Annotated in this window: 50 protein-coding genes and 6 pseudogenes (1 of these 56 only partly in view); 26 read left to right on the forward strand and 30 right to left on the reverse strand. The window is 60.2% G+C overall.

Annotated elements, in window-relative coordinates; translation table 11 throughout:
* Positions 1-1,560 precede the first annotated feature (1,560 nt).
* Positions 1,561-1,971, reverse strand: coding sequence for a hypothetical protein (locus IF803_RS27540; protein ID WP_461194179.1), 411 nt, complete (start codon positions 1,969-1,971; stop codon positions 1,561-1,563).
* A 646-nt stretch (positions 1,972-2,617) separates the two neighbouring features.
* Between IF803_RS27540 and IF803_RS27545 the strand changes: the two genes are divergently transcribed.
* Complete coding sequence (locus IF803_RS27545; protein ID WP_035633634.1) at positions 2,618-2,974, forward strand: HigA family addiction module antitoxin; 357 nt, start codon at positions 2,618-2,620, stop codon at positions 2,972-2,974.
* A gap of 628 nt (positions 2,975-3,602) precedes the next feature.
* Here IF803_RS27545 and IF803_RS27550 read toward each other — a convergent pair.
* Both IF803_RS27550 and IF803_RS27555 read right to left on the reverse strand, forming a co-directional pair.
* Positions 3,603-4,166: a DnaB-like helicase C-terminal domain-containing protein gene (locus tag IF803_RS27550; protein ID WP_461194180.1), complete on the reverse strand. Its 564-nt coding sequence runs from the start codon at positions 4,164-4,166 to the stop codon at positions 3,603-3,605.
* Positions 4,167-4,240: 74 nt separating this feature from the next.
* Positions 4,241-4,474, reverse strand: coding sequence for a DnaB-like helicase C-terminal domain-containing protein (locus IF803_RS27555; protein ID WP_080686998.1), 234 nt, complete (start codon positions 4,472-4,474; stop codon positions 4,241-4,243).
* Positions 4,475-4,494: 20 nt separating this feature from the next.
* Between IF803_RS27555 and IF803_RS27560 the strand changes: the two are divergent.
* The 7 genes and pseudogenes from IF803_RS27560 to IF803_RS27590 form a co-directional block, all read left to right on the forward strand.
* A pseudogene (locus IF803_RS27560) lies at positions 4,495-4,659 on the forward strand (transposase domain-containing protein); the annotation flags it as partial.
* A gap of 610 nt (positions 4,660-5,269) precedes the next feature.
* On the forward strand, positions 5,270-5,491 hold the full coding sequence (locus IF803_RS27565; protein ID WP_028344417.1) for a hypothetical protein: 222 nt from the start codon (positions 5,270-5,272) through the stop codon (positions 5,489-5,491).
* Positions 5,492-5,559: 68 nt separating this feature from the next.
* On the forward strand, positions 5,560-5,748 hold the full coding sequence (locus IF803_RS27570) for a MarC family protein (RefSeq protein ID WP_461194181.1): 189 nt from the start codon (positions 5,560-5,562) through the stop codon (positions 5,746-5,748).
* Positions 5,749-5,767: 19 nt separating this feature from the next.
* Entirely contained in the window at positions 5,768-6,166 is a 399-nt protein-coding gene (locus tag IF803_RS27575; protein ID WP_461194182.1) for a MarC family protein, read from the forward strand.
* Positions 6,167-6,639: 473 nt separating this feature from the next.
* A complete protein-coding gene (locus IF803_RS27580) occupies positions 6,640-7,089 on the forward strand; it encodes an Hsp20 family protein (RefSeq protein WP_028344419.1) in 450 nt (149 codons plus the stop codon).
* Positions 7,090-7,173: 84 nt separating this feature from the next.
* Positions 7,174-7,671 carry an Hsp20/alpha crystallin family protein gene (locus IF803_RS27585; protein WP_026193316.1) on the forward strand — a complete coding sequence of 166 codons (498 nt, stop codon included), beginning with the start codon at positions 7,174-7,176 and terminating at the stop codon, positions 7,669-7,671.
* A gap of 94 nt (positions 7,672-7,765) precedes the next feature.
* Positions 7,766-8,284, forward strand: a complete 519-nt coding sequence (locus IF803_RS27590; protein WP_461194184.1) for a hypothetical protein — start codon at positions 7,766-7,768, stop codon at positions 8,282-8,284.
* 396 nt (positions 8,285-8,680) lie between these two features.
* On the opposite strand, the pseudogene IF803_RS27595 reads toward IF803_RS27590, so the two are convergent.
* The 3 genes and pseudogenes from IF803_RS27595 to IF803_RS27605 form a co-directional block, all read right to left on the reverse strand.
* Positions 8,681-8,872 (reverse strand): annotated as a pseudogene (locus IF803_RS27595) (epoxide hydrolase); the annotation flags it as partial.
* Between the two features lie 844 nt (positions 8,873-9,716).
* Positions 9,717-9,965 carry a hypothetical protein gene (locus tag IF803_RS27600; protein WP_129965246.1) on the reverse strand — a complete coding sequence of 83 codons (249 nt, stop codon included), beginning with the start codon at positions 9,963-9,965 and terminating at the stop codon, positions 9,717-9,719.
* A gap of 234 nt (positions 9,966-10,199) precedes the next feature.
* Positions 10,200-10,481 (reverse strand): hypothetical protein, encoded by a 282-nt coding sequence (locus IF803_RS27605; protein WP_018273514.1) that lies wholly within the window; start codon positions 10,479-10,481, stop codon positions 10,200-10,202.
* Between the two features lie 322 nt (positions 10,482-10,803).
* Here IF803_RS27605 and IF803_RS27610 point away from each other — a divergent pair, with 322 nt between their 5' ends.
* Positions 10,804-11,013, forward strand: coding sequence for a hypothetical protein (locus tag IF803_RS27610; RefSeq protein WP_155258650.1), 210 nt, complete (start codon positions 10,804-10,806; stop codon positions 11,011-11,013).
* Between the two features lie 940 nt (positions 11,014-11,953).
* Here IF803_RS27610 and IF803_RS27615 read toward each other — a convergent pair.
* Together IF803_RS27615 and IF803_RS27620 are read right to left on the reverse strand one after the other, a co-directional pair.
* Positions 11,954-12,714, reverse strand: a protein-coding gene (locus IF803_RS27615; RefSeq protein WP_210199792.1) for an IS5 family transposase whose coding sequence is annotated in 2 segments (ribosomal slippage) — positions 11,954-12,369 and positions 12,369-12,714 — 762 coding nt in all. Because the reading frame shifts where the segments join, the coding sequence is not laid out codon by codon here.
* 109 nt (positions 12,715-12,823) lie between these two features.
* Complete coding sequence (locus IF803_RS27620) at positions 12,824-13,189, reverse strand: nuclear transport factor 2-like protein (RefSeq protein ID WP_016844178.1); 366 nt, start codon at positions 13,187-13,189, stop codon at positions 12,824-12,826.
* A gap of 147 nt (positions 13,190-13,336) precedes the next feature.
* Here IF803_RS27620 and IF803_RS27625 point away from each other — a divergent pair, with 147 nt between their 5' ends.
* Positions 13,337-13,528, forward strand: coding sequence for a hypothetical protein (locus IF803_RS27625; protein ID WP_028342765.1), 192 nt, complete (start codon positions 13,337-13,339; stop codon positions 13,526-13,528).
* 29 nt (positions 13,529-13,557) lie between these two features.
* Here IF803_RS27625 and IF803_RS27630 read toward each other — a convergent pair whose 3' ends face one another.
* The 3 genes from IF803_RS27630 to IF803_RS27640 form a co-directional block, all read right to left on the reverse strand.
* Positions 13,558-13,701, reverse strand: coding sequence for a hypothetical protein (locus tag IF803_RS27630; protein WP_016844177.1), 144 nt, complete (start codon positions 13,699-13,701; stop codon positions 13,558-13,560).
* A 598-nt stretch (positions 13,702-14,299) separates the two neighbouring features.
* Positions 14,300-16,510, reverse strand: coding sequence for an ATP-binding protein (locus IF803_RS27635; protein ID WP_028342763.1), 2,211 nt, complete (start codon positions 16,508-16,510; stop codon positions 14,300-14,302).
* 1,242 nt (positions 16,511-17,752) lie between these two features.
* Positions 17,753-18,325: a TetR/AcrR family transcriptional regulator gene (locus IF803_RS27640; RefSeq protein ID WP_028342762.1), complete on the reverse strand. Its 573-nt coding sequence runs from the start codon at positions 18,323-18,325 to the stop codon at positions 17,753-17,755.
* A gap of 81 nt (positions 18,326-18,406) precedes the next feature.
* Here IF803_RS27640 and IF803_RS27645 point away from each other — a divergent pair, with 81 nt between their 5' ends.
* Positions 18,407-19,606: an FAD-dependent oxidoreductase gene (locus IF803_RS27645; protein ID WP_461194186.1), complete on the forward strand. Its 1,200-nt coding sequence runs from the start codon at positions 18,407-18,409 to the stop codon at positions 19,604-19,606.
* 201 nt (positions 19,607-19,807) lie between these two features.
* Here the strand turns inward: IF803_RS27645 and IF803_RS27650 are convergent, their stop codons facing one another.
* Positions 19,808-20,218: a GFA family protein gene (locus tag IF803_RS27650; RefSeq protein ID WP_075969232.1), complete on the reverse strand. Its 411-nt coding sequence runs from the start codon at positions 20,216-20,218 to the stop codon at positions 19,808-19,810.
* 305 nt (positions 20,219-20,523) lie between these two features.
* Between IF803_RS27650 and IF803_RS27655 the strand changes: the two genes are divergently transcribed.
* From IF803_RS27655 to IF803_RS27665, 3 genes are all read left to right on the forward strand, one after another.
* Positions 20,524-20,790 carry a carboxymuconolactone decarboxylase family protein gene (locus IF803_RS27655; RefSeq protein WP_461194188.1) on the forward strand — a complete coding sequence of 89 codons (267 nt, stop codon included), beginning with the start codon at positions 20,524-20,526 and terminating at the stop codon, positions 20,788-20,790.
* Positions 20,791-21,296: 506 nt separating this feature from the next.
* Positions 21,297-21,797, forward strand: coding sequence for a c-type cytochrome (locus tag IF803_RS27660; RefSeq protein WP_245288818.1), 501 nt, complete (start codon positions 21,297-21,299; stop codon positions 21,795-21,797).
* 86 nt (positions 21,798-21,883) lie between these two features.
* Entirely contained in the window at positions 21,884-22,297 is a 414-nt protein-coding gene (locus tag IF803_RS27665) for a nuclear transport factor 2 family protein (RefSeq protein ID WP_028342761.1), read from the forward strand.
* Between the two features lie 291 nt (positions 22,298-22,588).
* Here the strand turns inward: IF803_RS27665 and IF803_RS27670 are convergent, their stop codons facing one another.
* Together IF803_RS27670 and IF803_RS27675 are read right to left on the reverse strand one after the other, a co-directional pair.
* Entirely contained in the window at positions 22,589-25,918 is a 3,330-nt protein-coding gene (locus tag IF803_RS27670; protein ID WP_028342760.1) for an adenylate/guanylate cyclase domain-containing protein, read from the reverse strand.
* Positions 25,919-25,964: 46 nt separating this feature from the next.
* On the reverse strand, positions 25,965-27,407 hold the full coding sequence (locus tag IF803_RS27675; RefSeq protein ID WP_035632300.1) for an FAD-binding oxidoreductase: 1,443 nt from the start codon (positions 27,405-27,407) through the stop codon (positions 25,965-25,967).
* 534 nt (positions 27,408-27,941) lie between these two features.
* Here IF803_RS27675 and IF803_RS27680 point away from each other — a divergent pair.
* Positions 27,942-28,220, forward strand: a pseudogene (locus tag IF803_RS27680) (IS110 family transposase); the annotation flags it as partial.
* 1,477 nt (positions 28,221-29,697) lie between these two features.
* A complete protein-coding gene (locus IF803_RS27685) occupies positions 29,698-29,880 on the forward strand; it encodes a hypothetical protein (protein ID WP_028342758.1) in 183 nt (60 codons plus the stop codon).
* Positions 29,881-30,718: 838 nt separating this feature from the next.
* Here IF803_RS27685 and IF803_RS27690 read toward each other — a convergent pair.
* A complete protein-coding gene (locus tag IF803_RS27690) occupies positions 30,719-30,949 on the reverse strand; it encodes a DUF3606 domain-containing protein (RefSeq protein ID WP_051448012.1) in 231 nt (76 codons plus the stop codon).
* A gap of 121 nt (positions 30,950-31,070) precedes the next feature.
* Between IF803_RS27690 and ligD the strand changes: the two genes are divergently transcribed.
* Positions 31,071-31,994, forward strand: a complete 924-nt coding sequence (ligD, locus tag IF803_RS27695; protein WP_461194190.1) for a non-homologous end-joining DNA ligase — start codon at positions 31,071-31,073, stop codon at positions 31,992-31,994.
* Positions 31,995-32,201: 207 nt separating this feature from the next.
* Here ligD and IF803_RS27700 read toward each other — a convergent pair whose 3' ends face one another.
* From IF803_RS27700 to IF803_RS27720, 5 genes and pseudogenes are all read right to left on the reverse strand, one after another.
* Positions 32,202-32,579: a DUF1515 family protein gene (locus IF803_RS27700; protein WP_028342756.1), complete on the reverse strand. Its 378-nt coding sequence runs from the start codon at positions 32,577-32,579 to the stop codon at positions 32,202-32,204.
* 110 nt (positions 32,580-32,689) lie between these two features.
* Entirely contained in the window at positions 32,690-33,424 is a 735-nt protein-coding gene (locus IF803_RS27705; RefSeq protein ID WP_028342755.1) for a lysozyme family protein, read from the reverse strand.
* A gap of 156 nt (positions 33,425-33,580) precedes the next feature.
* Entirely contained in the window at positions 33,581-33,841 is a 261-nt protein-coding gene (locus IF803_RS27710; RefSeq protein ID WP_028342754.1) for a hypothetical protein, read from the reverse strand.
* A gap of 319 nt (positions 33,842-34,160) precedes the next feature.
* Positions 34,161-34,325, reverse strand: a pseudogene (locus tag IF803_RS27715) (DUF6496 domain-containing protein); the annotation flags it as partial.
* Positions 34,326-34,537: 212 nt separating this feature from the next.
* Positions 34,538-35,035 carry a YciE/YciF ferroxidase family protein gene (locus tag IF803_RS27720; protein ID WP_028342752.1) on the reverse strand — a complete coding sequence of 166 codons (498 nt, stop codon included), beginning with the start codon at positions 35,033-35,035 and terminating at the stop codon, positions 34,538-34,540.
* A gap of 2,235 nt (positions 35,036-37,270) precedes the next feature.
* On the opposite strand from IF803_RS27720, the gene IF803_RS27725 reads away from it, so the two are divergent.
* The 6 genes and pseudogenes from IF803_RS27725 to IF803_RS27750 form a co-directional block, all read left to right on the forward strand.
* On the forward strand, positions 37,271-37,726 hold the full coding sequence (locus IF803_RS27725; RefSeq protein ID WP_028342751.1) for an Hsp20 family protein: 456 nt from the start codon (positions 37,271-37,273) through the stop codon (positions 37,724-37,726).
* A gap of 399 nt (positions 37,727-38,125) precedes the next feature.
* Positions 38,126-38,443 carry a hypothetical protein gene (locus tag IF803_RS27730; RefSeq protein WP_461194193.1) on the forward strand — a complete coding sequence of 106 codons (318 nt, stop codon included), beginning with the start codon at positions 38,126-38,128 and terminating at the stop codon, positions 38,441-38,443.
* On the forward strand, positions 38,440-38,616 hold the full coding sequence (locus IF803_RS27735; protein WP_461194195.1) for a hypothetical protein: 177 nt from the start codon (positions 38,440-38,442) through the stop codon (positions 38,614-38,616). Before IF803_RS27730 ends, IF803_RS27735 begins: the two co-directional genes overlap by 4 nt.
* 62 nt (positions 38,617-38,678) lie before the next feature.
* The gene (locus IF803_RS27740) at positions 38,679-38,888 is read left to right on the forward strand and encodes a hypothetical protein (protein WP_245288817.1); all 210 of its coding nucleotides are present in this window, start codon (positions 38,679-38,681) and stop codon (positions 38,886-38,888) included.
* Positions 38,889-40,096: 1,208 nt separating this feature from the next.
* Positions 40,097-40,324, forward strand: a pseudogene (locus IF803_RS27745) (Ku protein); the annotation flags it as partial.
* A gap of 150 nt (positions 40,325-40,474) precedes the next feature.
* Positions 40,475-40,921: pseudogene (locus tag IF803_RS27750) on the forward strand (DinB/UmuC family translesion DNA polymerase); the annotation flags it as partial.
* Between the two features lie 340 nt (positions 40,922-41,261).
* Here IF803_RS27750 and IF803_RS27755 read toward each other — a convergent pair.
* From IF803_RS27755 to IF803_RS27790, 8 genes are all read right to left on the reverse strand, one after another.
* Complete coding sequence (locus tag IF803_RS27755) at positions 41,262-42,611, reverse strand: MFS transporter (RefSeq protein WP_028342746.1); 1,350 nt, start codon at positions 42,609-42,611, stop codon at positions 41,262-41,264.
* A gap of 112 nt (positions 42,612-42,723) precedes the next feature.
* Complete coding sequence (locus IF803_RS27760; RefSeq protein WP_028342745.1) at positions 42,724-43,776, reverse strand: M29 family metallopeptidase; 1,053 nt, start codon at positions 43,774-43,776, stop codon at positions 42,724-42,726.
* A gap of 58 nt (positions 43,777-43,834) precedes the next feature.
* Positions 43,835-44,647 (reverse strand): alpha/beta fold hydrolase, encoded by an 813-nt coding sequence (locus IF803_RS27765; RefSeq protein WP_461194196.1) that lies wholly within the window; start codon positions 44,645-44,647, stop codon positions 43,835-43,837.
* Positions 44,644-45,363, reverse strand: coding sequence for an isochorismatase family protein (locus IF803_RS27770; RefSeq protein WP_461194198.1), 720 nt, complete (start codon positions 45,361-45,363; stop codon positions 44,644-44,646). The genes IF803_RS27765 and IF803_RS27770 overlap by 4 nt, the downstream gene beginning before the upstream one ends.
* A gap of 29 nt (positions 45,364-45,392) precedes the next feature.
* On the reverse strand, positions 45,393-47,033 hold the full coding sequence (locus IF803_RS27775; protein WP_461194200.1) for an FAD-dependent monooxygenase: 1,641 nt from the start codon (positions 47,031-47,033) through the stop codon (positions 45,393-45,395).
* Positions 47,030-47,905 (reverse strand): FAD binding domain-containing protein, encoded by an 876-nt coding sequence (locus tag IF803_RS27780; RefSeq protein WP_028342740.1) that lies wholly within the window; start codon positions 47,903-47,905, stop codon positions 47,030-47,032. The genes IF803_RS27775 and IF803_RS27780 overlap by 4 nt, the downstream gene beginning before the upstream one ends.
* A 2-nt stretch (positions 47,906-47,907) precedes the next feature.
* Complete coding sequence (locus IF803_RS27785; RefSeq protein WP_016840497.1) at positions 47,908-48,357, reverse strand: CoxG family protein; 450 nt, start codon at positions 48,355-48,357, stop codon at positions 47,908-47,910.
* Positions 48,358-48,361: 4 nt separating this feature from the next.
* Positions 48,362-50,620, reverse strand: a complete 2,259-nt coding sequence (locus IF803_RS27790; RefSeq protein WP_461194201.1) for a xanthine dehydrogenase family protein molybdopterin-binding subunit — start codon at positions 50,618-50,620, stop codon at positions 48,362-48,364.
* Positions 50,621-50,917: 297 nt separating this feature from the next.
* Here IF803_RS27790 and IF803_RS27795 point away from each other — a divergent pair, with 297 nt between their 5' ends.
* Entirely contained in the window at positions 50,918-51,385 is a 468-nt protein-coding gene (locus IF803_RS27795; RefSeq protein ID WP_456778732.1) for a MarR family winged helix-turn-helix transcriptional regulator, read from the forward strand.
* A 45-nt stretch (positions 51,386-51,430) separates the two neighbouring features.
* On the opposite strand, the gene IF803_RS27800 is transcribed toward IF803_RS27795, so the two are convergent.
* Positions 51,431-51,883 carry a DUF736 domain-containing protein gene (locus tag IF803_RS27800; protein WP_035632290.1) on the reverse strand — a complete coding sequence of 151 codons (453 nt, stop codon included), beginning with the start codon at positions 51,881-51,883 and terminating at the stop codon, positions 51,431-51,433.
* 1,115 nt (positions 51,884-52,998) lie between these two features.
* On the opposite strand from IF803_RS27800, the gene IF803_RS27805 reads away from it, so the two are divergent.
* The gene (locus IF803_RS27805; RefSeq protein ID WP_028342737.1) at positions 52,999-54,228 is read left to right on the forward strand and encodes a tyrosine-type recombinase/integrase; all 1,230 of its coding nucleotides are present in this window, start codon (positions 52,999-53,001) and stop codon (positions 54,226-54,228) included.
* Positions 54,229-54,843: 615 nt separating this feature from the next.
* On the opposite strand, the gene IF803_RS27810 is transcribed toward IF803_RS27805, so the two are convergent.
* Entirely contained in the window at positions 54,844-55,935 is a 1,092-nt protein-coding gene (locus IF803_RS27810) for an ABC transporter substrate-binding protein (RefSeq protein ID WP_028342736.1), read from the reverse strand.
* Between the two features lie 196 nt (positions 55,936-56,131).
* On the opposite strand from IF803_RS27810, the gene IF803_RS27815 reads away from it, so the two are divergent.
* On the forward strand, positions 56,132-57,441 hold the start of the coding sequence (locus IF803_RS27815) for a molybdopterin-dependent oxidoreductase (protein WP_461194204.1). Its footprint extends 2,104 nt past the window's final position; only the first 1,310 of its 3,414 coding nucleotides appear in the window; the start codon lies at positions 56,132-56,134; its stop codon lies beyond the right edge, outside the window.

The following is a 57,441-nucleotide window of genomic DNA, read 5'->3' on the forward strand; positions in this document are numbered from 1 at the left end:
CGCACAGTTCAGGAACTGAGAAAGATGGGATTGCTCGATTGGCGCGGACAAATCGCCTACGTGCTTCGGCGCGAGGAGCTTGAAACGGTGGCCGAGTTCAGCGCCGATTATCTCCATGCGCTAAAAGTCCCAAGTCCGCGCGCGATCATAATGGCAGCCGGGTGAACCGGCGCTAGGCAGCGCCGGCCCGAACCATATCCAGGCAGGGGAAGATCAAGAACCGGACGCACCCGGCAAATATCGCCGGAGCCGTGGACCAAAGACGCATTTGATCGATGGGTGGGAGTGGGCCACGAAGCCACGTAATTCAAACTTGGAGATCAACGTTAGCATCTGGCGCCCTGTCTCGATGCTCTCCCCCGAAGATCGGCTCGACCGCCACAAAGTTAATGAAGCTGTGGCGAGGCACAAAGAAGAGCCCGACGCCGATTAGGCGCCAGCTTATGTTCACTATTGAGCAAATCGCTCCAGCGCCGTTGATGAGTTATCACCGGCCAAGGCTCTGCTCGTAGGCGTCGGTGGCTGAGAGACCGAGAGCGCTCCCGCCTGCAAAGCCAAGGAGCACAGCCATGCCAATCCAACCTGTTCATCGGGTTCACGATGAAGCCGCCCAAATATCCAAGCAGACCGCATTCGTCCGCGAACTCATTGCAAAGGCGGCTGAACTATTAAAAACTAACTCCGCCCGACACCTTCCTCGACCGCAAAACGCACGATCCTTTCCCGCAAGAGGAGAGCCAGCACGGGAACCCGCAATCCTAACCTGCGTTTTCCCCGGCAGTGTTTTGGCGGAGAGCCCGATGGCGTCGCCAATACCGCCTACAGACAAAAAGTATCTGTGCCCGATTTGTCGCGAGCTAGCGTTGATCCTTTCGGCAGCAACGCTTGCCTTCGCGTCCCGGACGATATCCGATCTCAGCTGCCCTAATGGGCACAGCATCAGAATCACACCCGGAGGCAAGATCGTAACTTCCTCAACATCCCGGCGTGAACGAAAGGGCGCTGGGAAAGTCTAGGGAGGGAAACAGGCGTGAAGCATCAGGCCGAGCTACCGCCTGTCCAGAAGATCAGGCGGATTCTTTCGCCACTCGCGCCACTCCTGGAACGCGATGGCGATGGTGAGAACCGAGAGAACGATCATGAAGGCTGGAACTCCATCACATCCTGGCTTTGATGAAGTCGGCGAGATGGTTAGCGGCTCGCGCCAATGAAGCGGATGCTTCCTTCAGCTCATCCTGAGCCTTCTTCAAACCGCTCTTCCTGCTGGGTGAAATCTTTGTCCCCGCGCCCGTCGTCGGCGAAGATGCGTCGAAACTGATTGATGATCTGGTTCATCGCTTTGCCCGTATCTCTGAGGTCAGGGCTTCCAACGCGGTACGCGTGCTGTGAATGGCTTCGGCGAGGCGATCGGCAGCCAACACGCGCTCGTCATAGCTTTCGATCAGCTGGTTTTCGAGCAGCTGGAGTCGGATATCCTTAGCGAGTACACAAAAATGACGCAGATCAGGCCCGCAGGGCCGAGTTTCAATAGCTCCTGTGCCAAGTCCACTTCGCATTGCCCTACCGCTTAAGCCGCGCGACAATTTCGCCGCCAACTTTGGCGATGAACAGCGAGCCAACGATGGCTCCCATCCATTGATCCAGTGGGGAGGGAAGCGCCGCAATCGTCCACGACTGTGGAAAGGCGCGTGCCTTACACCAAAGGACTGAATAGACGCATACAGCGGCAAACCAGAAGCCTGCTGGCACGATGAACAGTAGTGGGAACCACCATCCGCGACCGGTTAAAATAGCGACTTGAGACGAGAGGCAGTCAGAACCTGCGCGAACCAGTCCGAGCTCCCGCGCGCCGTATTCCAGCATCGACTTGGCGTGGTTGCGTCCGCGCGACGTGATGAACAGCGCGCAGCCGCTATTCTCGACGAGGATCAGGGCGCGGTACGCATACGCTGCTGGTTCGCAAGCGCCCATTCGGAGAACGTCACACCGGCTGGAGGAGACCCGACCGACGAGTTATAGCTATCCGAGCCGACGACCTGCCAGGTCGCCCCGTGCTTGAACCGAATGAAAAGATCGCTTTGCGCCCCTGCGGGCCGCTCGAATGCCGACGCGGCCGCCCAGTGCAGGCAAACGTCATCCTTGCCGGCTCGACGATGCCAAATCCCGATCGCGCGCCGACACCCGGCCTCAAGCGCACTCCAGAGCGGCGTGGTAATCCCGCGGCTCCACCTATTCGGTAGGAGGATTCCGCATCGGAAAACTTGCGGATCTACAAGAACGTATCATATTATGATACAAACCTCTTGCGAGGCGTATCACCGCATGATACACTCCGATCATGATCAAGTGCTTCAAGGACGAACTGACCGAAGCAGCCTTCAACGGCAAAGCCAAAAGGCTTTCCGGCCGATCTGCTCAAGCTAGCTCGCCGTAAGCTCCAGTATCTGAACGCAGCTGTGAACCTACACGACCTTTTGGCCCCTCCCGGCAATCACCTTGAAGCCCTGAAGGCGACCGCAAGGGGCAATATAAGTTCCGCATTTACTTCACCTGGACCGCTGAAGGTCCAAAGGAGGTCGAGTTCGTTGACTACCACTAGCCAGACCAAGGAGGTCATATGGCAAAGAAACTGCCCCCAATGCACCCCGGTGAGGTGCTACGCGAGGAATTTCTCATCCCGCTCAACATTTCGGCCGGTGCGCTCGCCAAGGTTTGCGGCGTTCCCCGTACCAGGATTGAGCGTATTGCGAACGAGGAGACCTCGATTACCGCGGACACTGCTCTTCGCCTGTCCAAGGCGCTGAAAACCTCTGCTCAGCTTTGGCTGAACCTGCAGAATGCCTATGACGTGCAGATGGCCGAACAAGAACTTGGCAGCGACCTGGAAAAGATCAAACCGATCGACCGCGAAAGCTGCGTGAAACGAGAGACGCCCGGACGGGAGCCGCCGGGCGCATCTATTCACTCAAGCTGATTTGCGGGCGAATATTGGCTACGACTGCAAAAGTCAATCCACTGGGGATCTCACTCCACAAGGCCGGCTGTCTTACCGGAAGTACGTCATGCCGCCAACGACGATCGACAGGACAAAAACCAAAGTGGCAGCTCCAATAATCCACGGCATGTCACGGCGTTCTCTGGGGGTCATGTTACTTCCTCATGTGTACGTCCTCGAGCGCCTTAGGCGGCTGTAGCCCTGGCGACGTCAGCCACTCGTTGATATGGGCTGCCGTTTCGGCCTGACGCGCTCGGCGGAGATATAGCTCGCGCTGAGTGCCGGGCGGGAGCTGCGCAGCAGCGACCCTGAAGCGAGCAGCCTCCTCGGCCAATCTCTCTTCGAATGTCTTGGTATGTTTCGTTCGATTGCGACGCTTGATGACCACAGCGCACTCCTTTCCGTTGCAAGAAGGCGGGAGCGCGGTGACGGCGATCTCATCACCGATAGATACCCAAAGCCGTGCGGTGATGAGGAATAAATACTAGGGGCAGCGGCGGGCTTCTATATCCCACGTTACACGCGTAAATAATTGTTTTCCTTCAAAAATACTCAAACGGTTCAAAATACTCATTCGTCTCCTAATGACACTTTCGCTATGCATTTGTCACGCTGCCTGATCTCGCCATCTCCGCAGAAGATCATCATGCCAAAGCATCGTCGCGCCGGGATGTATCCTGAACGCAGCGAGATCAACCGCCCGGTCCATCGTCGCGCCCGGCGCCTCGTACCACCCACCTGCCCGCTTGATCGGCATCATGTCGCATTGCACCGGCTTGGAGATGTTGGTCGCGATCGCGCGGTTCGGCACCCAGAGGGCAGCGCACCGCCAGCTTGGTCGCCGACGATGCCTGCAGCCGCGTGATCGTCGCGACCAAGTCGAGCGCATAGCTGATGCTGCGGGGTCACAGAATACCCCTGACGAGTCAGTGGGCCCGCTTCGCTGCTTCGCAACGATGATTTCGAGGCGGTTGTGGCAGCTTTCGATCTTCGTCTGCCACTCCATGTGCTCGGGTATGCCCGGCTTCGGCTCGAGCTTGGACAGGTAATATTCCTCCCCGAAGAGAAACAGCACCGTATCGGCGTCGGCCTCAATGTCGCCGCTCTCACGCAGATCGGAAAGCTGTGGCCGCTTGTCATCTCGTTTCTCGACTTCTCGATTGAGCTGCACGAGCAGGATGACGACGATTTTCAGCTCCTTGGCCAGCGACTTCAGACCACCGCATAGTGACGCTGGCCGCGATATTAGGATGACGCTTTCAGGTACTTCAGATAGTCGATGACGATGAAGCCCAGCCGGCGCCCTTCCCGCTGCGCCCGCTCGGCGAGACTTCTGGTTCTGGCGCTCACCTCGCCTACGGAAAGCGAGGATGTATCGTCGATGTAGAGCGGGAGATCGCTGAGCCGGCGCGCGGAGTCGATCACCATGTTGACGTCAGATTCCGGCAGTCGACCCTTTAGAATATGTCCCGACGGGATGCGTTGAAGGGACGATCATCGACGGCGGGGGACGAACTTGGGCGACGATCGCGACACTGCTGCAGACGGCGAAGATGAACAACGTCGATCCGTTCGCCTGGCTCGCCGTAACACTTCAGCGTATCGCCAACGGTTGGCCGAACAGCGAACTCGACGCGCTTATGCCATGGAACCACGCCGCCTGACGGCCTCAGCTTGCCGCTTACCATGGACCGTCATAGGCGCTCCGTGGAGAAGGTCCTACTCGCTGAACCTCACGATGCCGAGCACAAGATGCTCGGCGTACTCGTATGGCACGGGCGCGACGGCCGTGCCATTGCGATTGGCAACCGACACAAGGTGGCCAGCAACCGGGATGTTCCAAGATCCCCTTGTCCCATGGACCCGGTCGGTTCGATCAAGCTTCCAGCGACAACCGTGCTGACCGAAATCTGAGCGGCTCTACAATCACAAGCCTTCCGGGCTGCGACCATCGCCAAGAACCCTTGAAATGGCTGACTCTGCTCCTATCGTCTGTTGTGGGCAAGCTTCAGCTTGCCGAAAGGTCCTCGGAGACAATTTGACCATGGACCCGAAACGGGGATCCAGCTTTGCAGGGGCTGCGGATCTTGTGGCGCACGCGGAGACGGCGCGTCGACACCTTACTGAATTGAGCGCAGCCTGTGCGAACGGCGACAAGAGTGCGGCCCGCCGGCATTGCGCCAGGCAATCAGTGAGCTCGAGCTCGCTCGCGCGATGTTGCGAATTGGAAATGACTGAATTGGAGACGTCGGGCACCTAACTGCGGGCTCCATCATGACGGCACAGCTTCACGATTTACTTACCGAGGCCCTTGAAAGCATCAAGTCGGGCGGTTTGATTCACAAATACAGCTTGGTCTGGGCCGGTCGTAGCGAGGCGCCACGCATTATCGTGTGTAAATCCGCCGACATTTCAGATGACGTTTTGCGTCGTACAATAGTGAGTTCACTGGCTGGCCTCGCAGCTGAGTCACAAATTACCATCGAAAAGGATTGAGGGCGGCGGCGTTCAGCTGTCAGAGGTGGGCTACGACTATGCTTTGGAATCAGTTCGTCGGAATCACGATGCTGCTCTATGCGCTGACGAGTCCGGTCGGAGCCATTCCAGTCTTTCTTGCGATCACGCGGCAGGCGCGAAGCGCAAATATCCATCGTATCATCGTCTTGGCATGCACGGCGGTTGCGGTTTTCTTTGTGGGAGCCGCGGTCCTCGGCAAGCAGATCCTCGGCTTTTTCAATTGTCGGTCTCGATGACTTTCGTATCGCAGGCGGGTTGCTTGCACTGGTCATCGCGCTCGAGATGTTTCAGGCACAGTATGGGAAATTCTTGCAATCAACCAGCGGAGTTGACAGCAGCGAAGTAGATATCCATGGAATGGCGATAACACCGTTTGCATTCCCTTTGCTCGTCGGACCAGCCGAAGTCGGCATCATGATCACCCTTTCCAATGATAATCCTGGCTGGCTTGCGAAGGCGCTGCTTGCTGCGGCGTCAATCATCGCAACATTCCTGATCGGATTGACACTCTGGACGGCGGCGGCGATCGAGCGGTTCCTGGGAAAAACCGGGATCAACGTTATGACCCGCACCATGGCGCTCATTGTAGCGGCGATAGGCGTGCACTTCATTATGACTGGCCTGCGGAGCGAATTGCCCGGATTGGCCGGCTGAGATTCTGACAGGCCAGTTGCAAGCTAGGCTTCCGCGCCGGCTGCGCAACGGATCTCACATGACGCGTGCCTTCGTGGTGAGCCTTTGCACGGCAGCCGGCTCCAGAGCAACTGGAAATACCGCAATGGGACTGGCACGCCCGGGGACAAAGTGCAAACCTCTCCGGTCTCGCGCGAGGTTCAGCATTGAGCGGTCTCCCGACCCGGCGCAGATGGCGGGCGTGCCTCGCGAGCCAACTGCCCGAACTCGGTTCCGGTGCGCGGGCCGGAATAACCCGACTAAAACCAAGCCAAAAAATTTTTGCGAACGCTCTTGAAACTGATCGCCGTTTTTCTAATTGGATTTTTGCCGCTTTACGGGCGGTGCCGGGCGCCAGGTTGGGCTCGGCAAAGCAACCAGGGCGCCGGACAGGTGTCTTGCACCGATCGTCTTGCGCTCCTTCGTATCCATCTTGCTCTCTGGAGGACTTGGCTATGAGGACATACGATTTCACTCCCCTGTGGCGTTCGAGTATTGGATTCGACCGCCTCATCGATCTGCTCGACGAAACCCAGCATCGGTCCGAAGACAACTACCCGCCCTACAATATCGAGCGGCTCGGAGAGGACCGCTACCAGATCTCGGTCGCACTGGCCGGCTTCAACCAGGACGAGATTTCGGTGACGGCTGAGCAGAACGTGCTGACCGTGGAAGGCCGCAAGGGCGACAAGGACCAGCACGAATACCTCTATCAGGGTATCTCGGCGCGTCCGTTCAAGCGACAGTTCAACCTCGCCGACTACGTGCAGGTCAAGTCGGCAATGGTCGAGAACGGTCTGCTGCGGATCGAGCTCGTGCGCGAAATCCCCGAGGCCATGAAGCCTCGGCGTATTGCCATCGGAAGTGGCGCTCCTGGCGGACAAATCACGCAGAAGGCGGCCTGAGCCCGCTTCCTATTGGGCCAAAACACGCACGGACGGTAACCGTCCGTGCGCTGACCAGCTGCATGTCAAGTTAAGGAGGATATCATGGGTATTCGGGATCTCGTTCCCTGGGGCAAAGGGCAAGAACTCTCAACCGGACGAGAGGCATTCGATCCGTTTCTCACGCTTCACCGTGAGATGAACCGTCTGTTCGATGACGCCTTTCGCGGCTTCGGCTCATTCGGTCGCATCAACGCTCCGTTGATGGAGGGCCAGTTTAGTTGGCCACGCCTTGAACTGAATGAAACCGATAAGGAGGTTACGGTTTCCGCCGAGCTTCCAGGCCTCAGCGAAAAGGATGTCCAGGTTGAAATCGCCAATGGCATCCTGTCAATCCGGGGTGAAAGGAAAGCCGAACGCAGCGACGATTCCAAGTTCGTCAGCGAGCGATACTACGGCTCTTTCGAGCGCCAGATTCCGCTTGATGGCGTCGAGGAAGATAAGGCGAAGGCCGACTTCAAGAACGGCGTCCTCACCGTGACGCTGCCGAGGTCCGAGCAGTCAAGGTCGAACGTCAAGCGTATCGCGATCAACAGCAACTAACGTCAGAGGTCGGCGGCGTATGACCGTCGCCGACCTCTATATTCAAGTCTTTAGCAACGCGTCTCTGGACGAAAGGAGAAACAGGAGACACGCCATGAGCCAAGCCAATCGTAATGCCAACCTCAATGAGCCGATTTTCCATCCAGTATCTCACTATAATTCACCTGGCGATGTATTGAATGACGCGCGGCTCTCGACAGACGAGAAGCGGGTCATCCTATCGTCCTGGGCATCGGATATGTACGTCATCGAATCCCAGCCGGCTCTTCGGGAGGTGCCCGGCATTCCGCATCGGTTGCGCCTTGCCGACATCCTCGCGGCCCTGAAGCGGCTGGACAACGAGGATGATCCGCCGCCGCGCGGCGGAATGGCAATGCAGCTGCCTCGGTTGAGCAAGCCGGCCTGCGCACGGCATTCTGCGACGCGGCGGCATCGGCCGTTGAGAGTATCCCACGCGGATGCTCGGTGGACTCGCGAAGCAAATGTACGGCGATACCGAAGGCTGTTGGACACTCAACTGACTGACGCCGAACGCAACTTCATCAGGCGGCGTCTTGTCGAGGAATTAAAGGGCTTGATCGCCTCCAGGAGCGAGCGTCGTCACAAAAACTGAGCCCGGGACCGCTCAGTGTACGATTAAAACTGTCGATGGAGGCAGGAAAAGATGGCAGCAGATCCGTTAGCTCAAGCGAAGATGGGTGTGGAGGCCCTTGCACTGTGTATCGCAGGTGTCTTGTGCGAACGTGACCCATCGCTTTTGCCCGTATTCCAAGAAAGTGCGAGGACGCTTCATCGCATTCTCGATGATCGTGGAGATCATGAGGCCGCAGCAATGATCGGCGCGTTTGGTCGAGCACTAATCAAACGTCCTCCAATCCCAAATTGACAATTGTGATCATAGCACTCCCATCGCTCGTGGGCTAAAGCCTACCACTCGAGCTACGCCGAAAACTGACGCATCGCCTCCAATCTTTTCATGGGTGACCTCCGGTGAGCATGTTCGCGCCAGAGTGCTGACCAGCTGTTCATAGGCGCGTCGTTCCTCTGCGGAGAGACTGGACGGCGGTGGGTTGCCGGCCTTGAGGGCCTTGTCGACGTCGGCTGGAACGGTGGCGGGCATGTTGGTGTGGATGGCAAGCAATCCCGCAGGTGCCTGTAAGCCCATCTGGTCGACGGCAAACGCTCCCCAATCGCCTCCCTGTTCGCCGCAACAGCCCGGGCCCCGATGGCGTGTCTTCCGCGCCCGCGGCCAATTCTACACACAAAACGCGAAAACGGCCCCAGCTTGGGGATCGCTGAGGCCGTCGTGTCGTCTGCTGGGGCGCGGGCGCCGGTGAGCAAGAGCCACCTCGGTTCAGGCAGAATGCCGGTACATCCGCGGCAGCCTGAATTGCACTCGACGTCGCAGCGCACTTGCCGAGGGCCTCGGGGGGACGCATACAAGCGACCCCGGCGCTGGGGGCACCGGGGTCGCCACTGAACTCCCGGTCGGGGGGGCACCTGATCGCGGGAGCAACGAATTGACTCTTCGCATTCCCACTTGTTCCCGAGCCGTTAGCAAATCAGCAACGTGATCGGCGCAGGCTTCTCTGAGGGACGGGACCGTTGGGGACGCAGCACGGTCACGTTTCGGAGGAGCTGGCGCACCGGCCCTGAGCGTCGGCTCCTCTTTTGGACTTTGTGTGAGTTAGGCAACAGAAGTCACTCCGGGTACCTGCTAAGCAAGTGACGTTGGGAATTTCAGGGCCCTAGCGCTGGGAATGACAGGGCGCCGCCGGGACAAACCATTTCGGGCCCGGCGGCGTAGTTTTTGAGATTTACCGCGCTGACGCATGAGAGGCGTCTCAAGATGTCTGGCGACAAGATTGCTACAAAGACCGTGCTGTTAGCGCTGGCCATAGGCATTGCCATATGGGCAACTATGGGGGCGCCCGAGCCAGGCACAAACTCGCCGATGCACGTCGCCAGCAGGCGATGAGGCCCTGCCTGCCCGTCTGGCGGTTTAGTCTCCTAGGGACATTGGGCGCTGTCGCTTAAGGTCAGCGTCATTCGAGCGGCAGAGAAAGCGCGGGCAGCGGCCTATTGCCCTGCTCGCAACCTGTTCGCCCCTTGAGCGGTAGAACCGGCGTTGAGGCATCCGCGGCAGTCCGGCCCATGAAATGGGTCAGATTAACGCCCGATGACCACTCCACATAACCAACAGCCGAAAAGGCGAGCGCTGCCACGACGAGAATACTGAGCATTGAAGCGGCGGCTGCTGACGGCAAGCTTTGGCTGCTGAAAAACGGCATCATGATTCTCCGACACCGAGTTGCCACCCATGGATGCGTTAGGCCGACTCGCGATGATCGCGTGTGAACGGCCTCACATATCACGCGCACTTGATGCGTCATTGGCCCGTGGCACAGCCCCTGCAGTTTGCTTAGTGCTGGGAATTTCAGCGTCCCAGTTCAGGAAGGAAACGCCGCCGGGCGTGCATTTTTGAGACCGGCGGCGTTTTTTCTTGAACCAGCGCGAGCTAGCCCGTTTCAGACCGCCTCGTCCTCTTCATCTTGCTGCTCGACGTTCGGCCATTCGGGCATTGCATAGCCCGTGGCCCGAACACTACCCGCAAGTCCACAGAACTCAGCAACTGCAATGAACAGCCTCTGAAAGGCAGCCTCGTCTTGGAAGTAAACCTCGTGATCGCCCGCACAAAGCGGACTGGCGTGCCAGAATGCAACGAGTGCTTTTGCCTTCAGTCCGCCGATCGACGTGACGGGCAGTTCGTCAATTCTATTCGCCAATGGTTGGAGCTGTCGATCGAGCAAGGTTATTTGCTCGCAAATCTCCGTAATACCCAGCCTGTCGCGGGCCTCCTCAAAGAATCTGCCTTTTTCGGTCCCGCAGTCATCAACTCGTCAGGATTTTGCACTTTACATCCTGGGGCTAGAGCCAACGGCCCGTGTGTATTTTAAGCGGGCGGCGTCGCGCCCTGGTCAGACAAACCACCTAAAGCCGGAGCGGCCGCCATCGAGTTGTGAGAGCGCTGACACCAACGCAGAGCTTGCTGCGCCCGGAAGACCAACCTCGACATTTGGAACATTCCGGGCCTTACCCGCTTGTTCCGAAATCCAGAACGAGATCACCAACGTGACGGACGAACTTGAATATCTAGCGCACCGATTGGTGATTATCGAGCAACCCGGCGGCGGGTTCTTGGTGGAAGCGACGCCGATCGCTGGCGCACAAACGATCAGAACAATTACCTATCAACGTACCCAGGAAGCGATCGCTGCAGCGAAACGGACAATCGACAAGCATCTCGTAGGTAGGGGACCTGCCAATCTGGCTCGCTATTAGTGGCTTTGGCAGCGGAAGTTCCATGCAGCCCCTTGGGGCTGAGTCGGCGGCTCTCCGCCGATTTGAACCCAAGACATTAAAACAATAAGTCCTAGCGTCTACGAGGAGCGCTTTGGACGCGCGGTTTTATAGCCTATTCGGGCTACGTGCATCCGGCATAAATTGCGCTTTCAGCGAGAGACGCCCGGGCTTAAGCTATGTGACAAATGCTGCACTGTCGGGGTGTGCCATGGCCGAAACATTCGTCCGCGTAGGCATGTCCTCTTTGGCCTTTGCCCTTTCGCAATCGTTGCAATTGCTCTGCTCGTGTAAAGCTGACACGGTTTCATTCGCGAGTCGGCCGGAGCGAACCGGCCGAGACAGCGGCCCCAGCGACAGCCTCTTGGCCCCAAAGGTTGCTGCGGCCGTTTGTGACTCTCTAAATTCATAGCAATGAAACACGTTGGCGACCGCCCCTACTCCGAATCCGAAAAAGCCGCGCGCAGGATCATGGAGCACGCGCCTTCGAGCCGATCCAGGATGGCCGGATCTGCATCGAAGAGATCAACTATCCGATGCTCTACCAGGACAAGGCGCCGCCGGCTGAGTATTGGGCTGGCTTGGAGTACCCGAAGGATCGGGGCTGGCTCGGGTATCACGGTCTCGCGGCCCGCGTGCCGGACCTGGACCTCGGGCAGCGCTTGGTGCTGCGGGACGAAACGGGCTGGCAGCTGACCGACGCCGGCCGCGAGATCCTCAGTGTTGCGGAATCGTCGGCCCCCCAGCCGGTCGCGCCGGAGGTCTCAGCTGTATCCGCGCCGCCGCAGCCCGATGCACTGACCGCCCTCCGCCACGCCTGCTCGAAAGCGCGATCCCGGCACAGCGACCGAGCAGACGCGAGGGGCGACGGCGCATCGACAACGGCGGCAGCTGGAGCGGTCGGCTTAGGACCGATCGACATTCATTGCATCCAGATCATTGCGGCAGCGAGATGGATGAAGCCGGTAAAGTTGTCAGATCCCCTATCATAACGGGTTGCCAAGCGTCGGAAGTGTTTGAGCTGGCAAAAGCAGCGCTCGATGCGGTTGCGCTGTTTGTATGCGTCGGCGTCGTGCGGAATGATGATCCTGCGGGTGCGGTTTGACGGGATCACCGCCGTTGCGCCGATTTCCGCGATGATCGCACGCAGGGCGTTGCTGTCATAGGCCTTGTCGGCGAGCACGGCATCGCCGCTCTGGCCGTGGAGCAGTGCGGGCGCCTGGGTGATGTCATTAACTTGCCCAGCCGTGACGATGAAGCGGAGCGGACGGCCGAGCGCATCAGCCAGCATGTGGATCTTGGTGGTCAGTCCACCTCGGGAACGCCCCAGCGCCTGATCTTTGGCCCCCCTTTTCCGCTCGTCGCCTGCTGGTGGGCGCGAACGATGGTGCTGTCGATCATCAGATACTGGTTGTCGCGATCGGCGGTCAGAGCAGCGAACACGCGCTCCCAGACGCCGGCATGGCACCAGCGGCTGAAGCGCTGATGGACCGTTTTCCACTTGCCGTACCGTTCCGGCAGGTCGCTCCAGTGTGCGCCCGATCGCAAAACCCACAAACATCCGTTGACGAACAGTCGATTGTCCGCAGCCGTACGTCCCGGGTCGCCAGCTTTCCCCGGCAGCAGTGGCGCAATCCTCGCCCATTGCGCCTCCGTCAGCTCATATCGTTTCGCCGCCACCATCTGCTCCGTGTCTCGAATCACGGAACTCTATGAATCAGCGATCAAACCGCTTGGGAATCCTGAATGTCGATCGGTCCTAGGCCGCCGCGAACGGACAGTCGTCACGGCATCAAACCGTAAACGCCTCATCGTTGGTGACCAGCGGATTGCAGGTCGAGTGCACGATCTTGCCGGCGGTGTTCAAGCGGAGACGCGTCCGGAACAGCCGTCCCCCTGCATCGCGGTACTCGAGGTAGATGCCGCCGTCTTCCGGCACGATCGCCTCGATCTGGAAGGGGCCGGGAGGCTGATCCGCCAACCTCAGCGTCCAATAGGAACGCAATGCCCGCCTGCCCTCGAACCTCCCGCCTTCGCAGCATTCCACGGTGGTGTCTTCGTCGTACAGGCCGAGCAGATCGGACATTCGCCGGTCCCGGCACGCGTCGAGCAAATCGACGACGATGGCCATGGCATCGAAAGTCTCGGGTGCACCCATCACGGCCCTCTTTCTGCAACGCCCCATCGCAGACTAGGCGTTCCGGCCTGAACTGCAGGTGAACCGCGCCGGGTTCCGGAATCGAGTCCTTCTTGCGCCGACCGGGTCCCGCAGCGGCGCCGGAAGAGATCGCAGAGGAGCGCGAAGATGGAGCTGACCGATCTGGAGCGCGATTTTCTGAGGAAGCGCATCGGCGAATCCTTGGTCAACCCACCGACGTTCGACCACGAAATCGCGGCGCGGCTCGTGGAGCCCGGTCACGTGGAAACCGAACCGCTTCCATCCGGAGATATCGAGTATCGCATCACCGACGGTGGGCGGGCGCCGGCTACCGCGTGAACACAGATCGGCGAGCCGAGGGGGCCGAGTCAGGGGGCTTCGGTTTTCGGGAGCCGCTCCAATTGCAGACGCAGGGCGGGCGACAATTCCGGCTTTTCCTTGATGCAGCCGCCCGCCGATTCCCGCACAATTGACCCGCTGTGTTGCGGACCGATGTCGACGCCCCCCAGCATCGGAGCAATCTCGTTGCGACCCACCCCCTGAAAGCAACGTCGGCGGACGTCGGCGGTTTCAGCGGCGACCGGGGCAGGTCGAAGGAACGATAATCGTGCTGCCCCATTGAACTGCAGGGACCGTCGCCCGCCGTTGAACTACGGCGCCTGTCGCGGATAGCCAAAGGTCTCACGGCCCGCTATTCAGAACTAGCGCTCGCGAGGATAGCCAAAGGCGGCGGCCTCCTCCAGGCGTAAGAGTCGAACCGTCCTCCGCAGCGCCTGCGATGTTGCCTTCGAGGCCAGCCGCATGGAGTCCCTAAACGATCGACCGATGTGCCCGGTGTGCAAGCACGGGCTCGCGCTGTCGCGTATCTCTTCCGGCGAGCGGGGATTCGAGGACCGTACGTTCGAGTGCTCTACCTGCGGCGGGACGGAAAAGGTTACGATCGAGGTTGACCCCGTGAAGTCAGATGCGGTGGGCTGGCTCGCCCGCGAGCGTCGGCCGCCGCGCTGACTTGACCCGATCGGTGCCGCCACGGCCAATGCTCGATGCCGATGATCATCCTTGTCGTGTCACGGCAGAAAAGCCAACTCGTTCTGCTGCGCGCCCCATCGCTCAGTTTTCGACTTGATCCATCACGTCGCGTACCTTGGCGGCCAGTTCATTGAAGCTGAAGGGCTTGACGATCAATTGCACGCCCTTATCGAGCCGGCCGTGATGAATGATCGAGTTGCGGGCATATCCGGTAGTGAACAGCACCTTCAAGGAGGGGCGGATGGCTCTGGCTTGAGCGGCGACCTGCGCGCCCGTCATACCGCCCGGAAGGACCACGTCTGTAAACAGGAGATCCACTCGGGGTTGCCGGTCTAGAATCCGCAGAGCCGCCGGCCCATCATGGGCCTCCAGCACGCGATAGCCCAGCTCGCGGAGGCTGTCGACAGAGTAGGCTCTGACGTCGGCGTCATCCTCGACGACGAGAATGGTCTCTTCCTGGGTCGCCTCCGGATTGAGCGTCTCGTCAGGTGTGGTGTCATCCGACGAGTCGCCTAACAGGCGAGGCAGGTAAATTTTGACGGTGGTGCCCTGCCCAAGTTCCGAATAAATCTTCACATGACCGCCCGACTGCTTGACGAAGCCATACACTTGGCTCAGCCCAAGTCCCGTGCCTTTGCCGACGGGTTTCGTCGTGAAGAATGGCTCGAACGCTTGCGCCACGGTCTGCCGGTCCATGCCAACGCCGGTGTCGGTGACCGATATGACGACGTACTGGCCCGCCACCACTTCCCTATGTGCCGCGACATAGGCTTCGTCGATGTGGGCGTTACCGGTCTCAAGTGTTAGCCTTCCCCCATTTGGCATGGCATCGCGAGCGTTGACGGCGAGATTGAGGATGGCAGCCTCGAGCTCATTGGGGTCGGCTTCCACGCGCCACAACCCGGCGCCGAGCACGGTCTCCACGGCGATCGTCTCGCCGAGCGTGCGATGGACCATCTCGGAAAGGCCGTTGACCAGAACGTTCACGTCGATCGGCTTGGGATCGAGGGGCTGGCGGCGCGAGAACGCGAGAAGGCGCTGGGTAAGCGAGGCCGCCCGTTGGGCGCCATTCATCGCGTGACGCACGGCGCGCTGCAGATGCGCGGAATCCGAAGGAACATTACGCTGCAACGTGTCGAGATTTCCCATGATCACCTGGAGGAGGTTGTTGAAGTCGTGGGCGACCCCACCCGTCAACTGCCCGACCGCTTCCATCCTTTGGGACTGCCGCAGCGCCTCCTCGTTGCGCTTAAGCTGTTCGGTGCGCTCGATCACCTGCTTTTCCAGCGTGGCATTCAACTCGACGAGCGCCTCCTGGGCGCGCTTGCGTTCTGCGATTTCGCGGTGCGACGCCTGCGAAAGACGGACATTGTCGATTGCCACGGCCGCTTCGGCGGCGAGCCCCGAGAGGCCCCGCTCGGAGCGCTCCGAAAAGACGCCAGGCTTGCCGTGGCCAAAGAACAGGCCTCCGATCACATCCCCCGTCCGCGAAATCACGGGAACGGCGAGATAGCTCCGGACGGGCAGATGGCCTTCGGGCATGCCTCGACGCGGCGCATTCTTGCCATAGCGGGGATCCTTGGTGATATCGTCGGAGCGCACGATGCCCTCGCCGTTGAAGGTCGGCGCGAACACTTCGGTATTTCGCGGCATCGGAAACTTCGAAAATGCCTCCAGCGGCGCTCCCGAAAGCGTGTAGAGCATGTAGCTTTCGCCGGCCTCGTTGGTGAGGTTGTAGAAAAACGCCCCAAACTCGGCACCGCTGAGTTCGACGCCCGCATCCGTTACGATTTGCACCAGGCGCTGGAGATCAGTCTCGAGGGCGAGGGCCGATCCGGCGCGATTGAGCACTTCGAGCGAATGCCGCTCTTCACGGATCATCTCCTCGGCCTCCCGCTGGATCGTGCGGTCGCGCAGGATCTTGACGAAACCGACGATCTTTCCGCCCTCGCGGATCGGGCTCAGTTCGCCCACCGCCCAGAAACGGCTCCCGTCTTTGCGGAGGCGCCAGCCTTCCTGGCCGCCGCCCCTACCGTGCGCGGTCGCATCTTCCATTTCTTTGCGCAACTGCGCTTGGCCAGCGTCTGCGGCAAAGATCCGGTCCAAGGACTTGCCGAGCATTTCGGGTTCGCTCCAGCCAAGGATCCGGCTCGCGCCGGTATTCCAGCTGGTAACGAGTCCGCGTTCATCGGCGCTGATGATGGCCGTATCAGTCGCGCCATTGACGATCTGACGCCACTGGGCCGCGCTGATTTCATCGGGCGCGCTTGCGAGGTCGTCAGCTTCGATCATCGATGCTCCCTGACAAAAGTGCGGATGCCACATCCTGGAAGGAGGCAGGCCGGCGTCAGTAGCTCGACTTTCTTGACGGCCCCCGGCGGCTGAAGAAGTACACTTGGCCAACGCAGGGTCCCAGCGGTGAGTTCCCTTTCGAGCGGGTGCGGTGGGGCACGAAATTTCGTTCAGAACGTCAATACAATGCGGAACAAAGGACCGCATCACGGCCTTCCCTAGCCATCTTTTCGGGTTCCATGACGGAAGGCCGCAGGAATTGTCCGACCTCGGTGATGGACGCCGTCCGCCTGAGCTGGCGCTCGGCTGATGGTCAACCGCCGGGCGTCCGGAATGCGGATGGCGGACTAGCCGCCAGACATCGCCGTTGGCGCTTTCGTAGAGAACTCTTCCGGTCATGCCGTTCAACCGAGGCCGGCCACCCGGGTTGCTGCACGAGCCTGCTTTGGCAGTTCGCAGGCTACGACGGCGCGCTGGCCGCGGGGGCGACCTTCCGCAGCGCCTCCAACGCTCCCTTCTTCGCTGCGGCCATCGATCGCTTCCAAGGTGGCCTGAAACGGCAGGTGCTCTCGTCGGCGGAAACGGGTCCTCCATTCAGATGCGGGGTGCTAGGCGTGGTGCGGGCCGGCCTCTGGCGATACCGCGCGGGTTCAACTTCCGTCCTCCTCTTTCCGCGCTTTACCGCCCCTATAGCTACCTCGTTGCACAACCCGGCGCTCGATCGCTGATCCGACCGGCCAGTTTCTACGGCCAACGAATTTCCTCCGTGGCACCTCGCGCGGATGCCCTGCGTCCCGAACGCAGTGAGCATCTTCTAAGTTGTTGATTTTTCTTGATGCAGCACGTGCTTCCGTCCCGCTTCGTGCACGGTCGTTTCACCCAATTCATTGCGATTTCGTTGCGCGCTCTGGGATGAGAACAGTAATGGCTCCGCAAAGGTCGCAGCCAATAGTTCGCCTCGTCGAATAACCTGTCCAAATCCGCAGAGCCCGTTCGAGCATTGCTCCTAGCGCGAATCCGGGACCACGTCACCGGTGCGCCAGGACCACGATACCCGTCAGCGACAGACCGATCGCGAGCGCGCGGATGACAGGGCCGCCTGACCCGGCTCGACGCCCATTGCAGGGACCGGGCCGTATGGGATGTTCGTATTTCGACGCGCTGGACCCGATCGGGCTAGCCGCTTTCGAGCGGCTCGTAATTGACGACGTTGGTGCTCGCGCCGGTTCACGCTCATGCAGCCTAAACCTCGTCCATCGCGTAACGTTGCAGTACCGGGCCGACGTGTGCGACGAGGTCCTCCCGCGAGAGAGAAACGACGGGGGGTAGCTTGAGAATGTAGCGGCACAGCGCCAATCCCAAAAGCTGGCTGCTGATTAGGCCGGCGCGCCGCGGCGCCGTAGACTCGCGTCCGACGGACGCGATCAGCGGCCCGACCTGTTTCGCGAACACTTCGCGCACTTTTTCGGCGGCGAATTCGTTGGATGTTGCAGAGCGCAGCATGATCGTCATGCCCCTGCCGGACCCTTCCCACAAATCGAGGAAGTGACGGATCAGCGTCTCCCCGATCTTGTCCGCTTCGCTCGTTTTCAACGCCGGCAGGCGAAGATCGATGGCGGCCGCTCGCCCGAACAATTCGTCCTTCGTCCGGAAGTAGCGCATGACCATCGCAGGATCGATCAACGCACGGGCCGCGACGTCGCGGATCGTGGTGTTGTCGTAGCCACGCTCGGAAAATAGAGCCTGCGCCGCAGCCAGTATCTGTGCCCGGGTCCGGTCTGACTTGATTGATTTTACTGCGTTTTTCGCCTTCATCGAGCGAATATGCCAACAAACGTTGACAAATTCAACTCACCGCCTCAAATGTCAACAAGCGTTGACAAAAGAGGTTTTGCCATGAAAACTCAAACTGAGGTTCTGATCGTGGGTGCTGGCCCAACTGGGTTGGCGCTGTCGATTGCACTCCATCAGGCGGGCGTCGACCATATTTTGATTGACCGCCTGAGCGAGGGGCAGAACACGTCGCGGGCGGGCGTCATCCACGCGCAGACGCTTGATTCGCTCGCCGCCCTGGGCGTGAGTGACGAGTTGGTCGCACGGGGCCTTAAGGTCAACAATTTCACGGTGCGCGACCGCGACAAAGCGCTTCTGCGACTGCGTTTCGACGCCCTGCCCTCCGGGCATCCATATCTACTAATGCTGCCGCAAAACATAACTGAGCAGGTCCTCGCGTCTCGTATCACAACACTCGGCGGCGTCATTCATCGTCGCGTCACAGCAACTTGCGCCGAGCAGGACAGCGCCGGCGCTCGTGTCACGGTGAACGGCCCCGACGGCGAACAGGTGATCTCAGCTCGCTACGTGGTCGGTGCCGACGGCATGAATAGCGTCGTACGTCAGGCGACCGGCATCGGCTTCGACGGTGGCACCTACGAAGACTCCTTCGTGCTAGCTGACGTTCGACTGAACTGGCCCTTGGGCCAACACGAAGTATCCCTGTTCTTCTCGCCCGCCGGCTTGGTTGTCGTCGCTCCGTTGCCGGGTGGATCCTACCGAGTGGTCGCAACTATGGATAATGCGCCGGAGCACCTGTCGAAGTCAGACGTTCAAGCCGTGATGGACTCGCGGGGACCTCAGGCCAGCAACGCAACAGTGCTTGACGTGCTCTGGAGTTCGCGCTTCCGCTTGCATCATCGTCTCGCAAATTCCTATCGATGCGGCCGGCTAATACTGATGGGCGACGCAGCACATGTTCATAGCCCGGCAGGCGGTCAGGGCATGAACACCGGCCTGGTAGACGCCGTGGTGCTCGGAGAAACTCTGGCGGGCGTCGTCGGGCGCAACAGACCTGAAACAATGCTCGACGTCTATGAGAGCCTGCGCCGCCCGGCGGCAGCGCGGGTGCTTGGCCTTGCAGGCCGGCTGACGGACATGGCCACGACGCACGGTATCTTCAAGCGTGCCGCGCGCAACGTCCTACTGTCCTTCGTGGATCTCGTTCCAATCGTCAAACGACAGATTGAAATGAACCTGTCGGGTCTCAGCCGGGCCAACCTGGCGCATCTTCCGAATTACGAGCACCGCCAAGCCGCTTGAGAGGCATGTTGCGCGCCGCGCACGCGGCCTCAAAGCATCGTGCGATCAAGCACGATCCCTGCTTTTCAGTCCGCAGTCGTTTCTCGCGTTTTGGGTCCTTTCCTGATCTTGGATCGCAGCACACGCAGTGGTGTTGACGACTTCCGCTCCTTATCGGCGAGTGCGCCAAATGACTGGCAATGACGGATCGAAACGCTCCCTTCAGTGGGACGCCTCGCTGAACTTGGTGGTGCTGGAATGGAAAGGATGCCATGGCGCCGCGCGCGAAACCCAGGTTTCGAGAGTTGGGTCGAATTTTGAGGGATCATCGAGGCTACTGACAGCGACGATCAACGATTGCGGTCTAGTAGGCCAGTGAGCGGAAATAGGACTGCCACACTTGTTGCAAAAGCCCCTTCGGATTTCACGGCCGCTTTCAGCGACGGTCTCATAGAAGGCCGGCTCACCCTTGAGATAGCGAAATTTGTCGCTCGCAAACAACATCATCGCCGAAAATGCGGTGCCACTCGATCGCTGGCAGTCCCGGCAGTGGCACATCAACTGAACTATCGGTTCTCCTGAGCATTGGTAACGGATGTTCCCACAGGCGCAGCCGCCGGTCAGCATCTTCATCGCTCCCATTCAATGCAGAGGTGTATACATATCAGCAACTCCAGATGGGTCAAATCGCGGGTCAAGCTCCGTTTTCCCGCCCCGCCGCCTTTCACTGAGGCGACGATTTCCGATGCTTATACCTCCTCGCCCATCGCAAGCATTGCTGCGGTCGCCTATGCGCATGAACGCCGCTGTTGGTTCTGGCGGATTCCGGCACTGGCGCAAGCCATGTGTTTTTGTCTGCCAATAATTGATCAGAAAGCATGTCATGAAAGGATGTCGTCGCTCGTCTCTCGCTTGTCGAACAGCAAAGGAGGCCGTGAATGACACCCCGCATCAATCTTGCCGCCCCAAACGAAGGTATTGAGGCCACGCGCGCCGCCGATAAATGGGCCCAAACAAAGCTCGAGCCGAAACTTATAGGCCTCGTCAAGACGAGAGCCTCGCAAATCAACGGATGCACCTTCTGTCTGCACACGCACAGCGGCGAGGCGTTCAAGCATGGTGAGACCCCTTTCCCGTCTGCCTTTGATCGATGGATGGCAGGACTCCGCCTTATTCTCGAACCGCGAGCGGGCAGCACCAGCTGAGACTGAGTTTGACTAGGATCGCGGAAACCCGCCCATTCGTCCTTAACGTCCGGCGCTCGCCTCGAATCTAGAAAGGTCAATCCATGGGCGCCCCCTCCGCCGCTCTGCATCCCGAATGCTTCGAGAAAGCGGCGCCCGACTAGATGCGGAGGGCGCCCTTCATTGCCCCGAGCCGATGTTGATGTTCGGTTCCCTGAAATGAATCGGACGCAATTGCGCGTGCTTATCCGTCGTTTGGATGATCCGCGCGTTTCCTGAGCCTTGCAGGGCCCGCTCCTGGCAAAGGCGCCCGTGCGCTTCCGCGCACCCTGGCAATGGGATGGCGGTCCCGCCGTACTGCAGAGTCGCGCCATCGACGATACCGGCATGGTGCAGCCAACGCGCGCAGTTCGCGGCCGAGCGCGGCTTGCGTGGTGTCTACCACTACAATGCCATCGCAAGTTGGCGCATCGACGAGTTTGGGGAGGTCAGCAATGTTTACGCCTAAATGCATAGCAGTCTGCTCATTGGCGATCGCGCCGGTAGCTTTTGCCCAAGCCCCGCGGTTCGGGCAACCGATCGCGCCGGCGGACATCGCAGCATGGGACATCAGCATCGGACCGGATGGCGTAGGTCTGCCGCCTGGTCGCGGCACAGCAATTGAGGGTGAGGCCATTTATGTCGCGAAGTGCCAGGCCTGTCACGGCGAGAGGGGAATCAGCCCCAGCGTCGCGCTCGCTGGAGCGCTCGTCGGCGGCATGGGCACACTAACGCCGGACAAAACACCGATAAAGACTGTAGGAAGTTACTGGCCCTATGCAACGACGCTGTTCGACTACACCCGTCGCGCAATGCCATTCCAGGAGTCGAAATCGCTCACCGCGGACGAGCTCTACGCGGTATCGGCCTACATCCTCAATCTCAACGGGATCGTCGGATCGAACGATGTGATCGACGCGCAGTCGCTGCCCAAGGTGAGAATGCCGAACCAGGACGGGTTCATCCCGTTTCCGCGCAATCCGAAATAGCTTCGGGGCCGGACCTCAGGTGCCGCCTGCGTACCTGCCTACTTTAGGTTGGAGGAGGAAGTCAGACGAAGTTCGATCGGCGCGCTATGATCCTGCTCTGCGCCACCACGCTCGCTAATACGGTGGCTAAAGCGGGGGATGACGGTGATTTAGCCCAGCTTATCGAATCTCTCCGAACGGCCAAGCAGACGAAGAACAAAATGCAGTTAGAGAACTTGTGTGACGATCATCTTTCCTATGGTCACTCGTCCGGGAAGATCGACGACAAGGCCGCGTTCGTCGCTGGTGCAATGAGCCCCAAATGGCGTTGGATATCTCTGGACTTCCTAGATTCGAGGACAAAGACGGCTGGCGATCTGGCCATTAGCCGTATGACATTGGCAGGCACCTATGAGGTAGATGGCAGCAAACAAATATCCATCAAGGATGGAGTTGTAATGGTTTGGCGGAGGGAAAGTGGGCAATGGAAGTTGTTTCTTCGCCAAGCCTATAAAATCTGAGACGCACTCACACCCGTGGCCGTAATAATCCGCTGTCCGTGTCGGTTGCTGGCCCGTTTGAGACATGCAGGCGGGCTCAAAAAAGGTCTGCTTCTGGTGGAAGACCTGAAGTAGTCGGCGGAGGCTCAAAACGACGCGATTGACCCATAGCAGAAGTGGCATGTCGGCAGGACATACGCTTTATGCCACAACCGGCCGGTTCGGCCAGGTAGCACTTCGACCCCAAAGCCAAACTTGCGAGAGCTCTGTCTTGTCCGGAACCTAGATCGCGCGGTTATTGCGGTAACTTCGTCACAAGTCTGCCAGCACCTTGCGAGCTTCCACGAGATCGTGCGTTTCCAAGCCCTCGCTGAACAAGCTGTAGATCGGCATGAGAGCGTCGCGCGCCTCTCGCCGCATGCCGCGTGACGCTTGGAGCCTGGCGCGCGCAATGCTTGCGCGAAGCCCGGGCAAATTTGCTCCCTGAGCAGCGGCGATATTGATCGCAACCTCGAACTCCGCGTCCGCCTGATTTTCCGCCTGCTTCCCGACTGCCAGCAACAGCAGTTCACCCCGCTCCCGGTGAAGCTCGACGGCGCACCAGGTCTCGAGACTTGCGTCCGCAATTGCGATCGCTTCGTCGACGACTCGAAGCCCGGCCATGGCCTTTCCAGCCTTGCGATGAAGTGCCGCGAGCAAGCCAAGATGGTGCGGAATACGTAGCCCCGCACTTGTACGCCGGAAATCCTCAAGCCCGGCATCAAAGTCCGCAAGACCTTCCTCAAGCCTGCCGGATTCAGCGATCGCCCAGGCGCGAACGAGGCTGGCCCATGCGCCATAGTAGTCGAAGCGGTACTCGGCGCATATGTCGCGCGACTCTGCAGCGGCTTTCAGTGCGGCATCGGGCTCTTGCCGGAATTGATATAGCATCGCCAGATAGTTGAGCGCGAGCGCGATGCTGAACGGATGTGAAATCTCACGCGCGACGGCGAGCCCTCTCTCGGCAATCCCAAGGCTGCGAACGGGATAGCCGAGATGCCAGTCACAATGGCTCATGTAGGCGCGGCAGAATACGCTCATATCAATTCCGTAGACCTCGGAATAATAGCGGCCGCGGTATTCGCCGGCTTGTGCGCTTCGCTCGAGACGGTCGCGCGAGAATTGAAACTGACCGAGGTGGAATGAGAGCACGCCCGCAAGATGATCGGCTTCGGCTTGACGCACGGGATCACCGCTTCGTTTCGCGAGCGTCTCCGTCTCCTCGACGAGGCTTGTGACCTCGCGCAAGTTGGCGCGCACGTGATAGACGTGGCCGAGCCCCTTCAATGCGGCGGAGAGATCAGCCTCGCTCTGCAGCTCCCGGCTGAGTTCCTGTGCGCGCTGGAACGCCGCTTCTGCCTCGCGTGAAGCAAATCCTTTTGTTGCAATCAGCGGGCCGCCAAGCCCAAGCTGCAGGGCAAGCTCGAAGCGCGAGCGAGGTGCTCCAGGAGGAAGTGCTTGGGCGCACTCGAGCCCTGATCTCAGATGGGCAATTGCCTCCATATTCGCCGATCGGGCGGCTGCGAGGCGGCCGGCACTCAGCCAGTATGGAATGGCCTTCTCGGCCAATCCCGCCTCGCCAAAGTGACGGGCGACGAGCTCCGGCTGTGCTTCGACAAGTTGCGGAAAGAGCGCTTCGATCGATGTGGCAATCCGCGCGTGCAGCTCCTGGCGGCGCCGCTTGAGCAGGCTTTCGTAGGCGGCATCGCGCACCAGGGCGTGCTTAAAGACATAGATTGCGGCAGGCGCGAGGCCGCGCCGGAAAACGAGTTCTGCCGCTACCAGGCGGTCAAGCGCCGCGGCGAGCTCCCCACCGGGCATCGACACGACCGCAGCAAGCAACTCGTGATCGAACTCACGGCCGATGCAGGCTCCGATCTGGGCGACCTCCTTGACTGGGGCAAGACGGTCAAGCCGCGCCATCAACGAATCGTGCAGCGTCGCCGGGATCGCCAAGGACGGGAATGCTCCGGCGAGCACGTAGCGAGCGCCGGTGTAGCGGAGGATCCCGGCTTCAAGAACGGCCTTAGTGAGCTCCTCGATAAAGAGCGGCACACCCTCAGTCCGCACCAGAATCTGGTCGAGGACCTCGGCGGGAAGCGCTTTGCCTTCGGTGATCCGGTCGACGAGTACAATCACCTGCTCCTGTGGCAGGCGATTTAGCATGAGCAAGGTAACGTGCGGAAACCCGGTCCATGGCGGTGGGATTTCCGGGCGGAATGTGGCAACGACCAGCACTGGCAGGTCCTGAAGACGATCCACGATCTGGTCGAACAGCTCGCGCGAGGTGGGATCGAGCCAGTGCGCGTCTTCAAGCACCATCAGCACCGGGCCACGAGCGGCAAGTCGATCGAGCCTGGCCAGGAATGTGCGGAACAGGAGCGCCTTCCTTTGCTGCGGCGACATCTCTGGCTGGGTGCTCGGCCTCTCGGTTGGAATGCAGAGCAGATCGGCAACAAGCTGGATTGCATCGCTAGACAGCCCTTCGCCGTTTTCGCCAAGGAGGAGTTCGAGGCGCTTGAGCCGTGTTTCCGCGGCATCCTCAGGTGCGAACCGCGCCTCCCGCTCGAGCTGCGAGATGAAGGGAAAAAGCGGGCTGTTCAGGTGATGCGGCGAACAGGTGTAGCTAACGAGCGTGATCTGTTCGGCCTGTAGCCGTTCGCGCAGCGCGAGCACCAACCTTGATTTTCCGATTCCCGGTTCGCCAAAAATCAGGACGACCTGTCCAGCCTGTCCCTTGGCAAGCCGCCACCGCGACAGCGTCAAATCCAGCTCCTCGCTGCGCCCGACGAGTGGCGTGACGTGGGCTCCGTGCAAAGCCTCGAACCTGCTCTCTGCCCGGCCTTCGCCGATGACCTGCCAGGCTTGCACCGGTTCGGCAAAGCCCTTGAGCCGAAGGGAACCGAGCTCGACGAATTCGAAGAGATCGCCGACCAGGCGGCGCGTGCTGTCGGCGATAACGACCGTACCAGGGTCCGCAACCTGCTGCAGGCGGGCCGCGAGATTTGGCGTCTCCCCAGTGACCGCTTCCTCCTTCGCAGCACCTTCCCCGAGCAGATCACCCACCACGACAAGCCCCGTGGCGATGCCGACGCGTGCTGCCAGCAGGCCTCCTGCGCCTGACGACATGCCGCTGACCGCTGTTGCGACCGCAAGTCCCGCCCGGACAGCTTGCTCTGCCGCATCTTCGCTTGCGCGCGGCCAGCCGAAATAGGCCTGCACTCCGTCTCCCAGAAACTTCGCGACGTGGCCCTCCAGTCGCGCAATCTCTCCCGCCACCGTGTTCGAGTAGGCCCGCATCACCTCGCGCAGCTCCTCGGGATCGAGACGGCGGCTGAGATCGGTCGAGCCGACGAGGTCGACAAACATGAGCGTGAGCTGTCGGCGCTCCACCGACGCGACGGGCCGTGCCGCCGCCAGGTCCGCTGGTAGCAGGCCGATTGCATCGAGAAGCTTCCGCCGGTGGCCGACGGCCTGGACTCCAATTTCCTTGAGATCTTCAACCGTCAGGTGGGGCAGGATCTCAAGGTCAATTCCGTTGTCGCGGAACGTCTGCTCATAGGATTGCAGGCCCAGGCTGCGCAGCCATTCTCCGATGTCCAACTTCGTCTCCGTGGCCCCCTCGATTACGGATCCCGTCCTCCTCTTGTCAGGCGGCCGGTCGCTGTGCGGCGGACGGCCTGACGTTCTGATTTAGCCGGAATAGGTTGCCGGGATCGTACTTGGCCTTCAGCGCGGCAAGACGAGCGTAGTTCGGGCCGTAGGCGCCGGCTACGCGATCGGTCTCGTCCGCCGGCATGAAGTTGACGTAGACGCCGCCGGTTGCGTGAGGCGCGGTCTCAGTAAAGAGCCTGCGCGCCCAAGCGATCGAACGTTGCTCATCCGCCGGATCGCGCCAACGCGTGTGAACATTCATGACAAACTTCGCATCGCGGTGGGGGAACGCCGTGGCGTCGATGGCCATGCGACTGGTGGCGCCACCAAGCTGACCGATGAAAATCTCGCACTCCGCGGTCGGCAGGCTTGTCGTATGGCTCGCCAGCGTGTCGAGAAGACCGTCGTTGAGTTCAACGAAATTGTGCGACTTCCAGTAATTATAGGCGCCGGGCGTGAGCATTGGGTCAAACGCGGTCTGCCAAGCCGCAAAGGGCTGCATGCCGATCACGTCTACGATCGGCTCTCCGAGCGCGCGCAACGGCTCCAACGCACGCTTGCCCTCGTTCTCATCTCCCACATAGCAGACGGCGAACGCGACGATCTCCTTGCCGTGAACCTCGACGGGCAAGAATGGCAGCGGCGGCGCCTGTCTGAGCACCACCCACACCGTCAATTCGTCGGGCGCCTTGGCGGCGACGTCGCGATAGCCCGCGAGCAGCTCCTTCGCCCGCGCAAAGGGATGGACGATGAGTCCGGCCAGAACCATCGGACCAACAGGATGCAGGCGGAACTCGAACGAACTCACCACCCCGAAATTGGCTCCGCCTCCGCGCAGCGCCCAGAACAGATCGGTATTCTCGGCGATGTTTGCCCGAACGAGCTCGCCTTCGGCCGTCACCACGTCGGCCGAGATCAGGTTGTCGGCGGCAAGCCCGAACTTGCGGCTAAGCCACCCGAAGCCGCCGCCCAGCGTCAATCCCGCAACGCCGGTCGTCGAGTTGATCCCGAGCGGGGTTGCAAGGCCGAAAGCTTGCGCCTCCTTGTCGAAGTCGCCAAGCGTTGCCCCCGGGTCCACGCGCGCGGTGCGGTGAAATGGATCAACCCGGACGGAGCGCATCAGCGAAAGATCGATCAAGAGCCCGCCGTCACAAACAGCATTGCCCGCGATGTTATGGCCGCCGCCCCGCACGGCGACCAAGAGGCCGTGCTCACGCGCAAGCCGTACGGCACGAATGATATCTGCGGCCCCTCTACAGCGCACGACCGCGCCTGGGCGGCGATCGATCATCGCATTCCAGATCGTACGTGCTTCATCGTAGCCCGGCTCCTCGGCCAGACAGACGTTGCCTCGCAAGGTTTGACGAAAGGCAGCAATTGCATCGCTTTCAAGGGTAATCGCCCCGCCCAATAGCGAGGCCAGCCGGATCTCCGCCATGGCATCTCCTCCGTGACTAGCGGTCAGTGTTTCGGCAGTCAGCTCTCATACGCTTGGACGGATCAGCAGAAAGGGCGGCCACGCCCACGGCTATTGCAACCGAAGCGGCGCCGAATCACCCCGCTGCAGCCGTTCGACATTGCGAACGGCAGATTTCCGCCTAGAGGTTAGTCCTCCGGCAAAACGAATGGTTCTGCGACAGAATGTCTCGCGGATGAGGAGCGCCTACAAGCCCGCGCGGATCGGCTTTCCGTCACCTGCAAACGAAACCAAGAAAATCCGGCCCGCAGAGGGAACTTCGGGGGTAGAGGAAAATGGAGGCCCGCTCCTGCCCCATCGCTGAAGCCAACTCGTCGGCCGATGTCCGCTTTGCTGCCACTTCTCGCAAGTCAGCTCTTGATGCTGTGGACGGCTCCTCCACGGGCACGACAGTGCCAAGGAGTGGGCGCCGTTTGAGGCTCCCACGATTCGGAGGAGCAGCCTATGCAGTCAATTTCGACGATCGGTCTGGATATCGCGAAGTCGGTCTTCTAAGTGCACGGCGTTGATACAGCCGGCCAGGTGGTCATACGCCGTCAGTTGAGGCGCGGGAACGTTCTGGCGTTTTCCCAGAAGCTGCCGCCATGCCTGGTGGGGATCGAGGCTTGCGCATCATCGCACCATTGGTCCCGCGAGCTGCAGGCGTTGGGGCATACGGTGCGATTGATGCCTCCGGCCTATGTGAAGCCCTACGTCAAGCGGCAGAAGAACGACAGCACCGACGCGGAGGCGATTTGTGAGGCGGTCACGAGACCCAACATGCGGTTCGTGCCGACATGATGGCCAGGGGCGAGCGCTACAGGGAGCCCATCGCGCTCGTGGCGTAACTCATCGCGCCGGACATCCGGTGTAACGTAACGGTTGGGAGGGCGAACAGCACGTAATGCAGCGCCGGTCGATCCGGCGATCAGGACAACCCACTTGGGCCACGGCATCTTCGAATGCGTGCTTTTGACCGGGACCTGATCCGCGGAGGGCATTATGGCCAGCGGTCATGTAGGCCGGTTCCATAGGTTGAACTTATCCGCGCTTCCCGTATCTAATGACGCCGCTGGCGACAAACCATTTCGGACGCAGCGGCGTTAGTACCGATGGCGTCTCCAACACCGCCTACAAACAAAAAGTGTCTGTGTCCGATATGCGGTGAGCTCGCGCTGATGCTTTCCGCAGCGACAGCTCCCTTCGCGTCCGGCGCGATATCCGATCTCTCTTGCCCTAATGGGCACAGCCTCATAATCACCCCGAAGGGAAAGGTCGTAATTGCCTCGACACCTCGGCGCGAATAACATCATTTGCGTAACTACGGCTGTCGGTTTGCGACAGCGCGAGTGCCCGTATAGAAAGCAAGGCATATCGAGATAACAAGGAACGAGACCGCCTCAGCCGACGGCACTCCCAGCGATTAAAAATTCTATAAAATTCCGAAACCTAACCTACGTTACTTAGTTGTTGCGGATCACCGGCGCGCCAAAGGCACTGGCGGCTGAGAGACCGATCGCGCTCCCGCCCTTCTAGACCAGCGCGGCGCGCGTTATACGGTGCTCGCCAGACAAATCACTGACCAGCAGTCCCTCGATGCCATAGCGCTGATACTCGCAAACCATGACGCGCAGAAGCGCGAGCTTCATCCCGAACCGAAAGAGTAAGGCCGCCCCTCAGGTGTCGGATATTTCGTCATTTTCGGCTAGTGCCTCACTTTGAAGTTCCGTAGATGAAAGTTCCAGCCCTTAAGGAACAACGCTCCTATGTTATCTTGGTGCGTTGTATCGCCATCACCGGCCGAGGCTCTGTCCGTAGGCGTCGGTGGCTGAGAGACCGAGCGCGCTCCCGCCTGCAAAGCCAGGGAGCACGGCCCTGAGTACGTTCATCCGCGAGATCATCGCGCGGGCGGTCGAATTGCTAAAGCTGCCTAAGCCTGACACCTTCCTCGGCCGCAAGACGCAGGAGCCTTTCCCGCAGGAGGAAAGCAGATATGGCGAAGAAAAGGACCGTGGGCGAGCACTTGGATACTCCCGCCAAGCGGGCACGAGCCAGGTTGCGCCGACTAAGCACCGGGCTAGAGACGGGCCGTAACAAGTCAGCGGACAAGGAAGGCGGCCCCAGCGAGGTGTCAGCCGGGGCCACTTCGGACGTTCAAATGCCATCGGTAGGACGTGAGGTAACAGCATCGGAACGTGCGCGATAAACGAGCCCGCTTCGCGTTCGTTCCTTGAGGGAGCGTAGTGTTTGCGGGTCCCTAGGACGCCGTTAGATGAAGATGATTGCTGAGTACCTGGAGCGGGCTCACCAGTTCGAGCGGATGGCTACGCATGAAAGTGATCCCAAGCTCAAGGCTGATCTTGAAGGACAGGCGGAGGCATACTACGAGCTCGCGAGTAAGCGAGCGCAGGAGATGGGATTGCCGTCGCCCAAGACCAAAGGCCAGCCCGGCTGAGGCCGCGGCCGGCTCACCCGAAACAACCCCGCGTAATCTGGCTGAAAAAGTTGCAGCTTTTTCCTGGCTGCAGAAATGAAAAGGGGCCGTTTCGCGTGACGGCCCCTTACCGGAAATCTGAAAATTGCTGCGGAATGAAATCTAGCCCCGGCAGCGAATAAATTAGCGCCGAATGGTCCACAGGTTGACTCCGTAGAATCCCGGTGTCGGCCGCCGATGGGCACTCCAAGAAAAAGGCCCCAGCACCTCTGGGGGCCTGGAGGCCGGTGCCGAGGCCAGTTGTCCTTCGATGAATCGGGGCGTGACCCGAGGTTTCCAACGCTAACACCGGTGTCAGGAATTGCTACTCCTTCTCCCCGGCGATCGGGTGCCTTAGTTGTCGCAGCAAGTGTCCTGACTGGACAGCGTAATAAGAAAGGACCCCAGCCTTGACGCTGGGGTCAGGATGTAGCTGGGCGTCTCGTGCCGGTAGCGGTGCGGCACCGAACAGGGCGACCAATGCAAGCGCAAGCGCTTCGTTCCTACCTAGAAAAGGCCCCAGCATCCGGATCATGCTGGGGCCAAGTCGCCGAAACGCTGTCCACCGAGTAGCAGCGGTCGTCGGTCTAGGGCTGAAAAAATGCGAAATGAAAATTACAAGCCCTGCTGCTCGGATCATCTAAGCGATCTCCGGTTCCGAAAATATCCCGTGTGAATCTTCGCGGAAAAAGCTGTGCTTTATCCGGTCTACAGGTGACGATCCCAAGGGAGATGATCGCGAATGTGCCCCGGGTCTTCGGGGGCAAGAGCCGGGGCACGCTCCACTCGTCCATGCCGCTCTGCCGTGGGCGGCACATTGCTAACGATGCTTCGAAGGTGCCGTTCCTAACGACTTTTTCATCGCCGACCCGGGCCGGCGCTCAACTCGCTTGCGGCTGGTGCCGACCTTCTTGACGGCTTTCTTCACCGATGCGGCCGACTTGCCGGTTTTCCTCGCCTCATAGCGCACCTCGTAATCCTGCCCGCCGGCGACGCGCGCACGGTCCTGCTTGCGACCGCGCGCGGTCTGCTTCTTCGCCTTCTTTGCCATTCCGGCCTCCCTGTTGGTGATGGCCAACTCTGGTTATGATCGACCGTTCCATAGCGGAGATGCGGCGGAACGATTGCGATTGCGCCAGTTTGAATCAGCTCATTGTTTGTGGAGTTGCGTTGTGGCGTTTCAGCGTAGGAAGCCCGAGGCGATCGGAACCAAGGCGCTCTTTCCCGGCTTCATCGCGCCGGCCCTGGCATCGCCGATCGAGAAGGTACCGAGCGGCACACGCTGGATCCACGAGATCAAGTTCGACGGCTATCGGATTCAAACCCACATCGCCCATGACGAGGTGAAGATCTACACCCGGCGCGGCAACGACTGGACCAAACGCTTCAAGAAGGTTGCCGACGACGCCTGGCACATTTCCGCATCGTCAGCCATCATCGACGGCGAGATCGTCGTTCCCTCGGCAGACGGCACGACCGACTTCTCCGTGCTGCAGAACGAGCTGCGGGGCAAGTCGACCAGGATCGTGATGGTGGCCTTCGACCTGTTGTACCTCAATGGTCGTGATCTCCGGAAGCTGCCGCTGGTCGAGCGCAAGGCAGTGCTCAAAAAGCTGATCGCCGGCACCGCTATCCAGTTCAGCGAGAGCTTCGAGGTCGACGGCCCCAAGATGTTCACCCACGCCTGCAAGCTCGGGTACGAGGGCGTGGTGTCGAAGGTGGCAAACAGTGTCTATCCGATCGGTACCCGCAGCCGGGACTGGGTCAAGAAAATCTGCGCCCAGCGCGAGACCCTGACCATCGCGGGCTTTGCGCTCGACGGCAATGACTGGGACGGCATCTATGTCGGCCGACGCAAGGGCGACGAGTTGATCTATGCCGGCAAGGTCGACCACGGCTTTGACAAGGCGTCGGCCGCCGATCTCCGCAAACGCCTGACGCCGCTGATCCGCAAGACGCAGCCCTACACCAAGCGCATCGCACACAAGGCGATCTGGGTTGAGCCGAAGGTGCTGGCCGAGATCGAGTACCGCGCAAAATCCGCCGAGGGCAAGGTGCGGCACCCATTCTTTCGTGGCGTGCGAGAAGATCTATGAGCAAGCCTTGCTGCATTTTTTGCGACGACACAAGATGGGTTTGTGAGAACCATCAGGACCAGCCCTGGACCGGTCCGCACGCGTGCACTTGCGGCGGCGCCGGCGCGCCCTGTCCCGCCTGCAATAAGGCTGATGATGGGCAAATCCCTCGCCTCCCCAAAGGTTTCGATCAAGACCCCGATTAGGAGGAGCGATCGCACGTGACCATCAGTGCTTGACGTGAATGTCGACGAAGTTGTTCACGACCCAGACGACGCCGCCGGTCAAACCGACCGCGGCCCAATAGAGCCAGCGGCTGACGTTCCTGACGCCGGCCGCCTGGACGCGAACGTTCTGGACGGCCTGGACGGTCGGCTTCATCTCGGCGATGTCTTTGGTCACCGTCGAGATCTGCGCGCCCATCGTCGTGACGTCGGCCCGCAACGCCTCAACCTTTTGATGCAGATCCTTCCGGCCCTCCGAGGCCTTCTCTTCCATCCGCTGCCAGGTCTGCAGCAGCGTCGAGACAGTCGACTCGAGCCCGCCGATCTTGGCGGCCATTTGAAGCAAGGCAGCATTTACGCCGGCTGTTTCGTCGCCGCTCATTTCGCCTTTTTTCGCTTGAACAGGCCGAACCGAGGCGACGGCTTTTCCGCCGGCGCCGAGCTGTCGCAGGCGACGGCCTCGACGCGGCCGATGCCCTCGCGGACGTCCTGTTATTGGCAGACGGCGCGACGCAGGCAGGCATTGACCTTTGCCAGCGCCGCGCGGTCGGTTTTCCAGAGCCGCTCGATCTCGCCGGCGTCGAGATCGCGATCCGGCGTATCGACCGGCGCGCGCTCGCAGGCCGCGACGTCCGCCGGCATCGGCGGAATGTTCGGCGCGTCCGGAGGCGGAGGCTGCAGCTTGTCGACGCTACCGGACGCCACGCACCCGGCGAGACATGTCGCAAGTAAAGCACTTGTTAGAATTAGCCGGCGTTGCATCGATTGCCCCCTGGTTGGTCCTGAGCTGCTCCTCGGCTGCCGCAGCACGCTTGGCGTCGCGCTGCTGCAGGGCTTTGGCGAAAACGAGCTGGCGGTCCCTTTCCGCGAGTCGCGCCTGCAATTGTGCATTCTGCTCGGCGACATGGGCCGCCTCGCACTTGGCATCGGCCGCGCTATAAAGCCGGCGTTGTAGAGATGCATGCCGCCGGCGATCGCAGCGCCGCCGGCGACGACAGCCAGGCTGCCGGCGAACAGCGCGCCGGCGGCAAATGGCGAGAGGTTCACGCCGGCGAGGCCCGCCAGGCGCATGACGATTGCGACGACCCAGCTCATGCGTGCTTCCCCGCAGCCGCAGTCGATCGTCACGCCGGACTGTTCGCCGACCCAGGTCGGCCAGCGCAGATGCTTCGAATACCAGGCTTCGCTGGTGACCTCGGCCGAGACGATCAGGTCAAACGGAGGCACGGGAGATGCCATGCAAATCGATAGCGCTCGCAGAAACCAGCGCTGGTCATAGTGATAATCCTTTATTTCGGAAGAAAGCGCCTTTAGCGAGGGGTTCGCTAGAGCGAGAAGGTCACCGACCGTCGTGCCGAGTAGCGGAGCGGAAGCTAGGAACTTCTAATTTGCTAGATGCATATCTTGCTGGGCATCACTTGGCAGCGTGAAGCGATGTTTAGAGAAAGTATCATAGATCAATTGCGGGAGATCGAACGTCAGGTAGTCGAGGGAGAGCGTCAGCTGGCTGAATGCGAGGCACGCCTTGTTGAACTGAAGCGACAGAATCACGAAAAGGCCGGTATGCAGCGCGAGCTTGAGACGCTGCGCAACAACCAGAGCCAACTCGAACAAGAGCGGCAGCGCCTGCTGTTCCTGCTTCACCCGTAGTCATTTAAGAGCGGAAGCGTTGCAACACCTCAGGAGCACTGGGCTTCGGCAAGCCATATTGCTCGGCGCGCTTCTCTGCCAAATGTCTGTACGCAGCAGCCTGCCTCAACAGCACTGATCTGAACGCTTCATTCTCTTCAGAGGCTGCTAACCGCTCGAACTCAACAGCTCGATCCAAGTATTCCGTAAGCATCTTCATGACTGCAAACCACCGCACGACCGCCCTTAGGGCAAGTGTCGCGCTTCCGAACAAGACCTGTCAATCACATCGACGCGGTGAGTAAATCGAGCCTCTCTCCCCAAGTTAGTCATTTTAGTTTTTGTGCTGCGGCCCGATCAGACCAGGGCATTTGCGCGAATTAGAAGCTGGTCGACTTGCGCGTCGGACAGGCCGACGACCTGGGGCCTTAGAGAGGCCGATGGTGATGGCCTGTTTTCGGCTCCTCACTTTCCCGCCCTTGCCGCCGCGTCCACTCTTGGCGGTGCCCTTCTAGCAGCGGCGCATTTCATTTTCGACGTCGCTGCTCGAGCTTTTCGATTAGCGGCGCTTTTTCGATTTCTTCGTTTTCTTGGCACTCTTCGCCATGGCCGCTTCCTCCCGCAAGGCACTGCGGGCCTTCGGGCTCTCCAGCACCGTAATGAGGTCGTAGGGATTATTGAAGCCGCGATCTCAATAATCCCCAGTCCGCATCAGGCCGCTTCGGCCTCGGCATTGACGACGCTCTTGGCGAGGCTGGTCAGCGTTTGATCCGTCTTCTTCTCTTCCGCCAGTGTTTCCTTCAAAAGCTTGACGGCATCGGCGAGGCCGAGCTCGTCCGCCCATGTGATAAGCGTGCCGTAACGGGAGATCTCGTAATGCTCGACCGCCTGGGCCGCGGCGAGAAGACCGGCATCGAGAGCAGCCGCGCCCTTATACTCGGACATGATTTCCTTTCCCTCATCGAGAATGCCCATGATGGCATCGCAGGTCTTGCCCTGGGGCCGAGCCTTGATCGTCGTGAAAACTGATTCGAGACGTTCAATCTGGGCTTCGGTCTCCTCCTGGTGCTTCTCGAACGCGGCGCGCAGTTCGTCGCTTTTTGCAGCCTTGGCCATTTTGGGGAGCGCGCTCAGAATCTTCTTCTCGGCAAAATAGATATCCTTGAGGGTGTCGTGGAAAAGGTCCTGCAGGGTCTTGTTTTTGCTCATGGCGTGCCTCCAGATGAAATTTACACGACAAGCCGCTCAACCCCGAGTGGTTCCTACGCAAAAGCCCGGGGTCCGCGGGACATCGTTTGATGAAGGTGGAAGCGGCCACCAACTGAGGCCGCCTGACCGTCGCAAGCCCATCGTGGCCACAGCGGAAGTCAATCGGCCGCGTGGCAACGTAAATCTTCAGATCAGCTCCGGCCGCGATCATCGTGACGCTCGCACCGCACGGATCACCCGGGATAGCTGTTCGGCATCAATGGCCGTATCCGTCCGCAGCACGACATCACCGATCGCGATCTCAAGCCTGATCGCCGGAACCTGACGCTCCTCCATTTTCCACAACCAGCGGCGCAAAAGTCGGTGGAGACGCCTCGCACGGCGACAACATGCCTCGCTGTCGAAACCGCCGTCGCCAATCGTAGATTTGCCAGCGCGTCGCCCCGTGCTTGCTCGCAACCTCAGACACCTAGGCACCGGGCAACAGACTCTCGGCGACGATCCGGGCTCTCTCAGCTTCCGAACGCACGCGGCGCCCCGACGGCCCTTCAAGAACTTCCAGCCGGCTCACCGACCCCGACGGGCCGTCCAAATGGACGTCCTTTTTGCTGTCCAATCCCATCCCAACCTCCGTCCAAGCCGGAGGCTTCTTCGCACAGCCTTCCCAATCCTGAAGCAAGGGTCCCGGCTAAGCGCTTACGGCAAAACCCTCTCCAGCATCAATCCAACGACCATCACGGATTGCAGAAGTTGGCACGGGCCGGAAATAACGCACGTTAATCCCCGCAGCATGTTGGCCGCAAAACGCTGCTATCCGCCTAGGCGAGATCAACGGGCGAGCATGGGCGCCGGTTGTTCGGACCACCGGCCCATCGACGTTTGCGATGAGTTATGAGCGCACTTTAAGGGCTAACCGACGCAATGGTTGCTTGGCTGCCAGATCCGATTTCTGCTCGTTCGGATTACCCATTGTTAGTCGCGAAACGTGGCAGCGTCTCGCACATACTTACATCTGTCAGGATTTTGCATTCCTTCCTGGGGCTAAGCCAGCGCCGACCGCAAGCATTTCAAGCGGTCGGCGTTGTGCTGTGGGCTTGCGATTTCGCAACCAGGACGGCAGCGGCGCATCTTCCGGGGCCAGGCGGCGTGACGCCGAAGCCGTCCCGATTGCCAGCGCTCCATGAGGCGCGATGTCATTGTAACGAACAACGATCGACATTGGAGATGCCATCGCGGATTACCTCAACTTGACAAGTGTCTAAGTTCTTCCGCGCTGACTTATGCGCCCCTCGAGCCTGGAACTTTCTGGCTTCAATGTGCTTCTTGATTCCGTTTTTGGGGCAGGATCGTCAGCGTTGGAGAGAGGAGCCATGAAGCGACGACGCCGGGTTAAACAGATTTTTCCCCTTGAAGAACGTCTTTTCAGAGAAGCCCAAGACCTACGCGAGCGGGCGAAGAAACTTCCCCCCGGTCGAGAGCGTGAGGTATTGTTGAGGAAGGCGCGGCAGGAAGAGGCCACCGCGCACTTGACGGCATGGCTAATGTCATCCGGTCCACGGGTCCCCATCTAACATGCAGGCTAACCAACACCTCGACGCCGTTGAACTTGCCTTTGTCTGCGCAGCGGCGGTGTCATTTGTTGCGCTCGTCGCCAGCGTTGCTTGGCTACTGTGAACACAGACGCCCCAGCCGGAGTGCTGGGGCTCTGGCTTTAGCTCCTGCAGGGAACCCGTGACGTGGAGTTATCTCATCGTCACCGGCCAGGGCTCTGCCCGTGGGCGTCGGTGGCTGAGAGACCAAGAGTTCTGCCGCCTGTTTGAACGAGGGAGCGCGGCCATGGCCGATCAGCGCGTCATCAATCGCATTTACAGCGATTAACGGCTAGACGGGCACATCATTGATGCGGCCCTCCGGGTTTCGGCTGAATCTATCCGGTTGCTCAAAGACAACCTGCCGCCGGATACATTCATCGGTTCGTCGCAGCCCTAAGTAGGGCCGACGCATCCAGCGCTGCACCGACGGACGCGCTGTCCTGAAAGGCGCAAAGGCCGATTATCCGCTGCGCATTTTTTTGCTTGGACGTTCTTGACACCGCCAAATCGCGTTCTAATTCCTTTTTCGCGCAGGTCACCGTTAAGGAGGCCGGCGCCCTGGACGCCAATCGGGTCCAGGCAAACGGGCGCCGGTCGTGTCCGGTGCTTCTCATACCCATCTTGCTCTTTGGAGGATTTGGCTATGCGCACGTACGACTTCTCTCCCTTGTTCCGGTCGACAATTGGATTCGATCGCCTCTTCGACTTGGCCGAAACGGCCCAGCGAGCCACCGAAGACAACTACCCGCCCTACAATATCGAGCGACTTTCGGATGACCGCTACCAGATCGCGCTCGCGGTCGCCGGCTTCTCCCCGGACGAGATCTCCGTTACCGCTGAGCAGAACGTCCTGACGATCGAAGGCAACAAGGTCGAAAAGGCGGACCGGGATTACCTCTATCAAGGCATCTCGACCCGCCGATTCAGACGGCAATTTAGCTTGGCCGACCATGTTCTGGTGAAGGACGCCGCGTTTGACAACGGTCTACTCAAGATCGAGCTGGCGCGCGAAATTCCGGAAGCCATGAAGCCGCGGCGGATCGCAATCAACGCGACGCAGCCGAGCCGGCCGCAACAGCTCGAGTCCGCTGCAGCCTGACAGCCGCGAAGCCGCGTCCGGATCTGCCGCACGCGGCTTCGATCATCCAATTCTCGTCTTGGAACGGAGGCAAACATGCGGCCGACGACCGCGAATGTCATTTCCCTGAATGTATCTGACCGCAAAGAGGCGCGGTTTAGTCATCCCCGAGATGTCCTGGCGGATCTGTCCCTGACCACGGAAGAAAAACGCGCGCTCTTGGCGTCATGGGCGTCTGACGCTGCCGCGGTTCCTAGCCATCCAGGCCTACGGGCGCCACGGGATCTACGATCACCGGTCAGGCTCGAGGCCATTCTCGACGCCTTATGCCGTCTCGACAGCGATCCTCATCATCCGCCGGGAGGTAGACCCCGTCGTCTTCGTTCAACCGCGCGTCCGCTAGCCGCTTAGGAGGGTGACGTGAACGACATCAACCTTCCGAAACATATCGTGGACAGGATCGACGCCCGCTGGTGCGCCCGGCATGTCTCGGCAAAAGAAAAGCGCGAGATCGTCGACCGCCAGCTCGAACAGCTTCGGGCGCATCGCAACAACATCCAGCGGTATCGATGGCTACTCAGCACACAGCTGAGCGACCTCGAGCGCAACTTTATCGAACGACGTCTGTCCGAGGAATCGTCGGCGATGGAAACTCTGGCGGCTCAGATTCCCCTTCTCGTCCATGAACGGCCACCACTCGGCGGCACAGCCAGTCGATCGGAAGGAGCCTCACCATGAGTACGCAATTTCTGATACGTGGAAGCCAGAAGGTAATTAGTCACTATCAGTTTCTGTTGGAAACAGCCGAATCGGAACAGGAGCGGGAGACATTCGCGAAAAGGATCGAAGAGGAGAAGCGAAACCTGGAACGGCTGCTTGCTGATCTCGCTCGGCCAGCCCAAGCGGCCTGATCAGTTACCGTTCAAGGCAACGTGGGCGGCAAGGCTTAGACGGCATGAGAACGCCAATATCGGTGAAGGACCTGGAGTTGATCGCGCTGCGCGAGATTCGCAGTTTTCCCGGCGGTGAATATGTGTGCCATGTGGAAGTCATTCCAGCGAGCGCGGATTGGAGTCTTCATGCGACGGTCAGGGACGGCGCCGATCTCAACCGAATCCAGCACGCCGCGGAAGCCGCGGCGTTCAGATTGAAGCATCGTTATCAACTAAGAACCGATTGGTGACGACAGTGAGGGGGCGACAAAGCCGCCTCACTTCACCCTGAAGAAGTGGCCCCAGCATCCGGATCATGCTGGGGCCAAGCTGGATCGCCGACCGCTGTCCACCGAGTAGCAACGATCGTCGTTACTAGGGCCGAAAAAATACGGAATGAAAATTACCTGCCCGTTGTTCGGATCATCCCAAACGACGCCCGGTCCGAAAATAACGCGTGTGAATCCTGACAGGAGAAAATTCCGCTTTTTTAGCATAGGTCTATTCCTGCAGCGGGACGATTTCCCGTAGCTTCCCGGTGCAGGCACTGGACCGAGCTTGCTAAATCGCGGTCATGCCAAGCACTTTCATTCATAGAGGTGTCACGTTCAAAGTGACACGGCGATACGATGATCAATTCGAAATCACCATTGAGATGGACGGAGAAACAATACGCAGTACCGTTCGAACCAGGCTGCCTGAGCTGGCAAGACGACGTGCCGAGATGCTCATCAATCGAAAGCTAAAAAAGAGGATTCGGCCGGTGTGAGTTTAGCCGGCGCGCCCCAGCGAGAGCTGCGTTCATGCCAAGGCTCGACGCCGTGAACCCGATCAAACCGAGCGCTGATCGCGAGTGTGCCCCGGGTCTTCGGGGGCAAGAGCCGGGGCACTGCTGCCCGCCAGCGACGCGCGTACGGTCCTGCTTGCGACCGCGCGCGCTCTGCTTCTTCGCTTTCTTTGCCATTTCAGGCCTCCCAATCGCGCCGCAGTTTCGTTGCGGCAGATCGGGAACAACGACTCAATGACTTCGGTTCCTAACCTACATAGCGGGCATAAGTTTTGGCACGAGGAAGGGCCCGTTGACGCAGGTGCTATAACTGGCGGTGTCGGTTGATTCGAGACCACACCATGAAGCCCAATGCGCAACATCGCCCGCCGCAGCAAGCCGCCCGTCCAGCCTATCGGAGCCTCGAAGGCTGGGCGCTCGGCATGCTGATCGAGCACCAGCCGTCAGGGAGTGCGAGCACCACGGTCATGCCCTCGATCGCACCGACCTCGATGCGCGGAACCGGGCTCGCGAGGCGGCGTGGAACCGGCCCTTCCCGGGCGCCACGCCGGAAGAGTGTCAGGAGGTCCTGCGCAGCATCGGAGATGCCTGCCCCGACTGCTAGCGCAGACTCCACTTCGCTGACCGGCGTCCTATATTGATACCATTCAGTGTAGTGGAGTTTGTTTGAGTATGGCGCCGCGCGCCAATTGGAAGGGCTTTTTGCGGTTATCGCTGGTGACGTGTCCCATTGCACTGTTCCCGGCGACCTCTGAATCCGACAAGATCAGCTTCAACCAGATCAACAAGAAGACCGGCCACCAGATCAAATATCTGAAGGTCGACGCCGACACCGGCGAAGAAGTTGATTCCGACGACATCATCAAGGGCTACAAGGTCGACACCGACGGATATCTCGAGCGCGTTATCTTTCCATTCGCGCGCACGGTCATGGTGGTAAAGCCGACAAAGCCACCAGCCGTCTTGTCGTCCCACTCGTCTTGCCATGTGCCGAACAAATCCAGCAAGAAGGCAACGTCGGTAACAGCCGCGACTAAGGTGTGATCGGGTCAGTCGCTCGAATTCATGCAGGCCAATTTCGGCAAGGCCGGTGCGTACTACTATTGGATCTCGAGGGGCGTCGATAATTGTGAGGTCCGCGCGGATCGAATTCGGAAGTCGGTCGGCGCAGAGACTACTTTCTCCAGCGATTTGACCGAATTCCAAACGTTGGCCGCCGAACTGCAGCCACTGATCGAAAAGGTCTGGCGGCACTGCGAAGACAAGGCAGCGCGTGGCCGAACGGTGACCCTCAAGGTAAAGTTCAACGACATCGAAATCATTACGCGCAGCAGGTCGGTACCTGCCGCGGTTTCGAGCCGCGCGGAACTCGAACGACTGTCGATCGCGCTGCTTCAGAACAAGATACCCTTTTCCAGGTCAGTCCGGCTGTTGGGGGTTTCGCTTTCGTCCTTACAAGGCGACGATGCGGCGCCGCAACTTGACCTGCCGATCTGAAGGTCGCGGCTGACACGTCGGACGTCGTCAATTCCGGACGATACGTCCTTATCACCACGCTGTGGAAACCCAGATTGCCGACGCGGTTCTATTGCATGGCCGCAACAAGGTCTGCAAGGACGCTGCGCATCGGCCGGTCGACAACACCTGCCACCGGCGCACCGGCAGGCATGAAGAAGACGGTGCCGGCCAACATTTGATTCGCTGGTGTGCGTGTCTCGATCAGACGTCATTTGTCCGTATCGACGGCCCAGTCACGGATTGCATCTTCCGCGCCGAGCCGACGAGATGAGCGCGACAAGCTCTCATCTCGCCGGCTGCGCGTCATTTCACGGGTGCATCATACGCTCGAGACCGGCGCAGCCTTCATCGCAGGCTCCGATTCCGCGTCGGCCTTGAAGCCCTTCGCGGACAGATCGCGACCGAGCGTTTCGGGAAGCAGAAGAGAAGCCAGAATGAAAGTAGCTGCGGCAGGAAGGGCTACGGCGACCATGCCGTTCAGCAGGCTTCCGCCGAAATGAGCAGCCGCCAGGGGTACGATCACTGGCGCGATGCTGCCAAGGCCGCGGCCGCCCATATAGAATGTGGACACCGCCGTTGCGCGCAGGTTGACCGGATAGAGCTCCGAGATCCAGACGCCCGTCACGCCGAGCGCAACGTTGCCAATACCGAAACCGATATAGAGCCAGAACATCGGCCACTCGGTCTTCGAGCCGGCGTAGAGCTGACTTCCCCACACCGCCATGCCAACCAGGGATCCGACCCAAAACAAGGCCGGCACGAGAGCACCGAACCGTCGGCCAGCCCTGTCGTTGAAAAAGCCGTTGGCGAGGTAGCAGATGCCGCTGACCACGGAAAGAAGAACGGCCGTGGTGCGAACGACGTCGCCCGGCGTGTCCATGTCCCGGAGCAACAGCGTCGGAATGAAGGAGACTACGCTGTAGTAGCACAGCATGTAGCTCATCAGCCACACGAAGGCAGTGACGGTCTGCCGCGCCAGACCATTGCGGAACAAGTCTGCAAGGGGAAGAGTGCGGGCCGCGGCCACAACCGGACCGGCCTTGCGTTGCGCCTCGTACTCCAGCCAGATCTTCGACTCAGGCATGAAGAAGCGAATGAAGATGATCAGCAGGATCGGCACTCCGCCGCTCAGCAGGCCGATGCGCCAGCTCCACTCGTCGCTGAACGTCGCGATAAGCCAGATTCCGACGATCGAAGCCGTGGACGATGCGATCACGGCGCAGCCCTGAAGCGCAGCTGCACCCAAGCCTCGGCTGCCCTTTTTCCAGGCCTCGTTGAAAAGCACCATGCCAACGCCATACTCGCCGCCAAGACCGATGCCGGTGATGAAGCGCAGCACCGCAAGCGACCAGTAATTCCATGCGAACGCGGAAATGATCGCCGCGACCGAGAACAGCGCGATGGTGAGCTGAAGCGAGGTCTTCCGGCCAAGGCGATCACCGATGACGCCGAACAGAGCCCCGCCGATCGCCGATCCGAATAGTGTCAGGGCCTGCAGAGAGCCGATCTCTGTCAACGATAGCGACATCGACCGCTGGATCGCGGGCAGGAGAAACGGAAAGATCAGGACATCATAGAAGTCGAGAATGTATCCCAGCATCGCCGAGATCATGATCGAATACCGTTGCCTGGCCGTGTAATCTTCCGCGCCTGAGAGGGTTTTGGACATGCAATGCGTTTCCCATTGAAAGAGCTGGACAGTGGATGGTCGTTGCCGAAACGCTTTCCGCGTTATTGGGAACCGCGGATGCGGCTCCAGGTCTTGATCAGGAGGGCGAGGCCTAGCGGCCGGGTGCCCTCAACTCGGAATAGGCAAACTCACCCTTGTCGAGGATATGAACATCGTCGAGCCAGAGGCTGCAGCCGCGGAGCGGGATGTCGAGATGACACGGCGTGTCGTTCGTGCCGCCAAGCTCGGTATTCGGTCCCGTCGAGAACAGAACGTTTCCATAAAAGGAAAGGGCGTTCATGATATGCTCCGACGCGAGCTGCTGAGATGCAGCTATGTGGTGCCAGTCGGCGCGCTCATTTGATCCCCACCCGATATGCGAGATTGCCCATCCGCGCCGATCGCCGAAACTGTCGATATAGTTCTTGATGAGCGTTGCGTCGGTCCCCTCGCCCTCGAGGTCGACAATGAAGCCGTCCTTGATGGTCAGCGTGACCGGAGACTGAATATAGCGCTTGAACGCGCAGAGAATGTCGCCTGGCATCAGAACGACAGTTCCGTTGACGTCACCATCCGTGGCTTGGGTGAAAGCGAAGCCTGACGGGAAATGATCCCAGCGGCCCGGTTCATCGGTGTATCCGTACTCGGAAATGACCGGATACTGCTTTAATCCGTAGGTCACATCTGTTCCGCCCGGCGACGTGATGCGCATGGTTCTGGCTGACTGCAGGAGCGTTCGTGAGAGTTCCGTTCGCCGGCGGAGATCCTCGGTCGGGAACATCTTTTTGAGAATATGGAACGGCTCCATTACGCGCAGAATGCGCGTGCCCGCTTCCTGAATTTCGAGTTGCTCGCGCGAGAACAGCAGACCCAGAAGATCAATCACCATATCCACGCGCTTGAGCGTGTCGATCGCCGGCTGGTTGCCTGTCAGCGCGTGTCTACCCTGCAGGCCCGCAACCTTGCTCTGGCCGTATTTGGGAACATTGAGGTGGAAGGTTGTCGCACCGAGACCCTGGGCAGCCAACATGAATGTCTGGGCATATTCCGACTGATCCTCGCCGCCGCTCAGGACAGCTACGACCTCGCCTTCCCTCACTTTGCAAAGTGCAAGCTCGGCCTTGAAGAGGTCGAGCATTTCAACATCGATGCGTTGCCGGGTCATCTGGTCATCTCCTCTTTGCCAAGCATGTATCCGCAACCCTCCGACCGGCCTTGAGCGGTCAGCCGAGAACGTCATTGACGATCGAAAGGAAGCCTTCCGTGTCGTCGATGTGCATTTGGTGACCTGCGCTCTCCAGTCGCTTGATCACGATGGACGGCAGCAGTCTTTGAATCTCTCTTTCATCTTCGGGACGTATGACATCGCCCTTCCCGGCAACGAGCAGCGAAGTGCGGACGCTGAGGTTGGCGAGGTCATTGTGAATGTCATCGTGATGAAAGCCCTTGTGGCTTTCGACCAGGGCGCGTTCATCGCAGGTGTGCATCCACTCGGCCCTGGCCCGAATGTGCCTTTCGGGCCAGCGCGGCGCGGACGGACTTCGCAGCGCCGCCTCTGCCTCCCCAAGGCTTGCGCTGTGAAGCAGCTTGAGAAGAGGTCCGATCGGACTTGGGTAGGCGCGACGCCCGGGACCGGAGACCGGTGGATCGACCAGGATCAACTGTCTTATGGGCGATGGCCGCCAGCGTGCGGCACGAATGCCGATGCGGGCTCCCATGGAGTGGCCGAGCAAGGTATATGCGCCTATTTCCAGCGCCTCGGCGAACGAAACCAAATCGGAGGCGCAGGCATCCAGCGAATAATTGAGATGCGGTCCGCTTTCGGAAAGGCCGCGCCCCCGGACATCGAGCACATATACGTCGTATCCGACGCACAAGCGTTCCGCGATGAACGCCCATTGTGCCGCAGTCGTCGAGATGCCCGGGACGATGACGATGGCGGGCCCGGCTCCGCCGAACCGCAGGTAATGTTGGCGGATGCCGTTCGCACGCACATGAGCGCCGTAAAGCAGACCGGATACCGGGGCGACACTCATGTCGGCCGATCCCTGTTACGATCATCCGCCAGCGCGCGGAGCCGCTCGATGGCTGCCCGGGTCGGCATCACATCTGCGTACTTGCTGGCAATATCGAACAGGTTGACCGCGTGCGAAGTCGGCGAACGATCGTAGACGGCGTCGCTCGGCACGATCGATTTGAAATTCAGCGCGCACGCATCGACTACCGACGCCCGGACGCAGCCGCTGGTCGTGCAACCGGTCACCACCAGCGAATCGATCCCGGCCCCGACGAGATACGTCGTCAGCGGGGTGCCGAAGAATGCGCTTGCCTGCGTCTTTGGCAGCAGCAGTTCCCCCGGCTCGGGAGCCACCTCACGAACAAAGTCGTAGCCCTCAGGCGGAATTTGCATGATGCCCGGAATTTTTGCCGCGAATGCCCCCTGGTCATGGCTGACCTTGCAGGCGACATGCGGAAATATCACCGGCCATCGTCTCCCGCGAAACAACCGCATCAGTTCGGAAATCTGCGTTATCGCCTGCCAACCAGCCTCGCCGCAGCTGGTTGGATATTGCTTGATCGCTTCGCGGATCGGCATCGGGTGGTCACCGACCGAGCGGTACTGCACGTCAATCACCAGGAGTGCGGGCCGCTTGCCGAATCCAGCCGCGCCACCCAACCCTGCAATGGCATAGGTCTCGCGCTCTTCGAGCGGTATCACCCTGTCCCAGGGCTGCTCTTTGCCGATCATCATTGTGCACCGGTGCTCGTGGAGGAGAGATGTCAATGAAGAGGAACGGCGGTCGCGTCATACTGGTAGATCCAGTCGTAACGAGCGGCCGTGGCTTCCGGCGCCCACTGGGTCCTGATGTAGTCTCCCGCCGTTTCGGCCTTGCACAGCGCCGAGTTATGGAAGATCGGCAGCATCCCGGCAGCGGACTTCACGACCCTGGTTGTGCGATCAAGTCGCAGGCTCTGGTATGTCTGGAAAGCTTTCGCGAGATCGTCGGGCTGCTGCTCGAAGCAGCGGGCGAGAACGGACGCGTCCTCCAACGCCATGTTCACTCCCTGACCGAGATACGGCAGCATCGAATGGCAGGCATCTCCAAGAAGCGTGACCCGTCCTTGCGACCAACCAGCCAGCGTAGGCCGCACGAACAGGCCCCATTTGTGAAGGCTATCGACGTTGCTGACGAGCGCGATGATGTCGGGATGCCAGCCTACGAAGTCCTTCAGGCACTCCTCGACAGAGCCCTTCTCCGACCACGATTCCAGGAGCCAGTCGTTGCGATCGACCTGACCCGAGAACGTCATCAATTCCGTGTTCTGCCAACGGACCGGATATGCCGTGACATGCGCGGTCGGCCCGATCCAGGTAGACACCACGGGCTCGCGCTGATGCGGCTCGAGGCGGTCGACCGGCACAAGACCACGCCAGGCGATTGCATTGGTGTACTGGCTCTCGATCTGGCCGATCAGACCGGTACGAACCTTCGAATGGGAGCCGTCGGCGCCGATCAGGGCGCGACCTTCGATCTCACGGCCATCTGCGAACTGCGCCCGAACTCCCTCGTCGCTCTGGCTGAACCCGACAACATGGGCGTTCAGATGGATGGCGTCCGCCTTCAATCGCCGCACACCGTCGACAAGGATCTTCAGCAGATGCGCGCGCAGCAGAAGATAGGGTTGGTTCCGGGCCGCGTCGGAGCTCCGATTATAGAGGGACCACGTTTCACCCGTGTTCCAGAGCCGGATAGAACGTCGCTCTGCCGCGATGCAGTGCTGTTCGACTTCCTCGGTGAGGCCGAGGTCGCGAAGAACACGCACACCGTTCATGGAGACCCAAAGGCCGGCGCCTACCTCGCGCAACTCGGACGCCTGCTCGAAAACGTCGCAATCGATGCCGCGTCGAAGCAGCGATAGCGCCATCGCCAGACCGCCGATGCCAGCGCCTGCGATAAGGACACTCGTTCTTTTGACCTGATCAATACTCATGATATCTCCAGAAGGTAGCTGCGCTGTCTCGCGCGGATTCAAGCGGCATCCTGCGAGACCTGCTGGATCGCGAGGCTCTTCACGGCTTCGAAAATCTTGGTGTAACCGGTGCAGCGGCAAAGATTGCCGTGCAGGTAGCTGTCTCTTATACACATCGTTCGTCGGCAGCGTCAGATGTGTATAAGAGACAGCCTCGATTGTGGTAACCTCGCGCCGATCCACATCGACGGCGAGCGTTGTGCAGCTCGAGACCGGCTCACCGTCGAGAAGGACCGTGCAAGCGCCGCATACTTCCATGTCGCAGGAACGTTTCGTTCCCTTCAGGCCCAAACGATCTCGGATGAGATCGATCAAGAGCACATGGGCCGGGATGTCGACGGCGATCGTCTTGCCGTTCAACGAGAACGAGATGGCCAATACCTGTATCATTTCAGCCAGCTCCCGCCGGCGATGATCGCCTCAGCGGCGTTACGCAGAAGAAGCACGCCTGCAAGGTGACGCTTGTAATCGGCCCCGCCATGCCGATCCGCGTTGACTTCAAGCTGATCCAGCGCCGCGGGAAGAGCTGTCTCAATCGCCCGACGGGCCTCTGCTACCGCTACGTTTCGGAGGGCATCTTCGACGGCCGTCAGAGGCTGTGGCCGCGAACCAAGCGCGCCGACCCGTACACGGGCGCTCCTGATCGTGCTCCCGCCGGCGTTCAGTGACCAGGCCATCGCGACGTTCACTGAGGGCCTCTCACCATGCTTGAACCGGCGATAGGTTACCGGTCCCGCCGGCCGCGGGAACACGATGACTCTCAGCAGCTCGTCAGGCTCGCGCACAGTTTCCATTTCGCTTCGGATGAAATCATCGGCGTGAATTTCACGCGCGCCCTTGGATCCCTCGAGCACCAGTCGTGCGTTCAGGGCCGCGAGCATCGTCGGCGGATCGGCGTGAGGCTCTCCGAAGCACAGGTTGCCGCCGATTGTCCCGACGTTGCGGACCCTGATGTTCGCCACCTCGGCGCAGAGCGACGACAGGGCCGGCACGTGCTCGCGGATGACGGAATCGCCGGCGATCTTCTTGTGCGTGCAGCGCGCGCCGATCTCGATCTCGTTCATGTCGTTGACGGCGATGCAATCGAGCCCAGGGATGCCCTTGATGTCGATGAGGCGGTCCGCACGGATGACGCGCATTTTCATCGCGAGCAGCAACTCGGTCCCGCCGGCGTAGAACATGCCGTCGCCAGAATCTCCGACGGCACGCACGGCGTCGGCGATCGTCGAAGGCCGCTCGAATTGGAAGGGTGACGGCAGCATGATCAGGCCGCGCCCAGCATTTCTTTGAGCCGCTTCTCGAACTCTTCGAAGTTCTGATCGACCCGGCGTTTGATGATGCCGAACCCCATGGTCGCAAGCCGGCCCTGCACGTCGACTTTCGCGTCCACGGCAAATGTGGAACCAGACCCTTCCTGCGTGACGGTCACGTCGAGGACAACCGCCAGCCGCGTTCCTGTGATCTTGTCGCGGCCTGTAGCGCGGGTGCGCACGTGAGACGGCTCGGTGATCGATTCAACGATGATGTCAGCCGGCACTTCGAGCTTGAATGGACCGATCTTCTGCTTGACGGTCGCCTTGTAGGTTGCAAGCCGCTGGATTTCCTCGACGCTTTCGCACCCGGGGATGCAACTTGATATGCGCGGAACGTCGAGCAGCGTGCTCCAAAGCTGCGCCGGCGTCGCTGGCACCGCCATCGACATGTTGAATTCCATGAATTCAGCTCCTCTTCTGTAGCGCGCGCCACACTTTTTCGGGTGTCATTGGTAGATCGGTGATTCGGATGCCGTAGGTGGAGAACAGCGCGTTGGCGATCGCCGGTGCGACTGGAAGGATTGCTCCCTCGCCCATTCCTTTGGCGCCGCCAGGCCCCGGGCCGTCGCCGTTTTCGACAAGTATCGTGTCGAACGAGGGAGGCACGTCGGAGATCCGCGGTATCGAATAATCGATCGGCGTCGCGTTGACGGGTTGCCCGTCCTCGAACTCGAGGGCCTCGTAGAGCGCGTGACCGAGCCCCATGACAGCGGCGCCCTCATCCTGACCTTCCGCAGCGACGCGATTGATCACACGACCGACGTCGGCGGCGCTGGCGTACCGAGGAACATGGATCTCGCCGGTTTCTTCATCGACGACGATCTCTGCGAGACCCGCGGATGTCTCCCAGAACAAAGGTGACTCGGCCAGGGAGCCCTTCTTTGAACGCGGCGTTATGGCGCCGCGGCCGACGACTTCTCCCGAATCGACACCCAGGCTGCGGTGAAATATCTGATGGAAAGTGAGAACTTCCGAACCGGTCGAAACGCCCCCCTCGACGAGTGACAGGCTGTCGCGGGGAAGCTCCCAGACCTCGGCAACCATTTCGAGAATCTGATCGGCCGCGTCGAGAGCGGCGCTCTCGACGGAGAGGCCAACGACGACGGTCGAGCGGCTCGCGCCGGTACCCCAGTCGTATGGGGCGACCGCCGTATCGGAGCGCAGGACGGTGACCGCAGACACATTCTGCTTCAGGGTCTGCGCCGCGATTTGGGCCATCGTCGCGTGCGCACCCTGACCAACCTCGATGCTCGAGACTGAAACGAGGACCGACCCATCGATCTTGAGACGTACGATCGCGTTGCTGATCGGCGTATTCGCCGGATCGGTTACGGCGACGGCCAATCCGCGCGCCTGACGGTTGGACGCCTTCGTCTCGGATGCGAACGATTGCGCTACCCGGCCAATCAGCTCGCTCATGTCCATGTCGAGCGCGCGCAGATCGGGACGGATGCGCTCGCCACGCGGGACCAAGTTGAGCAAGCGGAACTCTGTCGGATCCATTCCGATTGCCGCAGCCAGATTATCCATGTGCGATTCCTTGGCCCATACGGCTTGCGGGCCGCCGATTGAGCGAAATGCCGCGCCCGGGACGGTGTTCGTGTAGACCGCACATGCCTCGAGGCGCAGATTCGGCACCACGTACGGCCCCATGATGCGATTCGCCGATTTCGTGGCGACCGCCGAGCCCGTATCTGAATACGCGCCGCCGTCGAGCAGAAGCCGGGCGCTCTTCGCGAGGATCCGTCCGTTGGCGTCGACCGCGGTTCGAATCGTGATGTCTGCGCCGAGCCTTCGACAGGTCAGCATCGATTCGGCCATGGATTGAGCGACACGAACCGGGCGCCGCACCTTCCAGGAGGCGGCAGCGACCAACGGCTCGATCTTGACGGAGGCCTTACCGCCGAATCCCCCGCCAACAAACGGAACGATTACGCGGACCTTGGCCAGCGCCAGGCCAAACAGCCTGGACAGCACCTTCTGAACCGCGGTCGGCGTCTGCGCACCTGCCCAGACCGTCAGGGACTCCCCCTGGAAGTCGGCGATGACCGCATGCGGCTCCATCGCGAAGTGCGAGATCGCCGGAAAAGTGAAGTGGTCCTCGTGGATGTACGCCGCAACCGCCTCCGCAGCGTCGACATCTCCGACGTTGTTCCTGTATGTGTGGAATATGTTGCTGTTCGGGGTCGGCCTGGCGCCGCCCTTGAAGTAGAAGTCTTCGAGATTTTCGTGGCGCTCATGGATGAGCGGCGCATCCGCCACCAAGGCTTCCCGGATCGTCGTTGCATGCGGAAGCTCATCGTATTCGACGTCGACGAGTTCCGCGGCGGCTTCGGCGATCTCGATGCTCTCAGCGATCACCACGGCGACCGGCTCGCCCACATACCGAACCCGGTCGATCGCTATGATGGGCCGGTCTCTGAGCACGACTCCCCAGCAACCGAACGAGGCGACGTCCTCGCCGACAAGTACGTCAACGACGCCGTCCACTGACCGAGCGGCGCGCGTATCGATCGAGGCGATGCGTGCGTGACTCGCGGGCGAGCGAACCACAAAGCCGTGCAGCACTCCCGGGATCATGAGGTCGGTAACGTATTCTGCCCGCCCCGTAACCTTTTCAATGAGGTCGGGTCGTACGGCACTCATACTGTCAGTCACCGACATGCTCGGATCCGGGGTGCGAGGTCGCCGCCGATGGTCAAGAAGCCTGCGCGGCTCCTCTCAGGGGGCAATCCTCAACCCTTATCCTATTTATCGCTCGTATGCAAGCACTGCACTCGTATACAAGTGCCAAGCCTTCGATGCCTACGGCGCACCGGTCGGATCGGGCTCCCAGTCAGGCGGCATGGATTCTTGGGGTCAACGAATGTAGACAAATGATCAACTCGGGACTTCCGAGGCCGAGCCATCCAGCTTTGTTCAAGCCGAGCCACGGCCAAGTGCCGCAAGAGGACGAAAATCGTGCAACCGAAAACCAGGACGGCTCCGACCGAGAAGCCGAAAGAGGCCGCACAGTCTTACAGGTTGGACGATGCGCCAGGATTTTTGTTGCGCGTCGCGCTCCGTACCCACACATCGATCTTTGTCGCGAAAATGATCGAAGAACTGACCCCACCCCAATTCTCGACGCTGGCAAAACTGAGGGAAGTCGGATCATGTTCTCAAAATCACCTGGGACGACTGATCCACTATGATTCAGCGACGATCACGGGCGTCATCAATCGCCTCAAATCGCGCGGGCTGATCAAGAGCTCCAAGGATCCTTTGGATCCACGACGACGGCAGATCGAATTAACCGACAAAGGGAGGCGGACGGCGGACGCTGCGATCGAGACCATTGGTGAGATTTCCGGCGAGACATTCGCCCCCTTGACGAGGGAAGAATTTCGGACTCTGACCGAGATCCTCAAGAAAATCATACGCCGCTGAGCCCCACAGCGCTGAGCCGGCTGACAAGCTGATCCCGCAAACGCTTCAGCCGCCGAGCAAAAAAATGGCCCGGCACGAGCCGGGCCAAGTCCAGGGAGGAAGCGAAGGATGTGGATCCTTCGCAAACGCCGAACGCGGATCTCGATCGAAGACAGCCCAACGAACGATCTCAGCGACAGAACTATCTGGTATGCCGCCCGGCATTTTGTGCTGAAGAAGACGGAATTGCACTGGTTTCCGGCATTTTCGCGTGACAAGGCCGGGATAAGCCGCATCGGCGGGCGCCATGCTGCATGGACCGGAGGCTAGTTGGTCCATGCGCCGGATCCAGCCGGCCCCGATCTCGGCTCCGTGCGCGATGATGCGGAAATCTGGCTGAGCCTCAGTCGACTTGCCGCTATTGGGAACGATGTCGATGTGGGCGCGGATGGACAAGGTCTTGAGCTCACCCCTGTAGCCGCCGTTGTCCGTGCGGGTGACGAATCCGATTGCAGTCATGGTCTGTCTCCTTCGATCTCGCAGGGCCGATCCCTCGCGATGGCGAGACCGTCATGGGGAGCGAAGTGCCATTGAACCCATCGGGGCGAAGCGCAGCGGCGCACCCGAGAGAGCGGCCTTTTTGCAGCGAAGCGGCCGCGAGGAGCCGGTCTGCCGGCGGGGAAAAAAGGAGCTGGCGAGGGTTTCGGATGGCGGGGCGCTTCCCATAGGTCGTCACGTCCATAAGCAGGGAAGTCGTCCGCGGAAGGAGCCAAAGATGGACACTGAACGCATCGAAGACGCTGAACCAAGCGTCTCAGGCGGCGCGTCAGGCCAATGCACAACCTGTCAGATCTGCCAGTATCGGCGAGACGCCCGGCCTGGTAGAATCGCGCGAGGCATATCGAGCAGCCGACGAATGTCATTGAGTCGTGAGACTGTCGGTATTTAGCCAGCGGATCAGCGAGGGAGCCAATCGCCTCACTTAAGCGAGCCGACTTCGCGCGCGTGAATTAGAAGGAGCACGCATCACCCAGTCAAAGCTAAGTTGGCCCCAAAAGCGGATGGAGCATATCGAAAAAGTGATCGACATCCGCATCTAGGACAATGTTGGCGCGCCTGTCCCGAGCCTTCTTCGCAGCCGCGCTAGCCTGCCCAAACTGCCGCTTGTCGCAATTGAGCTGCCGTCCACGAGCCGATTGTATGTGTCGATGGGCACAGATGACCTCGAGACGTCTAGCTCGCGAAGAACGCCTCCTGGCGATTGCGCTGAGCGGCGCGGTACTCCCGATCATTGCGGGCGAGCACCAGCGCCTCCGATCCTCGTCCGGCAATTCAGGCCAAGCACACGCTTCAGGGGACCAGAAAAAGAACAATGGCGTTCGCGTGAAACTCGATCACCGTTAGTGCTTCGCAGATTGCGATTTCGCTAACATGGCTGACGTCTCAAATCGCCGGGAGACCATTGGCCAGCACGACCCTCTCCGGCTTTCTGTGGCCGCGGCCGTGGCATTCCCGGATGGTTCGATGACCGCTTCCGGATTGCGCCGAGAGAACGCTCGCGGGCGACTCATCATCGAGCGCATCGCCGGCAAGGACTACACGACACTTTTTCATATTGAGCGAATGAGGGAATTATGCCGCGTCGAAGCAAGGGGGCCCGGCTCCAGCTCAAAGCCGCCCGACGAGACAAGGCCGGCAACGTCACCCATAGAGCAACCTGGATCATCCGGGACAACGGCCGGGATATCGGCACAGGCTGCGCTGCAGATGAAATTACGGCCGCCGAGCAAACGCTGAAGGATTACATCGCATCGAAGTACACCCCCAAGCGCAAGGCCCAGGACATTGAATCGATCCCGATCGGCGATGTGCTCTCGATCTATCTCGATGCCGAGCTCGCCAAGCTCCGCGACCGATTCAAGATCGCAGAAGATCAAGAAGAGGCAATTCCCGGCATACGCAAGTTCAAGAAGCGGATTGGCCGGCTGAACGACTGGTGGGGCGCGAAAATGCTTGCTGACGTCGACGGCGAGCAGTGCCGTCAATTCGCAAGGGAGCGCGGCAACAAAGGAGGCTCACGGCGCGATCTCGAAGACCTGCGCGCCGCCATCAATCATCACGCTGCGGAGGGCTACCATCGGGGTATCGTCAAGATCACGTTGCCGGCAAAGGGCGAACCCCGCGATCGGTGGCTCACGAGATCCCATGCCGCGAAGCTGATCTGGACGTGCTGGCGGTACCGCGAGATGCAGAGAATGTCCCGGGGGTCATTGAAGGGCCAAAAGGTCGCGACAGGAAAACGGCCTTTGCGTCACCTCGCCCGGTTCATCCTGATTGGCGTTTACAGCGGCTCCCGCGCCGGAGCGATCGCAGCGGCCTCACCTATTCCGGCAGTCGGCCGCGCGTTCGTCGATCTGGAGCGCGGCATTTACTACCGGCGCCGCCAGGGCGACGCAAAGACCAACAAGCGGCAACCGCCGGTGCCGATCCCGCCTCGCCTGCTTGCGCACCTCAGACGGTGGCACCGGATCGATCATCACGCAAAGCACTTCGTGGAGTTCAATGGAAAGCCCGTTACCTCGGTGAAGACGGCGTTCAAGACCGCGGTGCGACTGGCCGGCTTTGGCGCGGGTATTTCGCCCCATACGCTCCGGCATACGGCAGCGACCTGGCTGATGCAGCGCGGCGCCGATCCCTGGCAGGCGGCGGGCTACCTCGGCATGTCGCTTGACGTCTTGCTCAATACCTACGGTCATCATCACCCCGATTATCTCGCGGACGCGGTCGAAAAGATCGCCAAGCGAGAGAGGAAGCTCGAAGGAAACGGGGGCAGTTTCGGGTCGGTGCTGCCACTCCGTAGATAGAAGATGCAGTTCACGTGACTTGGATTGCTAGTGGAGCCTGGATGATGGCCTCAAGTCCCCCACGTCCGAGGCGTTTTTTGTTCTCGGCGGAGAGAGTGTCAGTCAATCCGCGTTGGAAGATAAGGCGTTTTTGATCCTCCAACGCCAAAACCCACCATTTGAGCTACTGCGAATGCCTGCGTCTTGCTTGCAAACAGTTGAGCCTCAGGTGGCAGCAGAAAGCGACGGCTGCTCGATCCTCCAGATCAAACGGCTTTCCTGGGCGAGGATAAGATGCTCGGAGGCTCTAGGCCGGCCGGTCCGAATCCTTGTCGCGTGCGGCGTGCCGCCGCTCGAACTTGCCCATGTTGGGGAAGCCCCCAAAGATGGCTGGTTGAGGCCCGACCGCACTCGTGAACATGCCGAGCGGACGTTAGAGATATTTAGCCAGCGCCGCCATCGCGAAACGGCCGAACACACCGGTGAACTCGACCATCTTCCGCAGGCGGATGATGTCGATGCGCAGATCGACAAACGCATGCACGGTCATCGGACGGCTCGCATGCCATATCTCCGCGCACCCCAATCCACTCGACCGCGCCAGCCGCCATTACGTCAAGCGCGGTGATCGCCCAGTTAACGAACCGATCCGAGGTCAAACTCTTTCGCTTGCCTGATGACGGCATCACGATCGTAGTTGTTGATCTCGTCGATCAGGTCATTAGTGTACATTCGCGAAGTCGGAACGGGGCGGGCTATCTGCCCCCCTGCCAGCAGAAAGCTGCTCAAGTTTTTCCAATCTTCTTCAACGAAGAGACCGTTCTTTCCGTTGGTCTTGGCACTTCTCCACCCGGGACTTCGTACCTCGAGGATCTTCAGACCTTGAGCGAGGGCCTGCTGCGCACCCAATTCCCCAGGACGGCTCTCCGGATAGACTTTCCAGGTGATCATGACGGCCGCCACCGGATTGGCGTTGGTGAAATCGATCGCCTTTGATACCGCTCGCGCAAATCCGATCAGCATTTGCGGATTGTTCTTGATGACGTCGTTCTTCGCCAAAAGCGACAGATCCGGCAGCGCATCCAGATTCTCACCGACATCGAGATTCCGGAGAGCGAGGCCGCTGAGTCCGAACCGGACGTTGGCAACATCCCAGAACGCGATCGCATCGACGATCTTTTGCCGAACGGCGCTCACGGCTTGGGAGCCGACCCCGATCGGAATGAACGTAACGTCCCTGTCCGGGTCCAGCCCCGCTGAACGCACATAAGCTTTGCCGTAAGTGACGCCTCCACTTCCCAATGAAGGGATACCAATCTTCTTTCCTCGGAGGTCCGCGATCGATCTGATGTTGCTGTCCGCCGGCACGGACATGGACCAGATATTGCGATAGCTGTAGTCGTAGAAGTAGCGGACATCCAATGGCGCCGCTGAATTCTCTTGCATGCCGATCACGGCCTGCGAAGGACTCGCAGCACCTAGATTGGCGTTGCCGGAGGCGACTTGAATTGCGATCTCGTTCGAGCCGCCGACGGTCAGCAGATCGACGTCGAGCCCTTCCCGGCTGAAATAGCCCAGATACTTGGCGACGATGAAGGGCGCCTGCGCTTCATCCATATTTCGCACCCCGATCAAGGCTTGGACCTTGTCGGCCGCGAACGCGGGCTGGCCACAGTGCACGCCAAACGACACCATCCAGGCAAAAAGAACCAGTCGCAGATTACCCATGCCCGCCCTCCTGTGAATGGCGGATTGATACACTTGTTGACCGATTAGTCAACATGGCATAAGATCGACGTACTTCGTCGGTGAACATGCTTGCTGGCTCAACCGGTTCGTACCTCGCGACTTTTTGTGCCGCTCCGGAACAATTGCTTGCGTCAAAGAGCGCTCCAAGAGCGCGCTACACTCACGGAAATCGGCAATGGGAGAGATCCGAAGCTTCTGCACGCTGTGCGGCTCGCAATGCGGAACGATCAATGTCGTCGAGAACGACCGGCTGGTCGCCGTGCGAAATGATCCCGGCCATCCGACCGGGCACGCCGTCTGTCCAAAAGGCCGGGCCGGTCCGGAGATCGTGGCCGCAAACAATCGAATCCTCTATCCGATGCGCCGCACCCGGCCAAAGACAGATCCCGATCCAGGGTGGGTACGTATTTCCTGGGACGAGGCGCTCGATCTTTGTGCGGGAGAGTTACTCGATATCCGGGAGCGCTACGGGGCCGAAGGAGTCGCTTTTGCTGTAACGACGAAAAGCGGAACCGGTATCGCCGACAGCATCGAATGGATTGATCGGTTCGTTCGCTTGTTCGGAAGCCCGAACATCGCGAGTTCGACTGACGTTTGCAATTGGCACAGGGACGTGGCGCATCGGTTCACTTTCGGCGTCGGCATGCCGACTGCCGACTATGCGCATGCGGGGCTGATTATCCTCTGGGGGCACAACCCCACCAGCACCTGGCTGGCTCAGGCGGACGCAATTGCGCGCGGCCGCGCGAATGGCGCAGCCATGATCGTCGTCGATCCGCGAGCGACCCCGCTCGCCATTGACGCCGACGTTTGGCTCCAAGTCCGACCGGGCACTGACGCCGCTCTGGCGCTCGGCGTGTCAAATCTCTTGATCCAGGAAGGAGGGGTCGACCTGGAATTTCTCAGGCGGTGGACCAATGCGCCGATGCTCGTGCGTGAGTCCGACGGACTGCTGCTAAGGGCGCGGGATCTCCGGGATCGCGAAGGTGACGAGACGGCACAGCAATTCGTGGCGTGGGACGTTCGGACCGACGAACCTTGCATCTATGATGCGGCCCGCCTGCTTGACGTCGATACCGCTCGCCGATTTGCCCTGACCGGCCGGTATGAAGTCCGGGGTCATCACGGCGAAGCGATCGCGTGCAGGCCTGCCTTTGATCACTTCCAGCGGGCCTGTGCCGCTTGGACACCCGAGCGGGTCGAGCAGGTAACCGGCGTTCCACGCACAAAGCTGAAAGCCGCCGCATCGCTGATGGCGAGCCACAGCAAGATTGCCTACCACGCCTGGACAGGCATTGGCCAAGGCAGCAACGCGACGCAAATAGAGCGTGCGGTCGCCACGCTCTACGCTCTTCGCGGATCGTTCGACGAGATCGGTGGCAACCGCATCCTGGGCAGGCAGCCCGCGAACAAGGTCGACTCGACGGACCTCCTCGTCGAGACGCAATCGTGCAAGACGCTCGGACGCGACATCCGTCCGATGGG

Source organism: Bradyrhizobium sp. UFLA06-06, from assembly GCF_054820065.1.

What these genes read in the sequence shown, in the direction of transcription:
- IF803_RS27590 (WP_461194184.1), top strand. Translation starts at nt 7,766, where the DNA reads ATGAGCCAAGCCAATCGTAATGCCAACCTCAATGAGCCGATTTTCCAT.
- IF803_RS27700 (WP_028342756.1), bottom strand. Translation starts at nt 32,579, where the DNA reads ATGAGCGGCGACGAAACAGCCGGCGTAAATGCTGCCTTGCTTCAAATG.
- IF803_RS27765 (WP_461194196.1), bottom strand. Translation starts at nt 44,647, where the DNA reads ATGAGTGTCGCCCCGGTATCCGGTCTGCTTTACGGCGCTCATGTGCGT.
- IF803_RS27800 (WP_035632290.1), bottom strand. Translation starts at nt 51,883, where the DNA reads ATGACTGCAATCGGATTCGTCACCCGCACGGACAACGGCGGCTACAGG.
- IF803_RS27635 (WP_028342763.1), bottom strand. Translation starts at nt 16,510, where the DNA reads ATGATCGAAGCTGACGACCTCGCAAGCGCGCCCGATGAAATCAGCGCG.
- IF803_RS27585 (WP_026193316.1), top strand. Translation starts at nt 7,174, where the DNA reads ATGGGTATTCGGGATCTCGTTCCCTGGGGCAAAGGGCAAGAACTCTCA.
- IF803_RS27580 (WP_028344419.1), top strand. Translation starts at nt 6,640, where the DNA reads ATGAGGACATACGATTTCACTCCCCTGTGGCGTTCGAGTATTGGATTC.
- IF803_RS27775 (WP_461194200.1), bottom strand. Translation starts at nt 47,033, where the DNA reads ATGATACAGGTATTGGCCATCTCGTTCTCGTTGAACGGCAAGACGATC.
- IF803_RS27690 (WP_051448012.1), bottom strand. Translation starts at nt 30,949, where the DNA reads ATGGCAAAGAAGGCGAAGAAGCAGACCGCGCGCGGTCGCAAGCAGGAC.
- IF803_RS27720 (WP_028342752.1), bottom strand. Translation starts at nt 35,035, where the DNA reads ATGAGCAAAAACAAGACCCTGCAGGACCTTTTCCACGACACCCTCAAG.
- IF803_RS27570 (WP_461194181.1), top strand. Translation starts at nt 5,560, where the DNA reads ATGCTGCTCTATGCGCTGACGAGTCCGGTCGGAGCCATTCCAGTCTTT.
- IF803_RS27685 (WP_028342758.1), top strand. Translation starts at nt 29,698, where the DNA reads ATGAAGATGATTGCTGAGTACCTGGAGCGGGCTCACCAGTTCGAGCGG.
- IF803_RS27785 (WP_016840497.1), bottom strand. Translation starts at nt 48,357, where the DNA reads ATGGAATTCAACATGTCGATGGCGGTGCCAGCGACGCCGGCGCAGCTT.
- IF803_RS27790 (WP_461194201.1), bottom strand. Translation starts at nt 50,620, where the DNA reads ATGTCGGTGACTGACAGTATGAGTGCCGTACGACCCGACCTCATTGAA.
- IF803_RS27725 (WP_028342751.1), top strand. Translation starts at nt 37,271, where the DNA reads ATGCGCACGTACGACTTCTCTCCCTTGTTCCGGTCGACAATTGGATTC.
- IF803_RS27735 (WP_461194195.1), top strand. Translation starts at nt 38,440, where the DNA reads ATGAGTACGCAATTTCTGATACGTGGAAGCCAGAAGGTAATTAGTCAC.
- IF803_RS27645 (WP_461194186.1), top strand. Translation starts at nt 18,407, where the DNA reads ATGAAAACTCAAACTGAGGTTCTGATCGTGGGTGCTGGCCCAACTGGG.
- IF803_RS27545 (WP_035633634.1), top strand. Translation starts at nt 2,618, where the DNA reads ATGGCAAAGAAACTGCCCCCAATGCACCCCGGTGAGGTGCTACGCGAG.
- IF803_RS27620 (WP_016844178.1), bottom strand. Translation starts at nt 13,189, where the DNA reads ATGGGTGCACCCGAGACTTTCGATGCCATGGCCATCGTCGTCGATTTG.
- IF803_RS27770 (WP_461194198.1), bottom strand. Translation starts at nt 45,363, where the DNA reads ATGATGATCGGCAAAGAGCAGCCCTGGGACAGGGTGATACCGCTCGAA.
- IF803_RS27780 (WP_028342740.1), bottom strand. Translation starts at nt 47,905, where the DNA reads ATGCTGCCGTCACCCTTCCAATTCGAGCGGCCTTCGACGATCGCCGAC.
- IF803_RS27760 (WP_028342745.1), bottom strand. Translation starts at nt 43,776, where the DNA reads ATGACCCGGCAACGCATCGATGTTGAAATGCTCGACCTCTTCAAGGCC.
- IF803_RS27565 (WP_028344417.1), top strand. Translation starts at nt 5,270, where the DNA reads ATGACGGCACAGCTTCACGATTTACTTACCGAGGCCCTTGAAAGCATC.
- IF803_RS27540 (WP_461194179.1), bottom strand. Translation starts at nt 1,971, where the DNA reads ATGGGCGCTTGCGAACCAGCAGCGTATGCGTACCGCGCCCTGATCCTC.
- IF803_RS27655 (WP_461194188.1), top strand. Translation starts at nt 20,524, where the DNA reads ATGACACCCCGCATCAATCTTGCCGCCCCAAACGAAGGTATTGAGGCC.
- IF803_RS27640 (WP_028342762.1), bottom strand. Translation starts at nt 18,325, where the DNA reads ATGAAGGCGAAAAACGCAGTAAAATCAATCAAGTCAGACCGGACCCGG.
- IF803_RS27650 (WP_075969232.1), bottom strand. Translation starts at nt 20,218, where the DNA reads ATGAAGATGCTGACCGGCGGCTGCGCCTGTGGGAACATCCGTTACCAA.
- IF803_RS27630 (WP_016844177.1), bottom strand. Translation starts at nt 13,701, where the DNA reads ATGCTGGGGGGCGTCGACATCGGTCCGCAACACAGCGGGTCAATTGTG.
- IF803_RS27625 (WP_028342765.1), top strand. Translation starts at nt 13,337, where the DNA reads ATGGAGCTGACCGATCTGGAGCGCGATTTTCTGAGGAAGCGCATCGGC.
- IF803_RS27810 (WP_028342736.1), bottom strand. Translation starts at nt 55,935, where the DNA reads ATGGGTAATCTGCGACTGGTTCTTTTTGCCTGGATGGTGTCGTTTGGC.
- IF803_RS27755 (WP_028342746.1), bottom strand. Translation starts at nt 42,611, where the DNA reads ATGTCCAAAACCCTCTCAGGCGCGGAAGATTACACGGCCAGGCAACGG.
- IF803_RS27600 (WP_129965246.1), bottom strand. Translation starts at nt 9,965, where the DNA reads ATGATGCCGTTTTTCAGCAGCCAAAGCTTGCCGTCAGCAGCCGCCGCT.
- IF803_RS27665 (WP_028342761.1), top strand. Translation starts at nt 21,884, where the DNA reads ATGATCCTGCTCTGCGCCACCACGCTCGCTAATACGGTGGCTAAAGCG.
- IF803_RS27675 (WP_035632300.1), bottom strand. Translation starts at nt 27,407, where the DNA reads ATGGCGGAGATCCGGCTGGCCTCGCTATTGGGCGGGGCGATTACCCTT.
- IF803_RS27805 (WP_028342737.1), top strand. Translation starts at nt 52,999, where the DNA reads ATGCCGCGTCGAAGCAAGGGGGCCCGGCTCCAGCTCAAAGCCGCCCGA.